Annotated in this window: 54 protein-coding genes and 2 pseudogenes (1 of these 56 only partly in view); 25 read left to right on the top strand and 31 right to left on the bottom strand. The window is 71.5% G+C overall.

Features of this window, described 5'->3' with window-relative positions; all coding sequences use genetic code 11:
- The 5 genes from AB0K14_RS21540 to AB0K14_RS21520 form a co-directional block, all read right to left on the bottom strand.
- Window positions 1-867: the 5' portion of an SDR family oxidoreductase gene (locus AB0K14_RS21540; RefSeq protein WP_360462188.1), read on the bottom strand. It extends 3 nt beyond the left edge of the window; only the first 867 of its 870 coding nucleotides appear in the window; it begins with the start codon at window positions 865-867; its stop codon lies off the left edge, out of view.
- Window positions 864-1,469, bottom strand: coding sequence for a carboxymuconolactone decarboxylase family protein (locus AB0K14_RS21535; RefSeq protein ID WP_360462190.1), 606 nt, complete (start codon window positions 1,467-1,469; stop codon window positions 864-866). The genes AB0K14_RS21540 and AB0K14_RS21535 overlap by 4 nt, the downstream gene beginning before the upstream one ends.
- A 7-nt stretch (window positions 1,470-1,476) precedes the next feature.
- Window positions 1,477-2,796 carry an AarF/UbiB family protein gene (locus AB0K14_RS21530; RefSeq protein WP_360462193.1) on the bottom strand — a complete coding sequence of 440 codons (1,320 nt, stop codon included), beginning with the start codon at window positions 2,794-2,796 and terminating at the stop codon, window positions 1,477-1,479.
- Between the two features lie 407 nt (window positions 2,797-3,203).
- Entirely contained in the window at window positions 3,204-4,268 is a 1,065-nt protein-coding gene (locus AB0K14_RS21525) for a cobalamin-independent methionine synthase II family protein (RefSeq protein ID WP_360462196.1), read from the bottom strand.
- A 33-nt stretch (window positions 4,269-4,301) separates the two neighbouring features.
- Entirely contained in the window at window positions 4,302-5,285 is a 984-nt protein-coding gene (locus AB0K14_RS21520) for a hypothetical protein (RefSeq protein WP_360462199.1), read from the bottom strand.
- 460 nt (window positions 5,286-5,745) lie between these two features.
- Here AB0K14_RS21520 and AB0K14_RS21515 point away from each other — a divergent pair, with 460 nt between their 5' ends.
- From AB0K14_RS21515 to AB0K14_RS21475, 9 genes and pseudogenes are all read left to right on the top strand, one after another.
- Entirely contained in the window at window positions 5,746-11,544 is a 5,799-nt protein-coding gene (locus tag AB0K14_RS21515) for a type I polyketide synthase (protein ID WP_360462202.1), read from the top strand.
- Window position 11,545: 1 nt separating this feature from the next.
- Window positions 11,546-12,004 carry an acyl-CoA thioesterase gene (locus AB0K14_RS21510; protein WP_360462205.1) on the top strand — a complete coding sequence of 153 codons (459 nt, stop codon included), beginning with the start codon at window positions 11,546-11,548 and terminating at the stop codon, window positions 12,002-12,004.
- Window positions 12,001-12,507 (top strand): flavin reductase family protein, encoded by a 507-nt coding sequence (locus tag AB0K14_RS21505; RefSeq protein ID WP_360462208.1) that lies wholly within the window; start codon window positions 12,001-12,003, stop codon window positions 12,505-12,507. The genes AB0K14_RS21510 and AB0K14_RS21505 overlap by 4 nt, the downstream gene beginning before the upstream one ends.
- 34 nt (window positions 12,508-12,541) lie before the next feature.
- Entirely contained in the window at window positions 12,542-13,564 is a 1,023-nt protein-coding gene (locus tag AB0K14_RS21500) for an SDR family NAD(P)-dependent oxidoreductase (protein WP_360462211.1), read from the top strand.
- Window positions 13,565-13,629: 65 nt separating this feature from the next.
- Window positions 13,630-15,168 carry an acyl-CoA carboxylase subunit beta gene (locus AB0K14_RS21495; RefSeq protein ID WP_360462279.1) on the top strand — a complete coding sequence of 513 codons (1,539 nt, stop codon included), beginning with the start codon at window positions 13,630-13,632 and terminating at the stop codon, window positions 15,166-15,168.
- 328 nt (window positions 15,169-15,496) lie between these two features.
- Window positions 15,497-16,501, top strand: a complete 1,005-nt coding sequence (locus AB0K14_RS21490; protein ID WP_360462214.1) for a carotenoid oxygenase family protein — start codon at window positions 15,497-15,499, stop codon at window positions 16,499-16,501.
- Between the two features lie 810 nt (window positions 16,502-17,311).
- On the top strand, window positions 17,312-19,180 hold the full coding sequence (locus AB0K14_RS21485; RefSeq protein WP_360462217.1) for an FAD/NAD(P)-binding protein: 1,869 nt from the start codon (window positions 17,312-17,314) through the stop codon (window positions 19,178-19,180).
- 334 nt (window positions 19,181-19,514) lie between these two features.
- Window positions 19,515-19,733, top strand: a pseudogene (locus AB0K14_RS21480) (PEP-utilizing enzyme); the annotation flags it as partial.
- 6 nt (window positions 19,734-19,739) lie between these two features.
- On the top strand, window positions 19,740-20,738 hold the full coding sequence (locus tag AB0K14_RS21475; RefSeq protein WP_360462282.1) for a putative PEP-binding protein: 999 nt from the start codon (window positions 19,740-19,742) through the stop codon (window positions 20,736-20,738).
- A gap of 123 nt (window positions 20,739-20,861) precedes the next feature.
- Here AB0K14_RS21475 and AB0K14_RS21470 read toward each other — a convergent pair whose 3' ends face one another.
- Window positions 20,862-21,533 (bottom strand): enoyl-CoA hydratase-related protein, encoded by a 672-nt coding sequence (locus AB0K14_RS21470; RefSeq protein WP_360462220.1) that lies wholly within the window; start codon window positions 21,531-21,533, stop codon window positions 20,862-20,864.
- Window positions 21,534-21,621: 88 nt separating this feature from the next.
- On the opposite strand from AB0K14_RS21470, the gene lexA reads away from it, so the two are divergent.
- Window positions 21,622-22,284 (top strand): transcriptional repressor LexA, encoded by a 663-nt coding sequence (gene lexA / locus AB0K14_RS21465; protein ID WP_360462223.1) that lies wholly within the window; start codon window positions 21,622-21,624, stop codon window positions 22,282-22,284.
- A 161-nt stretch (window positions 22,285-22,445) separates the two neighbouring features.
- Entirely contained in the window at window positions 22,446-22,871 is a 426-nt protein-coding gene (locus AB0K14_RS21460) for a DUF6292 family protein (RefSeq protein WP_360462226.1), read from the top strand.
- Between the two features lie 23 nt (window positions 22,872-22,894).
- On the opposite strand, the gene AB0K14_RS21455 is transcribed toward AB0K14_RS21460, so the two are convergent.
- From AB0K14_RS21455 to AB0K14_RS21445, 3 genes are all read right to left on the bottom strand, one after another.
- Window positions 22,895-23,125, bottom strand: coding sequence for a hypothetical protein (locus AB0K14_RS21455; protein ID WP_360462229.1), 231 nt, complete (start codon window positions 23,123-23,125; stop codon window positions 22,895-22,897).
- Between the two features lie 82 nt (window positions 23,126-23,207).
- Entirely contained in the window at window positions 23,208-23,627 is a 420-nt protein-coding gene (locus tag AB0K14_RS21450; protein ID WP_360462232.1) for an STAS domain-containing protein, read from the bottom strand.
- A gap of 123 nt (window positions 23,628-23,750) precedes the next feature.
- Window positions 23,751-24,131 carry a hypothetical protein gene (locus AB0K14_RS21445; RefSeq protein WP_360462234.1) on the bottom strand — a complete coding sequence of 127 codons (381 nt, stop codon included), beginning with the start codon at window positions 24,129-24,131 and terminating at the stop codon, window positions 23,751-23,753.
- A gap of 59 nt (window positions 24,132-24,190) precedes the next feature.
- Between AB0K14_RS21445 and AB0K14_RS21440 the strand changes: the two genes are divergently transcribed.
- A complete protein-coding gene (locus tag AB0K14_RS21440; RefSeq protein WP_360462237.1) occupies window positions 24,191-24,358 on the top strand; it encodes a MerR family DNA-binding transcriptional regulator in 168 nt (55 codons plus the stop codon).
- A 22-nt stretch (window positions 24,359-24,380) separates the two neighbouring features.
- On the opposite strand, the gene AB0K14_RS21435 is transcribed toward AB0K14_RS21440, so the two are convergent.
- From AB0K14_RS21435 to AB0K14_RS21420, 4 genes are all read right to left on the bottom strand, one after another.
- Window positions 24,381-26,882, bottom strand: a complete 2,502-nt coding sequence (locus tag AB0K14_RS21435) for a CHAT domain-containing protein (protein ID WP_360462285.1) — start codon at window positions 26,880-26,882, stop codon at window positions 24,381-24,383.
- Window positions 26,883-27,078: 196 nt separating this feature from the next.
- A complete protein-coding gene (locus AB0K14_RS21430; protein ID WP_360462240.1) occupies window positions 27,079-27,258 on the bottom strand; it encodes a hypothetical protein in 180 nt (59 codons plus the stop codon).
- 256 nt (window positions 27,259-27,514) lie between these two features.
- A complete protein-coding gene (locus AB0K14_RS21425) occupies window positions 27,515-27,928 on the bottom strand; it encodes a hypothetical protein (RefSeq protein ID WP_360462243.1) in 414 nt (137 codons plus the stop codon).
- A 366-nt stretch (window positions 27,929-28,294) separates the two neighbouring features.
- Window positions 28,295-28,729: a DUF6223 family protein gene (locus tag AB0K14_RS21420; RefSeq protein WP_360462246.1), complete on the bottom strand. Its 435-nt coding sequence runs from the start codon at window positions 28,727-28,729 to the stop codon at window positions 28,295-28,297.
- 196 nt (window positions 28,730-28,925) lie between these two features.
- Here AB0K14_RS21420 and AB0K14_RS21415 point away from each other — a divergent pair, with 196 nt between their 5' ends.
- The gene (locus AB0K14_RS21415) at window positions 28,926-30,113 is read left to right on the top strand and encodes a histidine kinase (protein ID WP_360462249.1); all 1,188 of its coding nucleotides are present in this window, start codon (window positions 28,926-28,928) and stop codon (window positions 30,111-30,113) included.
- Entirely contained in the window at window positions 30,110-30,790 is a 681-nt protein-coding gene (locus AB0K14_RS21410) for a response regulator transcription factor (RefSeq protein WP_360462252.1), read from the top strand. Before AB0K14_RS21415 ends, AB0K14_RS21410 begins: the two co-directional genes overlap by 4 nt.
- A gap of 64 nt (window positions 30,791-30,854) precedes the next feature.
- Here AB0K14_RS21410 and AB0K14_RS21405 read toward each other — a convergent pair whose 3' ends face one another.
- From AB0K14_RS21405 to AB0K14_RS21375, 7 genes are all read right to left on the bottom strand, one after another.
- Window positions 30,855-32,135, bottom strand: coding sequence for an APC family permease (locus AB0K14_RS21405; protein ID WP_360462255.1), 1,281 nt, complete (start codon window positions 32,133-32,135; stop codon window positions 30,855-30,857).
- 94 nt (window positions 32,136-32,229) lie between these two features.
- Complete coding sequence (locus AB0K14_RS21400) at window positions 32,230-32,928, bottom strand: universal stress protein (protein ID WP_360462258.1); 699 nt, start codon at window positions 32,926-32,928, stop codon at window positions 32,230-32,232.
- A gap of 131 nt (window positions 32,929-33,059) precedes the next feature.
- Entirely contained in the window at window positions 33,060-34,844 is a 1,785-nt protein-coding gene (locus AB0K14_RS21395) for an ABC transporter ATP-binding protein (protein ID WP_360462261.1), read from the bottom strand.
- Window positions 34,841-36,709, bottom strand: coding sequence for an ABC transporter ATP-binding protein (locus AB0K14_RS21390; protein WP_360462264.1), 1,869 nt, complete (start codon window positions 36,707-36,709; stop codon window positions 34,841-34,843). The genes AB0K14_RS21395 and AB0K14_RS21390 overlap by 4 nt, the downstream gene beginning before the upstream one ends.
- A 9-nt stretch (window positions 36,710-36,718) precedes the next feature.
- Complete coding sequence (locus AB0K14_RS21385; RefSeq protein ID WP_360462267.1) at window positions 36,719-37,624, bottom strand: glycosyltransferase; 906 nt, start codon at window positions 37,622-37,624, stop codon at window positions 36,719-36,721.
- Window positions 37,625-37,825: 201 nt separating this feature from the next.
- Window positions 37,826-38,482: an NAD(P)-binding domain-containing protein gene (locus AB0K14_RS21380; RefSeq protein ID WP_360462270.1), complete on the bottom strand. Its 657-nt coding sequence runs from the start codon at window positions 38,480-38,482 to the stop codon at window positions 37,826-37,828.
- 43 nt (window positions 38,483-38,525) lie between these two features.
- Window positions 38,526-38,861: a helix-turn-helix domain-containing protein gene (locus AB0K14_RS21375; protein ID WP_360462273.1), complete on the bottom strand. Its 336-nt coding sequence runs from the start codon at window positions 38,859-38,861 to the stop codon at window positions 38,526-38,528.
- Window positions 38,862-39,069: 208 nt separating this feature from the next.
- On the opposite strand from AB0K14_RS21375, the gene AB0K14_RS21370 reads away from it, so the two are divergent.
- The 3 genes from AB0K14_RS21370 to AB0K14_RS21360 all read left to right on the top strand — a co-directional run bounded on the left by AB0K14_RS21370 (window position 39,070) and on the right by AB0K14_RS21360 (window position 42,080).
- Entirely contained in the window at window positions 39,070-40,596 is a 1,527-nt protein-coding gene (locus tag AB0K14_RS21370) for an MFS transporter (RefSeq protein ID WP_364338533.1), read from the top strand.
- A gap of 103 nt (window positions 40,597-40,699) precedes the next feature.
- Entirely contained in the window at window positions 40,700-41,713 is a 1,014-nt protein-coding gene (locus AB0K14_RS21365; protein ID WP_360463115.1) for a hypothetical protein, read from the top strand.
- Between the two features lie 7 nt (window positions 41,714-41,720).
- The gene (locus AB0K14_RS21360; RefSeq protein ID WP_360463118.1) at window positions 41,721-42,080 is read left to right on the top strand and encodes a GntR family transcriptional regulator; all 360 of its coding nucleotides are present in this window, start codon (window positions 41,721-41,723) and stop codon (window positions 42,078-42,080) included.
- Between the two features lie 41 nt (window positions 42,081-42,121).
- Here AB0K14_RS21360 and AB0K14_RS21355 read toward each other — a convergent pair whose 3' ends face one another.
- Window positions 42,122-42,595 carry a GNAT family N-acetyltransferase gene (locus AB0K14_RS21355; RefSeq protein ID WP_360463121.1) on the bottom strand — a complete coding sequence of 158 codons (474 nt, stop codon included), beginning with the start codon at window positions 42,593-42,595 and terminating at the stop codon, window positions 42,122-42,124.
- 278 nt (window positions 42,596-42,873) lie between these two features.
- Here AB0K14_RS21355 and AB0K14_RS21350 point away from each other — a divergent pair, with 278 nt between their 5' ends.
- Complete coding sequence (locus AB0K14_RS21350) at window positions 42,874-44,856, top strand: amino acid transporter (RefSeq protein ID WP_360463123.1); 1,983 nt, start codon at window positions 42,874-42,876, stop codon at window positions 44,854-44,856.
- A 25-nt stretch (window positions 44,857-44,881) separates the two neighbouring features.
- Here the strand turns inward: AB0K14_RS21350 and AB0K14_RS21345 are convergent, their stop codons facing one another.
- The 3 genes from AB0K14_RS21345 to AB0K14_RS21335 all read right to left on the bottom strand — a co-directional run bounded on the left by AB0K14_RS21345 (window position 44,882) and on the right by AB0K14_RS21335 (window position 47,762).
- On the bottom strand, window positions 44,882-45,643 hold the full coding sequence (locus tag AB0K14_RS21345) for an ABC transporter permease (RefSeq protein ID WP_360463126.1): 762 nt from the start codon (window positions 45,641-45,643) through the stop codon (window positions 44,882-44,884).
- 9 nt (window positions 45,644-45,652) lie between these two features.
- Window positions 45,653-46,423, bottom strand: coding sequence for an ABC transporter ATP-binding protein (locus AB0K14_RS21340; protein WP_360463127.1), 771 nt, complete (start codon window positions 46,421-46,423; stop codon window positions 45,653-45,655).
- Between the two features lie 109 nt (window positions 46,424-46,532).
- A complete protein-coding gene (locus AB0K14_RS21335; RefSeq protein ID WP_360463130.1) occupies window positions 46,533-47,762 on the bottom strand; it encodes a serine hydrolase domain-containing protein in 1,230 nt (409 codons plus the stop codon).
- Window positions 47,763-47,987: 225 nt separating this feature from the next.
- Here AB0K14_RS21335 and AB0K14_RS21330 point away from each other — a divergent pair, with 225 nt between their 5' ends.
- From AB0K14_RS21330 to AB0K14_RS21320, 3 genes are read left to right on the top strand one after another with little or no spacing between them, the layout of a single operon-like run.
- Window positions 47,988-48,314, top strand: a complete 327-nt coding sequence (locus AB0K14_RS21330) for a PadR family transcriptional regulator (RefSeq protein ID WP_360463133.1) — start codon at window positions 47,988-47,990, stop codon at window positions 48,312-48,314.
- Window positions 48,311-48,667 carry a DUF1048 domain-containing protein gene (locus AB0K14_RS21325; protein WP_360463136.1) on the top strand — a complete coding sequence of 119 codons (357 nt, stop codon included), beginning with the start codon at window positions 48,311-48,313 and terminating at the stop codon, window positions 48,665-48,667. Before AB0K14_RS21330 ends, AB0K14_RS21325 begins: the two co-directional genes overlap by 4 nt.
- Window position 48,668: 1 nt before the next feature.
- Window positions 48,669-48,995: a DUF1048 domain-containing protein gene (locus tag AB0K14_RS21320; RefSeq protein ID WP_360463139.1), complete on the top strand. Its 327-nt coding sequence runs from the start codon at window positions 48,669-48,671 to the stop codon at window positions 48,993-48,995.
- 61 nt (window positions 48,996-49,056) lie between these two features.
- Here AB0K14_RS21320 and AB0K14_RS21315 read toward each other — a convergent pair whose 3' ends face one another.
- The 5 genes and pseudogenes from AB0K14_RS21315 to AB0K14_RS21295 all read right to left on the bottom strand — a co-directional run.
- Window positions 49,057-49,722, bottom strand: coding sequence for a phosphotransferase (locus AB0K14_RS21315; protein WP_360463141.1), 666 nt, complete (start codon window positions 49,720-49,722; stop codon window positions 49,057-49,059).
- Window positions 49,723-49,877: 155 nt separating this feature from the next.
- A complete protein-coding gene (locus AB0K14_RS21310; RefSeq protein WP_360463144.1) occupies window positions 49,878-50,444 on the bottom strand; it encodes a hypothetical protein in 567 nt (188 codons plus the stop codon).
- A gap of 325 nt (window positions 50,445-50,769) precedes the next feature.
- On the bottom strand, window positions 50,770-51,639 hold the full coding sequence (locus AB0K14_RS21305) for an AraC family transcriptional regulator (RefSeq protein ID WP_360463147.1): 870 nt from the start codon (window positions 51,637-51,639) through the stop codon (window positions 50,770-50,772).
- A gap of 162 nt (window positions 51,640-51,801) precedes the next feature.
- A complete protein-coding gene (locus tag AB0K14_RS21300; RefSeq protein ID WP_360463150.1) occupies window positions 51,802-52,308 on the bottom strand; it encodes a hypothetical protein in 507 nt (168 codons plus the stop codon).
- Window positions 52,309-52,408: 100 nt separating this feature from the next.
- Window positions 52,409-52,618: pseudogene (locus AB0K14_RS21295) on the bottom strand (NAD(P)-binding domain-containing protein); the annotation flags it as partial.
- A 123-nt stretch (window positions 52,619-52,741) separates the two neighbouring features.
- Between AB0K14_RS21295 and AB0K14_RS21290 the strand changes: the two are divergent.
- Entirely contained in the window at window positions 52,742-53,116 is a 375-nt protein-coding gene (locus tag AB0K14_RS21290) for a MerR family transcriptional regulator (RefSeq protein WP_360463153.1), read from the top strand.
- Window positions 53,117-53,238: 122 nt separating this feature from the next.
- On the opposite strand, the gene AB0K14_RS21285 is transcribed toward AB0K14_RS21290, so the two are convergent.
- Window positions 53,239-53,805 (bottom strand): hypothetical protein, encoded by a 567-nt coding sequence (locus AB0K14_RS21285; protein ID WP_360463156.1) that lies wholly within the window; start codon window positions 53,803-53,805, stop codon window positions 53,239-53,241.
- Between the two features lie 296 nt (window positions 53,806-54,101).
- Here AB0K14_RS21285 and AB0K14_RS21280 point away from each other — a divergent pair, with 296 nt between their 5' ends.
- From AB0K14_RS21280 to AB0K14_RS21270, 3 genes are all read left to right on the top strand, one after another.
- Window positions 54,102-54,761 carry a helix-turn-helix domain-containing protein gene (locus AB0K14_RS21280; RefSeq protein WP_360463159.1) on the top strand — a complete coding sequence of 220 codons (660 nt, stop codon included), beginning with the start codon at window positions 54,102-54,104 and terminating at the stop codon, window positions 54,759-54,761.
- Between the two features lie 33 nt (window positions 54,762-54,794).
- Window positions 54,795-55,316, top strand: coding sequence for a DUF3291 domain-containing protein (locus tag AB0K14_RS21275; RefSeq protein WP_360463162.1), 522 nt, complete (start codon window positions 54,795-54,797; stop codon window positions 55,314-55,316).
- 383 nt (window positions 55,317-55,699) lie between these two features.
- Entirely contained in the window at window positions 55,700-56,143 is a 444-nt protein-coding gene (locus AB0K14_RS21270) for a hypothetical protein (RefSeq protein WP_360463165.1), read from the top strand.
- On the opposite strand, the gene AB0K14_RS21265 is transcribed toward AB0K14_RS21270, so the two are convergent.
- A partial coding sequence (locus tag AB0K14_RS21265) for a tetratricopeptide repeat protein (protein WP_364338526.1) occupies window positions 56,140-56,590 on the bottom strand: 451 nt, incomplete at its 5' end. The two genes, AB0K14_RS21270 and AB0K14_RS21265, sit on opposite strands and share 4 nt — an antisense overlap.

Raw genomic sequence — 56,590 nt, 5'->3', positions numbered from 1 at the left:
GGGTTGCGGGAAGAACTTGGTGACGAACACCTCCCAGGCCCGGTCGCCGAAGATCGCCCGTTGCGGCTTCAGCAGGTGGGTCGGCAGGCCGAGCCGGTAGCGGATGCGCGGGTTGGGGTCCGTGATCGCCTTCTCGATGGTCTCCGCGACCTTGCCGGAGCGCACCGCCGTGCGGCCGCGGCCCTTGGGCTTGTCGACCTCGCGGTAGGCGCCGTGCCAGACGACGAAGCGCTCCCAGAAGTCGGCGTACAGGTCGCTGTCGGTGTCCAGGCCGAGGTCGCCGACCGTGGTCGGCACGAACGAGCCGAGGATCGGCGACGGTTCGATGATGGACACCTTGATGCCCCAGGGCTTCACCTCGAGCCGCAGCGAGTCGCTGATGGCCTCCAGGGCGTGCTTGGTCGCCTGGTAGTAGCCGCGACCGGGCGTGGCGAACAGGCCGAAGATCGACGACATCATGATGATCCGGCCCGACCGCTGCTCGCGCATGCCGGGCAGCACCAGCTGCGTCATCCGGGACAGGCCGAAGAAGTTCGTCTCGAACTGCCGGCGCACCTGCTCGATCGGAGTCTCGCCGATGGTGCCGTTGAGGCTGTAGGCGGCGTTGTTCACCAGGACGCCGACCGCGCCGTGGTCCTCGGTGATCCGCTTCACCGCGGCCGCCATCGACTCCTCGTCGGTGACGTCGACCTGGAGCGTGGTGATGCCCTCGTCGGCCAGGTCCTTGAGCCCGTCCAGGTCGCGACCCGTGGCGTAGACCGGCCAGCCGGCGCGGTGCAGGCGCAGAGCTGTCGCCCGGCCGGTGCCGGACGACAGCCCACCCGAGGAGTTCACCCCGGTGATCAGCACCGCGCGAGAGGCGGTCACGCCTCACCCCCAGCCGGAACCTCCTGCTGCGACACCCGGCTCGCCGCCACCGAGAAGCCCAGCCCCAGGCCGTCCACCATGCGGGTGATGAAGTTGAACATCCCGGCGATGAAGAAGCCCTCCAGCAGCTCCTCGGAGGTCCAGCCGGCGTCCATGGCCACCCGCCAGTCGGCGTCGGTGATCTTGTACGCCTCCTTGCTCAGCTTGGTCAGCAGGCGCAGCAGCACCTTGGTGCGCTCGTCCACCGGCAGGTCCTCCACGGACTCCGCGCGCTCGACGGCCTCGGCGGTCTCCTTGGGGCCGCCGAACGCCTGGAAGAAGAAGTTGTGCGTGCCCACGCAGTACGGGCACTCGTTGACCTTCGACGTCCACGCGGAGATCAGCTCCCGCGTCTGCCGCGGCAGCACACCGCCGAGGAACATGCCCTTGTACCCGGCCACCACGGCTTCGAGCAGGTCGGGCCTGGTGGACATCAGGCGGAACATGTCCGGCACGAACGGCAGGTTGGTGGACTGCTTGATGTTGTCGTACAGCTCGGCGAGGCGGCCTTCGGCCTGACCCTCGTCGACCAGCGGAACCCTGACGTGGGTGGTTGCGTCCATGCTCGACTCACCTTTCAACAGCGGTTGGAGCGTCACGAGGGATGTTTCGGCGTCGCAGGACCGGGATGGCCTCGGCCTGGAAGTCGAGGTCGGAGTCGAAGCCCTTGATCATGCCCTCGATGACCAGCAGCGAGAGCAGGGGGAAGGCGAACTCCGGGGCGGGGAACAAGCCGAACCGGCGTTGCAGGTCGAACAGGCGGCCGGCGAAGCGGGCCAGGTCGAACTCGCCGGACTTCGCGCCGGAGGTCTCCGCCACGAGCTCGCCGAGCGCGGTGCGGAACCCCTCCAGGTCGCAGTCGTCGGCGATCTCGGCGGCGCTCTCGATGACGATCTGGGCGCACGACCAGCCGTCGCCCATCGCCATGTTGATGAAGAAGTCCGCGAACGACCGGCGCACCGGGTCGGGCAGTTGGATGACGAAGCCGGCGTCCAGCATCACCAGGTCGGCGTTGAGGTCGAAGTAGAGGTTGCCCGGGTGCAGGTCGCAGTGCACGAACCCGTCGATGAACAGCATCTCGTAGACCGCGCCCAGCACCGCCCGCTGGACCGAGCGCCGGGTGTCGGCGTCCAGCTCGCCGGGCTCGAAGCGCCTCAGGTCGCTGATGAAGTCCATCACGACGGTCTCCGCCGTGCACAGCTCCGGCAGCGGCGCGGGGATGGTCACGGCGCGGCCGGAGCGCACCAGGTTGGCCCGCAGCGCGGTCAGCGACGCCGCCTCGGCCTCGAAGTCGAGCTGCCGCAGGATCGCGCCGCCGACCTGGCCGTGCATGAGCTTGAACGGCATCTTGCGCAGCTTGGGCAGCAGACCCATCATGCTCATCGCCGAGGCGGTCAGCGTGAAGTCCTGCCACATGACCTTCTCGATACCGGGACGCCGCACCTTGACCGCCACGTGGCGGCCGTCCAGCGTCACCGCCTCGTGGACGGTCGCGATGCTGCCCGAGGCGACCGGCTCCCACGAGAACTCCCGGAACGGCCAGGGCCGGTCGCGGTAGGCCTGCCGGACGGTGCGCTCGATCCGCCGCCTGCTCGGCGGCGACGCGCCGTCGGTGAGCCTGCCCAGCGGGGTGGTCACCTCCTCGGGCAACAGGTCCCGCCGGGTGCTCAGCAGTTGGCCGATCTTGATGTAGGAGGGCCCCAGGCGGGTCAGCATCCTGACCCACCGGTCGCCGTCGCGCAGGCCACGTCCGTCCTTGGAACGCCGGAAGCGCGCGCCGACCGCGGCACCCGCGATGGCCAGGCTGTAGCAGAACACGATGACGCCGACCCAGACGCAGCGCAGCACCAGGCCGGGCAGCTGCACCAGGCGGCCAGTGATGGTGGTCAACCTCGCCCCCTGTCGTTGGACTCGCCGGGACGGCACGACGCCGTCCGCCCTGATGGTGTCGACGCCGATGCCGCGCCGACTACTCCCTCCGTGCCTCGCCGGAGTGATTTGTCGGGGAAAGGGGCCGAGTTCGACCGAAACGTCATCGCGGGGGGCCGCCTTTCCGGAGGGAACGTCACCGGAAGCATTACACCGTTACGTGTAGGTGTCCCTCTTCTCGAATATTGCTTTTCGCGCGAACCGGCCGAAAAGTCCTGTGTGGACGGTGCCGGACCGGCCGGTTCGGGGTGGGGTGGAAAAGGCCCCGGACGCGACGACGCCGGGCCTCCGTGCGGGTCGAAGGCGCCTCCCGTGGGAGTGCGTCGACTTCGGCCCGCGCGGCTGCCCGGCGTCGTGGAAATGCGCGATCAGACCCCGAGTGCGGCGGAGGCGAGCTCCGTGCCCCGGACCCTGGCGGCGATCTTGGCGAACGCCGTGTCACGCGTGGTGGACGTGTCGTCGGCGAACGGGGCGAACCCGCAGTCGTCGCAGGTGCCCAGTTGCCCGACGGGGATGAACTCGGCCGCCTCCAGCACGCGGTCGCGCACCTCCTCGGGCGTCTCCACGCGCGGGTCGATCGGATCGGTCACGCCGATGAACACCCGCGCGTCGGCGGGCAGGTGCTCCTTGATGATCGCCAGCACCCGACGGGGGTCGGACTCGCTGGCCAGCTGCACGTAGAACCGACCGGCCTTGATCCGGAACAGGTCCGGCAGCAGGTCGGCGTAGTCGACGTCCGCGCTGTGCGTGGAGTCCCAGTCGCCGCCCGGGCAGGTGTGCAGGCCGATCCTGGTGCGCTCCTCGTCGGAGAACCGCTCCAGCACCGCGTTGTTGAGCGCCACGAAGTCGCGCAGCAGCCCGCCCGACGGGTCGAGCTTGAGCGACAGCCGCCCCTCCGTGAAGTCCAGCTGCACCACGGCCGCCCCCGCGTCCAGGCACGCGCGGATGTCGGTCTCGGTCTCGTTGACGAGGTCCGCGATGAACTCGTCGCGCGAGTAGCCGTCGATGCCGTCCGCCGGGTACAGCAGGCTCAGCGCCGACGGGGCGATCACCGGCTGCTTCACCGGCAGCGACGTGAGCCGCTGCGTGGTGCGCAGCAGGTCGACGGCGCGCGCGGTGTAGCGGAACGGCCCGCTCGTGAGCACGGGCAGCTCACGGGTGTGCCCGTCGGCGAACGGCACCACCGCGCCACCCGGCGCGAGGTCGGAGATGCCCGCCACCGGGTAGGTCAGGAAACTCGGTTTGTCCTGCTCGCCGTCGGTGACCACCGGCGAACCGGTGGCCTCCAACCGGCCGACCGTGTCGGTCAACGCCTTGTCCGTCAGGTCGCGCAGCGCGGCCGCGTCGATGCGCCCCTCCGCGTGGTCCTTGAACCCCTGCACCAGCTCCGCCGGACGCGGGATGCTGCCGATCGGCTCGGTCGGAATGCCCATTGCCCCCTCCAAGGGTTACCGCTGTCGAAGTGATCAGGACCAGGGCGCCGTCGGGTACCACGGGATGATCTCCCGCCGGGCCAGGAGCCTGATGTCCCAGTACATGAACGTGAAGACGCCCGCGACGATCAGCGCCACGGCCGTGAGGGTCGCCGCCCTCGCCGGCTTGGCGGCGAGCCACCGCTGCAAACGGCCGCCGGTGAAGTACGCCAACGCGAGGAACAGTAGGGCCATGATGATGATGTTGCCTACCGACTGAAGGGTGAACGCGGCAGCCCCGTACAGGGGATTGTGGCTCTCCGCAGCGTCACGGAACATCTGCCGGAATAGCCCGAACGGGCGACCGATCAGGAACCCGCCGATCAGCACGCCCATGAACACCATCGGGGCGTTCGGGAAGCGCTGGGAGATCTTGCGGAACGGGTCCCGCACCAGGCCGAGCGCGGCGAGCCCCATGTAGAACATCACCAGCCCGATGACGCCGAACACGATCAGCGACTGGATGCTGCGGCTGCTCAGCGTGCCCGGCGCGTTCGCCGCGGTGGAGAACTGGGGCATGCGCGTGCCGATGATCCCGACCAGCACGCCGTACAGCGCGGACACCGGGATCATGCCCACCGACAGCCACCCGATCGGCTTGAGCGCGTTGAGCAGCTTCGCCCAGCGCGACCCGGCGGAGCCGAGCATCGGCGCGACGGCGCCGAACGCGGCGATGTTGCACGCGGTGAACGTGCCCGCGACACCGGTGGCGAACGCGAAGGCGATGCCCGCCGCGATGCCCTGGATCGGGGTCTCCTTGGCGTTGTGGCCCAGCAGCGTGTTGGCCACGCTGTCGCCGATCACCGAGTCGACGAAGTGCGCCGACCACACCACGGTCAGCAGGAAGCCGGCGATCGAGCTCAGCGCGACGATGAGCCCGCGCCTGCGCGGGAACTCACCCGTGACGAAGAGCGACGTGCCGACCGCCGCCCTCCTGGACTTCTCTTCGCGACTCTCGTTGGTTCTGGCGCTCGTCATGTGATCCCCCTCGGGAGTCATGCGGGTCGGCGTTGTCAAGCCTCTTCCGGGCGCGTTCTCGTAGGGCCGGTAAAGCATCCCAGGATGCTCGGCATCTTCCTTCTTCGAATGTGCGGAGTTGCTAGGCCGAACGGGCCTCATGTCGCCGGAGGTGGTTTGAGGGCCGCCGGACGCCGGTTGGCGGCGTCCGTGTCCGCAGGTCTGCGGTCTGCCGGGGTCGCCGGGTCGTGACGTCGCGTTGGTTCGCCGGGTACTCGCGCGACGTGCCGGGAATTCGAATCACGGTGTTATGGAAAAAGTGCAGGTCAGGTGGGCAAACTCGGAGAAGCAAGGTCGTCGGGCGGTCGTGCAGTCTTACGTTGCGCACATTTTTCGAAGTGTCGCGTGTGTTGCCGCAATGGTGCACGGCGGCATTTCCAGACCATCCGGAATTCCCGATGTCCTCAAAGACGGTGAAAGCATGAGCAGTGAGCGGATCGCAATCGTCGGCATCGGCCTGCGCTACCCCGATGCCGGTTCCACCGGGGAACTGTGGGAAAACGTCCTGGCCGGTCGTCGGGCCTTCCGCAGGCTGCCCGACGAGCGGATGAACCACGAGGACTACTACTCCCCCGACCCCGAAGCCCCGGACCGCTTCTACACCACGAAGGCCGCGGTGCTGCGCGACTTCGAGTTCGACCGGGTTCGCTACCGCGTGGCGGGCAGCACGTTCCGCGCGACCGACATGACGCACTGGCTGGCGCTCGACGTGACCACCCAGGCGCTGGCCGACGCGGGTTTCCCCGAAGGCGAGGGCCTGCCGCGGCGGACGACCGGCGTGGTGCTGGGCAACAGCCTCACCGGTGAGTTCTCCCGCGCGAACGTCATGCGGCTGCGCTGGCCGTACGTGCGGCGCACGGTCGCCGCCGCGCTGACCGCGAAGGGCTGGCCCGAGGACGAGACCGCGGGCTTCCTGCGCGACCTCGAAGTGCAGTACAAGGCACCGTTCCCGGAGACCAACGAGGACACCCTGGCGGGCGGACTCGCCAACACCATCGCCGGCCGGATCTGCAACTACTACGACCTGCACGGGGGCGGCTTCACCGTCGACGGCGCGTGCTCCTCGTCGCTGCTGTCGGTCGCCACGGCCGCCAACTCGCTCGCCGAGCACGACCTGGACGTCGCCATCGCGGGTGGCGTCGACCTGTCGATCGACCCGTTCGAGGTCATCGGCTTCGCCAAGACCGGCGCGCTGGCCAAGCGCGTGATGAAGGTCTACGACAAGGACTCGAACGGCTTCTGGCCGGGCGAGGGCGCGGGTTCCCTCGTGCTGATGCGCGAGGACGACGCACTGGCCCAGGGCAAGCGCATCTACGCGACGATCACGGGCTGGGGCATCTCGTCGGACGGCAAGGGCGGCATCACCCGTCCCGAGGCCGAAGGCCACCGCCTGGCCCTGTACCGCGCTTACGGCCGTGCGGGCTACGGCCTGGAGTCGGTCTCCTACTTCGAGGGCCACGGCACCGGCACGGCGCTGGGTGACGAGACGGAGATCGAGGCGTTGTCCTCGGCCCGCCGCTCCGCCGACCCGAACGCCCGTCCCGCCGCGCTGAGCACCATCAAGGGCAACTTCGGGCACACCAAGGCCGCGGCCGGGGTCGCCGGACTGATCAAGGCGACCCTCGCCGTGCACCACCAGGTCATCCCGCCGGGCACGGGGCACTACGACCCGCACCCGAAGCTGACCGCCGACGACGCGGTGATGTACGTGCCGTCGGAGGCCGAGCTGTGGCCGGAGGACCGCCCGGTCCGCGCCGGTGTGTCGGCGATGGGCTTCGGTGGCATCAACACGCACATCGCGCTGGCGGCGCCGCTCGACGCCGCCCGGCGCGCGGAGCTCGACGCCCGCACCAAGGCCATCGTCGCGGGCCGCCAGGACGCCGAGGTGCTGCTGTTCGACGCGACGGATCGCGCGACGCTGAAGGCGCGGCTGGTCGAGGTGGCCGCGCTGCTGCCGAAGCTGGCGTTCGCCGAGCTGGGCGACCTGGCCTCGGCCCTGGCCGCACGGCTCACCGGCGCCTCGTTGCGCGGCGCGGTCGTGGCCCGCACGCCCGAGGAGGCCGAGCGCAAGGTCGCTAAGCTGATCACGGCCGTGGACGAGGGCAAGAACGCGTTCGACGCCAACGACGGCGTGTTCCTGGACGACCGGCCCTCCGAGCCGCGCCTGGCGTTCCTGTTCCCCGGCCAGGGTTCCGGCCGCGGCGCGGTCGGCGCCATCCGCCGCCGCTTCCCGGTCGCGGAGGACGTCTTCCGCAGCGCCGCGCTGCCCACCGACGGCGACCAGGTGGCCACCGAGGTCGCGCAGCCGCGCATCGTCGCGGGTTCGCTCGCCGCGCTGAAGGTGCTGCGCGAACTGGGCGTCGAGGCGCACACGGCCGTCGGGCACAGCCTCGGCGAGCTGACCGCGGTGCACTGGGGCGGCGCGCTGAGCGCCAACCGGGTGCTGTCGCTGGCCGCCGAGCGCGGTCGCGTCATGGCGAGCGCCAGCCAGGGCGGCGGCGCGATGGCCGGTCTGGCGACCGACCCCGAGCGGGCGAAGGAGCTGGCCGCCGGCGAGGACGTCGTGATCGCGGGCTACAACGGCCCCAAGCAGACCGTGCTGTCCGGCCCGGCCGAGGCCGTGGACCGGGTGTGCACGGCGGCACGGGCCGCGGGCGTGCACGCCACCCGCATCAACGTGTCCCACGCGTTCCACTCGCCGCTGGTGTCCCCGGCCGGCGCGGCCATGGCGGAGCGGCTGGTCGACTTCGACTTCGGCCGACTGATCCGCCCGGTGCACTCCACCGTCACCGGCGACGTGCTGGAGGCGGGCACCGACCTGCGTGACCTGCTGCGCGACCAGATCACCCTCCCGGTCCGGTTCCACGAGGCCGCCGCCAAGGCCGCCGCCGTCACCGACCTGGTCGTCGAGGTCGGCCCCGGCCGCGTCCTCACCGGCCTGATGCAGGAGATCGCGCCCGACAAGGCCGTGCTCTCGGTGGACACCGACAGCGCGTCGCTCAGCTCGCTGCTGACCGTCGTCGCCGCCGCCCACGTGCTGGGCGCGTCGATCCGCACGGACGCCCTGTTCAGCGAGCGGGTCGCCCGCGACCTGCCGCTGGACGGCACGATGACGTTCCTGTCGAGCCCCTGCGAGACGGCTCCCGCCCTCGACACCGGTCTGCGCTCGATCGAGCAGAACCCGTCGAGCGGCGCGGCCGTTCCCGCCGCGGCCACGTCGTCGGCGGACGCGACGGGTTCCGACGGCGAGTCCACGCTGGCACTGCTGCGCCGCCTGGCCGCGCAGCGCGTGGAACTGCCGCTGGAGGCCATCACCGCGGAGACGCACCCGCTGGACGACCTGCACCTGAGCTCCATCACGGTCGGCCAGCTGGTCAACGAGGTCACCCGCACCCTGGGTCGCCCGGCCCTGGAGGGCACGACCAACTTCGCCACCGTGCGGATGGGCGAGCTGGCGGAGCTGATCGACAACCTGGCCGACACGGCGCACGCCGACGAACGCGACAACGGCGAGGTGCCGGGTGTCGCGCCGTGGGTGCGGCCGTTCCTGGTCGAGCACGTCGAGCGCGAGCTGGTGACGGCGAAGCCGGGCCCGGTGGGGGAGTGGACGGTCTACGCACCGGCCGGTCACCCGCTGGCCGAGCCGCTGAAGGCGGGCCTGCCCGGCGACGGCGTGCTCCTGCTGCTGCCGCCGGAGGGCGGTGACGCGCACGTGGGCCTGTTCCTGGAGGCCGCGCGCGACGTGCTGGCGTCCGGCCGCAGGCTCGCGGTCGTGCAGCACAAGCTGGGCGCGTCGGGCCTGGCCCGCACGCTGCACCTGGAGGCGCCGCACATCCCGGTGACCCTGGTCGACCTCGACCCCGGGCTGACCGGCTCGGACACCGACGCCGTGCGGCGGGTCGCCGCGGAGGTCGCGGCCACGACCGACTTCTCCCAGGCGCGGTACGACGCCGACGGCGTGCGCACCGTGCCGGTGCTGCGGGCGGTGTCGGGTCAGGTCGAGCCGGGCTCCCCGGAGGCGTCCCCGCTCGGTTCCGACGACGTGCTGCTGGTCACCGGCGGCGGCAAGGGCATCACGGCCGAGTGCGCCATCGCGATGGCCACCGACTCGGGCGCGTCCCTGGCGCTGCTCGGCCGGGCCGACCCGGCCGCCGACGCGGAGCTCGCGGCCAACCTGGCCCGGATGACGGCGGCGGGCATCGAGCACCGCTACGTGCGAGCCGACGTGACCTCCCCCGAGCAGATCGCGGCCGCCGTGGAGCGGTTCCGCGCCGAGCTGGGCGAGGTGACCGCCGTGCTGCACGGCGCGGGCCGCAACGAGCCCAAGGGCCTGACCGGACTGTCCGAAGAGGACTTCCACAGCACGTTGGCGCCGAAGATCAAGGGCCTCAACGCGGTGCTCGACGCGGTCGACCCGGAGCGGATCAAGCTCCTGGTCACGTTCGGCAGCATCATCGGCCGGGCGGGTCTGCGCGGCGAGGCGCACTACTCCACCGCCAACGACTGGATGTCCGAGCTGACCGTCGACTTCGGCGTGAAGCACCCGCAGGCCAGGGTCCTCGCCCTGGAGTGGTCGGTCTGGTCCGGTGCGGGCATGGGCGAGCGGCTCGGCGTGGTCGAGGCGCTGATGCGCGACGGCATCACGCCGATCTCCACCGACGCGGGCATCTCGGTGCTCCGCGAGGTGCTGGCCGACCCGACCGTGGGCCCCGTGCTCGTGGTCTCCGGTCGCGCAGCCGGTCTGCCGACGTTGGAGATGGCGCGCACCGAACTGCCGCTGGCCCGGTTCGTGGACCGCGTGCTGGTCCACTACCCGTCGGTCGAGCTGGTGACCGAGGCCGACCTGGCCGACGGCACCGACCCGTACCTGGGCGACCACCTGCTCGAAGGCGACCTGCTGTTCCCGGCCGTCATCGGCATGGAGGCCATGACCCAGGTGGCCGCCGCCCTCACCGGGCAGGACGCGCCGCCGCTGCTGGAGGACGTGGAGTTCCTGCGGCCGGTGGTGGTGCGGCCGGGTGGCTCGTTGACGGTGCGGATCGCGGCACTCGCCCGTGACGCCGAGACCGTGGACGTGGCGATCCGGGCCGAGGACACCGGGTACTCCGCCGACCACTTCCGGGCCCGACTGCGGTTCCCGCGGCCGGAGATCCCCGGCGAGGCGGTCGACGGCGCCCCCGTGCTGCCGCTGGTGCCGGTCGACCCGGTCACCGAGCTGTACGGCAGCGTGCTGTTCCAGGGCAAGCGGTTCCAGCGGTTGCAGGGCTACCGGCGGGCGAGCGCCCGGCACGCGGTGGCCGAGGTCGCCACGACGTCCGTGGCCTCCTGGTTCGCCCCGTTCCTGCCGCAGGACCGGATGCTGGCCGACCCGGGCACGCGGGACGTGATGATGCACGCCATCCAGTGCTGCGTCCCCGACGCCACGCTGCTGCCGCAGAGCGTGGAACGGCTCTACCTGTCCGCCCAGGTCGACCAGCTCGCGCAGTACGTCGTGCTGGACGCCCGTGAGCGTTCGCAGGACGGCGACAGCTACACCTACGACATCGACGTCCGGGACCCGGACGGGCGGCTGGTCGAGCGGTGGGAGGGTCTGGTCCTGCGGGCCGTGCGCAAGCGCGACGGCGCGGGTCCGTGGACGCCGACCATGCTCGGCTCGTACCTGGAGCGCTCGCTGGAGCGCGTCCTGGGTGGCAGCCGCGCGGTGGTGGTCGAGCCCGACCCGACCGACGCCACCCCGGAGCGCCGCGCGCAGACCGCGCTCGCACTCGGCCGGGCGCTGAACCGCCCCGTCGAGGTGCACTACCGGCCGGACGGCAAGCCGGAGGTCGACGGCGTCGAGGTGTCCGCCTCGCACAGCTCGGGTGTCACCTTCGCGGTGGCGGCCCAGGGCGGCGCCATCGGTGTCGACGTCGAGGCCGCCGAGGCCCGGTCCGAAGAGGACTGGGTCGGCCTGCTCGGCGAGGACCTGATCGCCGTGCGGGACCTGCTCACCACCGAGGCCGGCGAGACCGCGGCCATCTCGGGGACGCGGGTGTGGAGTGCGCTGGAGTGCTTGCGCAAGACCGGTTCCACCACGCAGGCGCTGACGGTCGACCGGGTCCACCCGGACGGCTGGGCCGTGCTGTCGACCGGCGACGCCAAGGTCGCCACCTGGGTGACCACCATCGTCGACCGGCCCGAGCCCGTGGTGTTCGCGGTGCTCGTCGGCAAGGAGGACTGACGTGTCGAACTACTACGAGATCCGCCACATCGTCGGCTTCGAGGAGACGAACCTCGTCGGCAACGTGTACTACGTGAACTACCTGCGCTGGCAGGGGCGGTGCCGCGAGATGTTCCTCAAGGAGAACGCGCCGAGCGTCCTGGCGGACCTGCAGGACGACCTCAAGCTGTTCACCCTCAAGGTGGAGTGCGAGTTCTTCTCCGAGATCACGCTGTTCGACGAGCTGTCGGTGCGGATGCGGCTGGAGGAGCTGACCCAGACGCAGATCCAGTTCAGCTTCGACTACGTCAAGGTCACCGACGGCCAGGAGGTCCTGGTCGCCAAGGGCAGGCAGCGGATCGCGTGCATGCGCGGCCCGAACACGAACACGGTCCCCTCCAGGGTGCCGGAAGACCTGCGCAAGGCGCTCGCGCCCTACGCCGAGGCCCCGGTGCTGGCCCGCGCCGGGCTGGGGGGATGACGGACATGTACGAGGCGGCACCCACGATGGAGGAGACCTCGCTGCGGGACGCCATGTCCCTGTTCGCGACCGGGGTCACGGTGTTGACGGTCGGTGGACAGCACGCGCACGGCATGACGGCGAACTCGTTCACCTCGGTGTCGCTCGACCCGCCGCTGGTGCTGTGCTGCATCTCCCACTCCGCGGTGATGCACGAGGCGATCAGCAACACCAAGCGGTTCGGCGTGTCGATCATGGGCGCCGACCAGCGGGACACCGCGAAGTACTTCGCCGACAAGCGCCGGCCGCTCGGGCAGGAGCAGTTCGACGCGGTGGACTGGATGGAGGGGCCGCACACCGGCGCGCCGCTGCTGAACGGTTCACTGGCGTGGCTCGAGTGCGAGCTGGTGCAGTTCTACGACGGCGGGGACCACACGATCTTCGTGGGCCAGGTCCTCAGCTGCAGCCGGGGCGCGGGCTCGGAGGCGCTGTTGTTCTACAGCAGCGCTTTCCACCGGGTCTGACGTCCGAGTCCGCTCGCATCGGGAAGGAGTGCACATGCTGGTGACCGTCACCGGGGGCACCGGTCTCGTCGGCTCGCACACGGTGGCGGAGCTCGTGCGCGCCGGCCACCGGGTCCGACTGCTGGTCCGGGACGCGGACGCGGTGGAAACCGCCACGCGACCGTTGGAGGTGCCACCCGACGCGTTGGACGTCGTGGTCGGTGACGTGACCGACGAGCGGTCGGTCGCCGCGGCGGTGCGCGGCGCGGACGCCGTGGTCCACGCGGCGTCGGTGTACTCGTTCGACCGGCGCAGGCGGGCCGAGATGGTGCGCACCAACGCCCACGGCACGGAGGTGGTGCTCGGCGCCGCCCGCCGTGCCGGGGCGGGGCGCATCGTCCACGTGTCGAGCATCGCGGCGCTGTTCAGCCCCGGTGCGCGGGTGATCCGCGAGCAGTCGCCCGTCGGCACGACCCGTGAGCCGTACGCGGCGACCAAGGCCGCGTCGGAAGCCATCGCACGGCGGCACCAGGACGAGGGGGCGCCGGTGGTCGTCAGCTACCCACCGGCCCTCCTCGGGCCGCACGACCCGAAGCTCGGGGACCAGACCGAGCGGCTGCGCAATACCTTGCGCGGGATCATGCCGATGTGGCCCGCCGGTGGGCTGCAGATCGGCGATGTCCGGGACACGGCGGCGCTGCACCTGGCGCTGCTGTCCCCGGACGTGACCGGGCCTCATTCCGTTGGCAGGCACTTCGGGCCGGGGCGTTACCTGAGCATGCGGGAATACCTGGACGGGATCAGGGAGGCCACCGGGCGGACGTTGCCCGCGGTCTTCCTGCCCCCGGCGATGATGACGCCCGTCGGGCGGTTCGTCGACCTGGTGCAGCCGGTCTGGCCGTGGCACATCCCCGCCGAGTACGGGGCGATCGCCACGGTCGGCGCGGCGGTCCGGGTCGACCCGGCCGCGAGCACGCTCGACCTGAAGCCCCGTCCGTTCACCGACACGGTCGCCGACACCGTGCGGTGGCTGGCCGACACCGGAGCCTTGACCGAACGCCAGGCAGGACGCCGATGACCACTTCAGGGATCGAACACGTCAACGGCCACTCGGACTTCCGGCCCGAGTTGCCGATCCGCACCATGGAACTGCTCCGGGAGCGCAACGACGACCTGCGCGACCGGGCCGTGTCCAACGCCGAGTCGGTGCGCCGACAGCGCGCGCTGGGCAAGCGCACCGCGCGTGAACGCCTGGACATGTTGCTCGACAAGGGCTCGTTCACCGAGGTGGAGCTGTACCGGCGACACCAGGCGCACGGGCTGAAGGTGTCCGAGCACCGCCCCCACACCGACGGCGTGGTGGCGGGCTCGGGCACGATCGACGGCCGGCGCGTGTTCGTCTACGCGCAGGACTTCACCATCTTCGGCGGTTCGCTCGGCCAGGCGCACGCGGCGAAGATCCACAAGGTGATGGACATGGCCGTCGACACCGGCTCGCCCATCATCGCCCTGAACGACAGCGGCGGCGCGCGCATCCAGGAAGGCGTGATGGCGCTGGACGGCTACGGCGGCATCTTCCGCCGCCAGGTCGCGGCGTCCGGTGTCATCCCGCAGATCGCCGTGGTGCTCGGACCGTCCGCGGGCGGTGCCGCGTACTCGCCGGCGTTGGCCGACTTCACGTTCATGGTCCGGGGTACCGCGCAGATGTACCTGACCGGTCCCGACGTGGTGCAGGCCGTGTCGGGGGAGAAGGTCAGCCACGACGAGCTGGGCGGCGCGTCGGTGCACGGCGAGCTGTCCGGCGTGGCGTCGTTCGTGCACGACGACGAGGAGTCGTGCCTGGAGGACGTCCGGTACCTGGTGTCGATGCTGCCGTCGAACAACCTGGAGCCGCCGCCCGCCCACGAGCCGGTCGGCGCGGTGGACGACGTGCGGCCGGAGTTCGCCTCGATCGTGCCCGTCGAGCCGAACAAGCCCTACGACATGCGCACGCTGATCGAGGAACTGGTGGACGACGGGGAGTTCCTCGAAGTCCACGAGGGCTGGGCGCGCAACGTGGTCGTGGCGCTCGGCCGGATCGACGGCGCGGTCGTGGGCATGGTCGGCAACCAGCCGCTGGTGTCCGCCGGTGTGCTGGACATCGAGGCGTCCCAGAAGGCCGCGCGGTTCGTGCGGTTCTGCGACGCGTTCGGCATCCCCCTCGTGTCGCTGGTCGACGTGCCGGGCTTCCTGCCCGGTACGGCGCAGGAGCACTCGGGCGTCATCCGGCACGGCGCGAAGCTGCTCTACGCCTACTGCGAGGCGTCCGTGCCGCGCATCCAGGTGATCGTGCGCAAGGCCTACGGCGGGGCGTACATCGTGATGGACTCGCGGTCGATCGGGACGGACCTGGCGCTGGCCTGGCCGACCAACGAGATCGCCGTGATGGGCGCGGAGGGAGCGGTGAACGTCATCTTCCGCAAGGAGCTGGCGGCCTCGGCCGACCCGGACGCGCTGCGGGCGGAGTTGATCGCGGAGTACTCCGAGCAACTGGTGCACCCCTACTACGCGGCCGAGCGCGGCCTGGTGGACGACGTGATCGACCCGTCGCACACCCGGTCCGCGGTGGCGCGGGGACTGGAGATGCTGCGCAACAAGCGCCGCCCGACCCCGGCGCGCAAGCACGGCAACGTGCCGCTGTAACCGCTGCGACGAGGTACCTGACGACGGCACCCCACCAACCGGTGGGGTGCCGTCGTGCTGTCCGGGTCCGGTCGGGCACGGGGATGCCCCACACCGCCGCGTGCTCCGAGGTCGCCGAGGCCGGGGTCGTCACGCCTGGCACCTCCCTGCGCTGAAACCCGGAAAACGCAGGTCAGGGCGTTGCGCGAACGGGTGACAGGCAGGTCGGACGCGGGGTCCTGCGGGCCGCCGCTCGGTGTGGGCAATACGCCAGGTGGGTATACCTCCCCACGAGGGGCCGTTCGACTTGACGACGTTCCATAACGCCGCTATAAATAGAAGCAAGACAGTGTTATGGAATCTCTGGGACGGGGTGGTGGCCGTGGTCACGTCGGTGCGGGAAGCCGCTGAAGCGCTGGTGGTGCGAGGTGCGCTGCCCGCCGAGCTGGACGGTGCCATCGTCTGGTCCGGCAAGTACGGTGTCTCCGGAGTCCACCTGGGCCCCGACGGCGCGCGGTGGTACCGCGGCCCGCGGCCCACCGGTCTCGCGCCGGCCGACCGGCCCTCCGGCGCCACGATTGCCCGCCCGGTCTACGACGGCGCGGAGTGGCACACGGCCATGTCGCACCCGGAGCTCGGCTACGCCGAGCACGTCACCCTCGGCCCGGACGGCGACGTGCTGCGCGCCGAGCCGTTCCCGCTGGACGGTGCGCCGCGGATGCGCGCGATCGGCGTCACGGAACGCTTCGTCGTCGTCTTCGACTCGGCGCCCTACTACAGCCGCGCGGCCGACCTCGTCGGCGTGCGCGACCCGTACTCCGGCCCCGCCACCGGCCCCGCCCGCATCGGTCTGCTCGCCCACGGCCGGCCGTGCTGGTTCGAGGTCGGCGAGGGTCAGGTGCTGTCCTTGGTCAACGCCTACGAGGACCTCGGCCGGGTGGTCGTGGACGCGGTGTGGGCGCCCGGCGTGCTGCGCCGCCACACGCTCGACCTCGCCACCGGCGTCGTGCGCCGGATCGACCTGCCCCCGATGGACGTCGGCGGCGTCGACCAGCGCAGGACGGGCCGCAGGCACCGCTTCGTCTTCGGCACGTCGGGCACCGCGATCGTCCGCCACGACGTGGCCCTGGGCTGCACGTGGCGTCGCGAACTGGGCGTCACGCCCGGCCAGCCGGTGTTCGTGCCGCGCGGCACGGAGGAGGGCGACGGCTGGGTCGTCGTCGTCGCGGGTGACGAGGTGCTGGTGCTGGACGCGGCCGACCTGGCCGGTCCGCCGGTCGCGGTGGTGCGGCTGCCGTTCGCGGTGCGCGCGTCGCAGTGCGCCACCTGGCTCACCGGCCGCACCGCGGCCTGACCCCGCGCCCGCGGTTCGGCGGGCGCGCCGTCACCGGGTGACCTGACGGCGAATCCCCGGCGGGCGACGGCGGCGGCAACCGTGCGACGAACCGCCGCTGAGGTCCGGTCCCGCGTGCTGCGAGTGGCCGGAGACCCGTTCTGACGCGGGGGATGCGGGCCCACCGGGTTCGACCCGGTCGCGCCAACCACCCTGTACCGCCCTGTTCGCCTCCAGGAACGATCTCGTCGGCGCCTACGTCGAGCGCGCCGACCTCGACTTCCGCGGCCGGTTCACCGCCGCGGGCACCGATCGGGTCCTGGCGGTCATCGACATCGCGTTCACCCATACCCCTCGCCGTAGTTGCGCGGCCGAGCGGTCCTCGTGTCATCGCTGAGTTCCCCGACGCCGAGCAGGCCTTGGCCGCCTCCGCGTCGCGGTCAAAGGATCCTCACGACCCGCCGGGGCAACCTGTCCGCATTATTGCGGTTACGGGACCGCGCCCCGGCGTCTTGCAACCTCACGCGGAATTGTCAAGCGCTCGTGGGCGAATACCTTCGGGAATGCACGCACTATCCGCCACGATCAACTCCCCGTCCGCCGCCGGTCCCGCCGCGGCGCGGTGACCTCGCAGGATCCGGCGACCGGCCCCGCCGGTGGCGCACATGAAATCCGAAGCACGATTAGGTCACGCGCACCGCGCGGACCGTTCACCTCACATGATCGCCGGTATTCTGCTGGTCGATCAACCCAATGCGCGGTGCGGCGCGGCACGGCTTCGGCCGGGTCGCGCCGACTTCGGCGGGTAGCGCCAGAGGGGACAGAGGTGGCATGGTGAAAAACTTCGACCGGTTCCGCAGGGTTGTCGTCGTGGGAGCGGGTTTGGCCGGTACCGCGACTGCCATCCGTTTTCTCCGGTTCGCCCGCGAGCCGTTACAGGTGGTGTTGCTCGAACGTCGTCCGGAATACCGGAATTCCGGGGTGGCGTACCAGCGCGACAGCAATCACTGGTACCACGTGTTCAACATCCAGGCGGGCCGCATGTCGGCATTCCGCGAAGATGTCGACGACTTCGTGAGCTGGGCCAACCACGAGGCGGACCGGTCGGACTGGCCGGCGGACTGGCGCGACTTCACGTTCACCGAATCCGGTCCCGCGCCGCGCCGGATCTACCCCGACTACCTGGCCAGCCGCCTGGCCGAGGCCGTGCGGGAAGCGGCGGAGGGCGTGACGCTGGTCGAGGCCGACGGGGAAGCGGTCGACGTGGAGGTCTTCGACGACTATGCGCGCGTCGTGGTCGAGAACCTCGTCATGTCGCCCGGTGGGGAGAAAACCGGAAGAGGCGTCATCGACGCCGACCACGTGGTCCTCGCCACCGGTTTGGAAACGAAGTACCCGGCTTTCGCGGCCGAGGTGCTCGAACACCCGGCGTTCGTGCGGAGCCCGTATTCGAAGAGCGGCATCGAGCGGCTCCTCGAAATTCCGAAGAACGGCGTCGTGGCCATCATCGGCACGTTGCTCAGCGCGTACGACTCGGCGACGCTCCTGCTGCGCCGCGGCCACGAAGGCTCGATCCACATGATTTCGGGTTCCGGGCTGACGCCCCGCACCTATCCGCCGGACCACCGGCACCACGTACTCGAACTACCGGCGCCACAACTCCTCGGTGACACCTACGAAGGCCGGGAGGAATTCGTCCGCCGGTTCCGCGCGGAATGGGATCGCGCGTGCGCCGTCGTCACCCGTGAGCATCCCGAAGTAGCGCCGGACGTGGTGACGGAACGGGTCGCGAAGTCCTGGGAGCCGTACCTCCCGGCGATCCTCGAACGCATTCCCACCGACGAACTCCGCGCGCTGCTCGACAGCTACGGCAGCCTCCTGGCGGTGCTGCGGGTGAGCGCCATGGCCTACACCACCGACGTGGTCGAGGCGGCGATGGTCGAGGGCGGGCAGGTCGTGCTCACCACCGGGCGGGTGCGGCACATCGGCGCGACCGGGTCGGGCAGGCTCGTCCTGTCCGTGGCGGGTCCGGATGCGACGCACACCATCGAGGCGGACCTCGTCGTCTCGAACTTCGGCCGGGAGTCGAACTACGAGCGCGCCGACTCGACGCTCTGGGCGAACCTGCTGCGCAGCGGGGTTGCCGTCGCGCACCGGCGCACCGGGCGCGGTGTCGAGGTGGACACCTGCGGCAGGCTCCTGGGACCCGACGGCTCGCCGTCCGGCGCCGTCTCGGTCGTCGGCAGCCCGCGCGAGGGCGACGAGATCGTGCGCAACGGCCGGACCGGCGCGTTCACCTTCAACCTCGCCGCGATCAAGAACCACTCCGTCGAGGTCGCGGCCACCACGCTGCACCGGCTCGAATCGTGCTACGACGAGCGGAACCCCGAGCTCGTCGAGAGGGTGGCCGACACGGCGGACCCCGAATTGAGCGAAACCTTCTCGCATTCGGTCATGCTCGACGTACGCCGGATGGCCACCCGAAGTCGTGCCGATCGCCAAACGTCGGCTGTCCTCCTCGAAAGGAATATCCAGCGAATTCGGGACATCGCCGCGCGCAACGGCACTCCCGTCACCGATCGCGAGGTGCGGTTCGCCGTGAGCGCGGCGGCCACCACCAAGTTGACCGACCTCTCCGTCACGCCCCGGGAGCTCCGTTTCGTGCTCGGACTTGAGGGATCGGTCGAGCCAGTCGGGTGAGCCCAGGTCGGCGCTCAGCCCTTCACCACCATTTCTACCCACTTCCGGAGGTGTGCGACTACTCCGCCGTTGCCCAGCACGAGACCGCGCTGACCTGTTCGAACACCGGGTGGTGACCGGCGTCCGGATCGGATTTCGCTCGAATGGACCAGGACCTCGCACTCGAGAAGATGCGTTGCGGGTCGCATCACGGCGAAGCTCGTGTCATGGCCCGACGTGTTCGACGCAAACCCGGGGCCGACGTCGCGCAAACCGACGTCGGCCCCCAAGGTCGGCAGCTTGGCCGACTCGCTGGCCCTGTCCGCACGCCGACCGCATTCGGTAGGAGGATGCCGTGAGCCCGCGCGAAATTCCAGGGGTCTTGCTCGTGGGATCGCCGACGACGAGCGTTCGCGGCATCGTCAATCACACCGGTCGGCCCCTGCCCGGTTCCGTCCTCGTGGTCGACACGCTCGGCCCCGAGCTCTACGACACCATCGTCCGGTCCGCCGCCGTGGTGTGTTCCGGCGGCGGCCGAACCGGTCACATGGAATCCCTGTGCCGCTCACGGGGAATCCCGGTGCTCCGGGTGCCCCACGACGAACTGGTCGGGCTGGTCGGTCACGTGACCGTCCGGACCGATCGCGAATCGGTCACGCTCGGTGACACCGAACCCGTCGGGCAAGCCGCGGAGTTCCCGACCATCACCCCGGACGACCTCCGCTCGGTGTGCGTGGTCATCGCCGACGCGACCGACATCCAGACCACCAACGCGATCACGCCCCGAGTCGACCAGGTGACCTCGTTCTTCATCCGCGAGGAGTTCGTCTGCCTGTCGTCGGGGTTGAGCCCGCTCGACGCGCTCCGCGCGGGCATCGCCGAGGCAGAGCGCTACGGCGCGGCCATCGGCGCGGAGCTGTGCGCGATCGTCAAGGAGCTCCTCCCGGGCCAACGCCTGGTGATGAGGCTGCTCGACCTGCGGTCCGACGACGCCGCCCAGATCACCAGCGTGGTCGACGTCGACCACGAGACCAACCCGGAACTCGGCCTGCACGGCGCGCGGTGGCTGCTGCACGAACCCAACTACCCGCACGCCTTCCGGGCGTTGCGCGCCTACGTGCGGGAACGGCTCGGCCCGGACGTGGACCGGCTGAGCTTCGCGGTGCCGTTCATCAACGACCAGGACGAGTTCCTGCGCCTGCGGGTCCGGCTCGACCTGCCCGACGACGTGCCCCTGTCGGTCTTCGTCGAGACACCCGCCGCGGTCCACTCCGCGGCCGAGTTCTGCGCGGCCGGCGCGAGCGAGATCTTCATGCGCACCAAGGACTTGACGCAGTTCTACCTCGCCGCGGACCGGGGTAACCACCGGGTCGCCTCGTCCTACCAGACGCGGCACCCGGCCGTCATGTCCGGGCTGCGCCAATCCGTCGAGGCGGGCCGGAGGGCGGGCGTTCCCGTCCACGTGTTCGCCCTGGGGGCGGATGTGGCCTTCTACTTCAAGGACCTGCCCGCGGACCGGTTCATGATGTGCACCGCCGAACTGGAGCAACTGGCCCGGGAGGCGCGCGAACCACGGTGACGGGTCGCCCCGGTCGCCCTCCGCAGCACGACCGCGCCGCGGCCACGGCGGACGGTCCGGTGCTGCGCCCGGGGTGGCCTCCGATGTAGACCCCCAGGTCGGAGGCCACCCCCTGGTGCGGGATCAGCCGAGCGGGTTGTCCTTGTCCCGCAACGCCCCCAGCGCCGACGAGTACATGCGGGACTTGATGGTGCCCAGCGTGGGGCCCGCCTTGCCCGCCTGCGCGACGGCGATCCCGACGGCGGCCGGCCGCACGGCGTGCTCCTCGACCGCGTGGTCGACGATGCCGGCGGCCAGGGCGTCCTCGCCGCCGTAGCGGCGGGCGGTCGTCATGGCCTCGTGCGCGACCCGCGGCGCGAGGCGGGCCTGGATCAACGCGGACATGCCCGGCGTGAACGGGATGTTGATGTCGGCCTCGGGCAGGCACCAGAAACCGCGGTCGGCGCGCATCACGCGGAAGTCGTGCGCCAGGGACAACATGGCGCCGGCGGCGAAGGTGTGACCCTGCAGGGCGGCCACGGTGATCAGCGGCAGCGACAGCACCCGCGCGAAGAGGTCGTGCACGGACACCACGTACTCGTGGTACCGGTCGCCGTTGGCCATCAGCCAGTCCAGGTCGAGGCCGTTGGAGAAGAACTTGCCGGTGGCCGTGGTGACCAGGGCACGGGCGCCCTCCGCCCGCTCCACCTCGTCCAGCGCGGCACCGACCGAGGCGATCCAGTCGGGGTGGAACCGGTTCTCGGTGTCCCCGAGGTCGAGGGTGAAGACTTCGTCCTGGCGGTCGAGCGTCGGCATGGCGGGTTCCTCCGGGTCGAGACGGTGCTACCAGTCGGTAACTTAGTCGCCGGCGCGGCGGACGTCACCCCGCTCTATCATCCCGCAGGTGACCGCCTACGACGATCTTGACGCGTTCGAGCACCTGGACACCTCCACCCTGCCGCCCCGCCAGCAGCGGATCCTGGCGGCGATCCGCGACTGGGTGGTCCGGCACGGGTACTCGCCGAGCACGCGGGAGATCGGCGACGCGGTCGGCCTGCGGTCGTCGTCCTCGGTGTCCAAGCACCTGGCGGCCTTGGAGGAGAAGGGTTTCCTGCGGCGCGGCACCACCATGTCGCGACCGATCGACGTGCGCCTGTTCCTGCACGAGCCGTCCGCGCGTGGGTCCGCCGACGACTCGGTGCCCGTGCCCGTGGTCGGTCACATCGCCGCGGGCACGCCCATCGCGGCCGAGGAGCACGTGGACGACGTCCTCACCCTGCCCCGCGGGCTCACCGGGCGCGGCACCGTCTTCGGCCTGCGGGTGCGCGGCGACTCGATGGTCGACGCCGCGATCTGCGACGGCGACATCGTCGTGGTGCGGCAGCAGCAGGAGGCGCACTCGGGTCAGATCGTCGCCGCGATGATCGACGGCGAGGCCACCGTCAAGGTGTACCGGCGCAGGAACGGGCACGTCTTCCTGGAACCGCGCAACCCGGACTACGACGTCATCGACGGGGACCGGGCCGTCGTGCTCGGCGCGGTCGTGTCGGTGCTCCGCAGCGTCTGACACCTCGCGCTGCGGCAATCGGCGGACACGCGGCGTCACCTTCTCTCATCCGATCGGTCTAATGCCCTCGGTCGTCGAGTGGATGCAGACTATGCCAATCGAGACGGAGCCCTCGGCCTGGATCGAGGGCGTTCGCGCTGGTCGCGCGGGTGGAGGTCGGCATGGTCGGGATCGAGGCGGACGGCCCGGAGGACCGGGGCCTGCGGCAGTACCTGCGCCTGATCGCCCGGAGGCTGGGTGTCGACCTGGAGTCGTGCTGGTACGAGTGCGCACCGGACGCCACCGCCTACATCGCCCTGGACCAGCGACTGCCGCGGCACCCGGACGACGACCTGGCGCTCGTCTGGGACGAGCACACCGGGTGGTGCGCGGGGATCGAGGTCGGCCGGGGAGCGGACCTGGTCGCGCTGACCTACCTGGGCCCTCCGGTGCTGCCGCCGCCGGAGGCGGTCACGGTGTTCGTCTCGGACCTGGTCGCCGGCCGCCGGCCCGACCACCCCAAGCCGCCCGCGATGCCGGCGGACGACGGCCTGGCCCGCCTGCTGGTGCAGTACGCCGCCGACGACGTGCCGGCCACGGTGCCCTAGACGACTCCCCGGGCGACGCGCGGTCAGTCGGCGGGTCCGCGCAGGGTCAACACCACCCGCAGCACGTGCTCGACGGCGGACGGGAACGCCGCGCCCCGCAGTTCACCCCGGGCGGCGAGGTTGCGGGCGGCGAAGTGGAGCATCCGGTCGGGGCCCACCCGCCGGACCACGAGGGCCGCGATCTCCTCCAGGTCGAGGCCGGGGTTGTCCAAGCGGGTCAGGGCGAACTCGACCACGAGCTCCTCGTCCGTCACGGCCTCTCCCTCCGACCCCTTCGAGCGTAGTGGAGCCGGAGCGGCGGCGGAGGGCGTCAGCCGGCCGGTCCGAGGTCCGGGCTCAGGAGGACCACCAGGAGAACTCGGCGTCCCCCGGGCCCTCGTCGTGCCCGGACCCGCCGCGCACGACGGTCAACGCCTCCTCCCGGGTGCGGCGCAACCGGAGCAGGTCCCCCGTGTCGGTCAGGCGGATCGGCCGCGCCACCGTGCGCCGGCCCGCGACCACCGAGAACCCGGCGCCCACCACGTCGGCGCGCTGCCGTGCCTCCACCAGCACCGCGATGCCCATCGACCCGAAGAACCCCACGTCGCCCAGGTCGACCACCAGGGCGGAGGCCCGCCCGTTGAGGCAGGTGAACAGCGCTTCACGCACCTGGCGGAAGGTGTCGACGTCGAGGTCACCGTGCACGGCGGCGACCACCACGCCGTCGTTCCCGACGTCCTCGACCGTCACCGACGGCTGATCGACATCCCCGTGCACGTCGCTCCCTCGCACCGACTTCGACCCCGGACACCGTCCTCCACCCTTACCCGTTCGGCGGCCGCCCGACACCGCCAACGTGACGGTGTCGGCTGTGACGAAGACCCGGTCGCCCATCGCCGGCTACCTGCCGCCGTCGACCGCACCGGCCGGTCGCGGCCGCAGGTCCCGCCACGCCTGGGCGCCGCACCAGGTCATGATCGGCAGGTGGAACGCGCAGCCGAGTCGCCCGGCCGCCGCGGACAGGCCGTCGGCGCCGGTCGTCCACGGCAGCACCACGGCCACCAGGCCCGACAGCGCGGCGAGCACCCCGACCCGCCGCACCCCGGCCGACATGGGTGCACCACCCCACACCGGCACCCAGAGCACGGCGGCCGGGTCGGCGGGATTCAGGGTCAACGCCGATGGCACGACGACGGCCGCACCGGCGAGCATGGCCGTCAACGCGGTCGTCATCAGCACACCCGTGAGCCGGGCCGTCGCCGTCTGGTGAGTGGTGTTCACGGCACGCGACCGTAGGAACCTGACGCAGGGGGAAGGTCAACCCCCGAGGGGAGTGCCGCGTGTGGCGCATCGGGCAGTTGGCGCGGATGGCCGGGGTCTCCGACCGGACCCTGCGCCACTACGACCGGATCGGGCTGCTGCGGCCGGCCGCGGTGGACGCCGACGGTGGCACCGCCACCGTGCTGGAGATCCCGGTGCGGCCCACCGGGCCCGGTCCGGGTCGGTGAACCCGAGGGCCGCGCGGGTGGCCTACCCGCTGCCGAGGCAGACGAACGGGCGCCGCAGCGGGTCGACGGCGATGGCGTCCGCGAGCGCCACGGACGGTCGGGCGCCGGCGGCCAGGCTGCGGTGGTAGTCGTCCATCGCGGCGGCGCACGCCTGGTCGCCCACCCGGCTCAGCGGGGCGACGACCATCTGCGAGCCGCTGGCGAGCAGGGCGCTGGCGAAGCCCAACGGCTCGTCACCGGGTCGGATCCGGTTCAGGGCGAGTTCGCACGCGGCCAGCACCACCTGCCGGGGAGGGTGGGCCAGGCCTGCCATCTCGTGCGCGTAGAGCGGCCCGTCCCGCAGTTCCAGCCGGGAGAACAGGGCGTTCTCCGGCTCGTGGACGCCGTGCGCGGCCAGGTGCGCGATCTCCGCGCCGTCCAGCGCCTCCAGCACCGTGGCGACGGTGGCCTGCCCGCCCGACATCAGCGCGGCGGTCGTGTAGTGCGCGCCCAGCTTGTCGATCTCACCGACCGCGGCGGGCAGCCCGGGACCGCGGACCAGCACGGTCCGCCCCGTCGACGCGGTCTCGGCCCGATCGGCGACCAGCCACGCGGTGGCCGACGGCGCGACGACGGTCGGCCGGCCGTGCAGCGTCGGCAGCACGCCCCACGGGACCGCGTACAGCGCCCCGGTCGGCACGACGACCAGCTCGCGCTCGCCGACCAGCTCCGCCAGCGGCTGGATCAGCTGCGCGTCGAGCCGGTCCGCCTGCTTGCGGGCCGAGGCCGACATCACCCGCACCAACGGCTCCGGCAGGTGGTCCGGCGCGAGGGCGTTGAGGTCGGCGTTGAGCATCCGGGCGCTCTCCGCCGCCTGCCCGGCCGACCCGAGCCGGGCCAGCCGAACTTCGGAGTCCACCACGACCACCGCGACCAGGCAGTCCTTGGACGACGCGAAGCTGACCAGGGCCCGGTCGCCCAGCCGTGCCATCACGTCGGTCAGCCGGGCGACCGGGCGCGGGCTGCCCCACCGACCGGTGTGCCAGCCCAGCCGGTTGGCCTCGCGCAGGCGTTCGGCGCGGCGGTTGCGCAGCACGGCGGTCGAGTGGCCGTCGTGCTCGGCCTGGTGGATCGACTGGGTGAGGCTGCGCACCTCGGCGATCCGCTCGGCCAGCTCGGGGTTGTCGACGTGGGTCACCGGCTCGTAGCGGTAGGTCTGCGCCCGCGTGCGCTCCAGCCAGGAGAACAACCGGCGGGCGTGGCCGCCGTCGAGCACCAGGCGGACCGCGAGCTCGGTCAGCTCCCGGCCGTGCAGCGCGGTCCCGGACAGCAGCTCCAGCCCGGCCATCCGGTCGCGCACGTGCTCCAGGTCGGTCAGACCGGCCCTGATCTCTGCGAGCGCGACCGCGCGCCGGCCGTGGGCGACGGCGAGCTCGGCCCGGCACAGGCGGCGCAGCATCCGGTAGTCGATCGGCGTGAGCTTCCCGGGTCGCGGCACCCGGTCCAGGATGGCCGCGGCGGCGTCGAGGTCACCGCGCCGGATCTCCAGCCGCACCGCCAGCATCCGCGCCAGCGCCGCCTGCTCGGCGAGCCGGGGCACGGGCAGCCCGTCGGCGAACCGCAAGGCCCGCCGCGGCAGCGACCGCGAGACGCGGCCGGACCGCAGCGCGAGCCGGGTGTCCACGCGCAGGCCGATGAGCGTCGCGTTCGCCACGCACGTCGTGCAGCCCCAGCGGCGCATCCGCTGCCGGGCGGACGTCGCCATGGTGCGCGCCAGGTCGAGGTCGTCGGTCATGTAGGCGGCCACGGCGCGGTACAGCTCCACGTTGCCCATGTACCGCGCGGTGCCGTGCTCGGCGCGCAGCACGTCGAGCACGCTGTCGAGCTGGTTGCCCGCCTCGTCCGCCAGCCCGGCGGCCATCAGCGCCTGCGCCCGGTCCACGCCGAGCTCGACCGGCACGTCGAGGTCGTGGTCGCGGTAGGAGCGCTCGCAGTTCTCGTAACGCCGGAGGGCCGCGGGGACGGTGCCGATCCGCAGTTCCAGCACGCCCAGCGCGAACTCGGCGTCGGCCGCCCTGGCCGGCAGGCCGTGCTCGGTCGCCAGCGCGACGGCCAGGCCCAGGGCTTGGCGCGCCTGGCCGATCGACCCCAGCCGGGTGTGCGCCGTACCCCTGCTCCACAGCGTCTTCACCATCGACTCGACCAGTGACGGCGTCACCTCGCCGGCCGCGATCCGGCGCTCCCAGTGGTCGAGCGCGGAGTCGAGGACGGAGATGGCGTCCTCGATCAGCCCCGCGTTCAGCAACAGCAGGCCGCGGTTGTGCTCGACGCCTCCGCGCAGTTCTTCCTTCACGAGCGGATCGGCCACGTCCTCGATCAGCCGCCGCACCTCGGCCAGCCCGTCCAGTCCCGCGGCGGGGCCGGAGGTCTCGGCCGCCAGCGCCGCCAGCGAGGACGACAACCGGATCCGCGTGACGAGCCACTCCGCCCGGATGTCCGGATCGACGGGATCGACCGAGTCCGTCCGGCTCTGCGCGCGCCGCATCAGTCGCATCGCATCGCCGTGCCGCCCGGCGCACGACGCGTCCACCCCGCGGCGGTGCAGCTCTCGTGCTTCACGGATGACAACGGCTTCGTTGCGGGCAGCGGTCACGGGCACCCACCTATGACATCACAGAACGCAACTGCGCAGCGCCCGCCGAACAGGAGCCTGTCCGGCGGGCGCGATCACGGTTGACAGGTCAGGACGTGGGCGTCGGCTGCTTCGTGATGCAGCCACCGCCGATGCACTCCGTGGACAGCTCGCCGTCCTCGTGCTCGTGGTCGTGCTGGTGGTGGCCGTGCTCGACTTGCTCGACCTCCGACCCGACCGACGTCGCGGTGCTGTCCTGCGCGCCGTCCTGCGGGACTTCGTCTTCCAAGAACTCGGTTTCCGTGGGCGTAGACAAAATGATCTCCCTCCCCTGGGATCTGTCTCGGCCGTACTGACGACTCAACCGACTGCGCTGAGTCAGTTCGGCGGACCCCTCGTACCGCTCGAACAGGGCAATAGTGGCACAACGGCCTAACGATGCGGAGTGAATTCCACACATCCGGTAGGCGGTGCGCTCCCACTGTGCGTGAACGCGGCCGACGATCACCCGTTCGAGTGGCGAGGCATCCTCACCTCCGGGAGGATCAGGCCTCGTCCGGCCGGTAGCAGTCCTTGAAGCCGTCCGGCTTGGGCTGGCCGCCCGCGAACGCGCTCACCACGTCCTGCTGCTTGAGGTTCTCCGGGTAGCCGGGCCAGTCCACCTCGCGGCCGCCGACGTGCAGCTCGTCCAGCCAGTAGCCGGACTGGCCGGAGACCTTCTCGAACTCCAGGTCGCAGCCCTTGACCCGCACCGTCACCTCGATGACCTTCTGCGACGACTTGACCGTCCGCTTGCCGACCTTCTTCGACTTCTTCTCCGACTCGCTGCGCGGCTCGCCGACGTTGCCGAAGCCGGCGGCCCGCAACTCCTCGACGAACTTGTCCTCGTTGTCGGCGCACGCGACCAGGGACGCGGTCAACCCCAGGGCCAGCAGCACGGACGCGACCTTCGTGTTCATGGCGCACAGCAAACATGGGCCCCCGCGACCCCGTGCGCGGGCCCGTCAACCGTTACCCCGCCGTGATGTCGGACGACGATCCCGGTCCGATCACGGCGTTGCCGCACCCCGTGTGGACGGTGATGCCGAGAGGTCGGTATTCGCGTCCCGGAATACCGCGCGCGTGGAATACCGCTGCTTACCGCGGAAGGCCGCGAAGCGATCTTGAAATACGGTCCGGAAAGGACATCGGTGGTTGTAGTCCGAAAGAGCGGTGGTGGAGATGTTGCCCCGGGTTGAGATCAGGTCTCGATGCGCACTGGCTTCCCCGCACCGCACCGCGGCCCGGATCCGCGCCCTGCCGACGGTCCGGTGCGACCTCGCCGCTCAGCGCGTCGGTGCGGTGCTGCGGCGGGAGCGGGCCAGGGCCAGGCCGCCGAGGACGGCGGCGACCAGCCCGATCACCAGGGCGACGTACCCGCCGACGATCCCGTAGCCGGTGCCGGGACCACCTTCGGCGGCGGCCACCACCAGCACGCCGATGACCGCGCCGACCAGCCCCGCTGCCAGCGACGCGGTGGCGCTCCCGCGGCCCGCGCCGGTCCGACGGGTGGCGCGGACCAACGCCGACACCCCGACGGCCACGCCCACCAGCCCCAGCACCGCGCCGACCAGCGACCAGGTGCGCCCGGCCGTCATGGCGTAGGGGTCGGCGCTGGGCTGGGCCAGGACTTGGGCGGCCGCCGGTGCGGCCAGCGTGACGACCCCGAGCAGGGCGGCGGCGGCTGCGGACAGGTGACGGACGGACGTGCGGACGGACATGAGTGCTCCCTGTGGCTTCTGCGACTCCGATGCCGCCGATCATGTCCGCCGGACCCGCCTCCGGTCGTTGTGCGCACGCAGGCAATCCAGCCTGCCGCGCCTGCCGCAGGAACCGCGGAAGTACTGCGTGCGCGGTATGCGGTCGATCATCCGCCGGTAGGAGTCGCCCTCGCGGCGACGCGGTTAGTGTGCACGCATGAGCAGGGGACCGATCGCTTTCCAGGACTGGGCGATCGCAGTCGGCGTGGCGGTGACCATGGTGGTCGCCGGGCTGTCCTGGGAACACCCCTCGACGGGGCCGGCCCCGCTGGGGCACGGGTTGCTGGCCGCCGGCGGGCTGGCGCTGGTCGCCCGCCGCCGGGCGCCGGTGACCGTGCTGGCCGTGACCGGGTTGTGCGCGCTCGGCTACCAGGCCGTCGGGTTCGACGTGCCCGTCGTCGCGTACCTGTTCGCGGTGTACGCGACCGTCCGGGCGGGACACCGACTGGTCGCGGTGGTCGGTTCGGTGCTCATGCTGGCTGCCCTGCCGCTCGCGATCCTGCTCGCGCCGCAGGACTGGGCCGTCGGCGAGGCGTTCACGCAGTCCCGCAACGTCCTCGAACTGGCCTGGCTGGTCGCCGCCGGCGCGGCGGGCGAGGCGCTGCGGCAGGCCGAGCGCCGAGCCGACGAGGCCGAACGCACCCGCGAGGAGACCGCACGGCGGCGTGCCGACGAGGAGCGGCTGCACATCGCGCGGGAGCTGCACGACTCGCTCACCCACCAGATCTCCGTGATCAAGGTGCAGGCCGAGGTCGCCGTCCACCTGGCGCACAAGCGGGGCGAGCAGGTGCCCGACGCCCTGCTGGCGATCCGGGACGCCGGCCGTGAGGCGGCCCGTGAACTGCGGGCGACGCTGGAAGCGTTGCGGGACGACGACAAGACGCCGCCGCACGGCCTCGCCCACGTCCCGGAACTCGTGCAGCGGGCCCGGACCACCGGGCTGGACGCGACGCTGACGATCGAGGGCCACCACGACGCCGTGCCCACCGCCGTGGACCGGACCGCCTACCGGATCGTGCAGGAGTCGCTGACCAACATCGCCCGGCACGCCGCCGCGGCCACCGCCTCGGTCCGCATCGACTACCTCCCCGACGCGGTGGTCATCCGGGTCGAGGACGACGGCAGGGCCACGCCCGACACCGCGCCGGTGCCCGGCGTCGGCCTGCTCGGGATGCGCGAGCGGGTCACCGCCCTGGGCGGGCGGCTGCGCGCGGCGCCGCGCAGCGACGGCGGCTTCGCCGTGCGAGCCGAGCTCCCAGTCCAAGCCGAACTCCCAGCGCGAGCCGAACTGCCCGTGCGAGACACACCCGTCCAAGCCGAACTGCCCGTGGCCGGGACGTCGTGATCCGCGTCCTGCTGGTCGACGACCAGCCGCTCATCCGCAGCGGGTTCCGCGCGCTGCTCGCCGCCGAGGACGACATCGAGGTGGTCGCCGAGGCCGCCGACGGTGGCCGGGGCGTGGCGCTGGCCAGGCGGCACCTGCCCGACATCGCCCTCATCGACATCCAGATGCCGGTCGTGGACGGCATCGAGGCGACCCGGCGCATCGCCGCGGACCCCACCCTGGCCTCGGTGCACGTGGTGATCCTGACCAACTACGGCCTGGACGAGTACGTCTTCAACGCGCTGCGCGCCGGCGCGGCCGGGTTCCTGGTCAAGGACATCGAACCCGAGGACTTCCTGCACGCCGTGCGCGTCGCGGCCCGCGGCGACGCCCTGCTCGCACCGTCCATCACCCGCAAGCTGATCGACCGGTACGTCGCCCAGCCGCTCGACAACGCCACCCACACCGGGCTCGCGGAACTGACCAACCGCGAGCGCGAGGCCGTCGTCCTCGTCGCGCGGGGTCTGTCCAACGACGAGATCGCCCACCACATGGTGATCAGCCCGCTGACCGCCAAGACCCACGTCAACCGGGCGATGACCAAGCTCCACGCCCGCGACCGCGCCCAACTGGTCGTGCTGGCCTACGAGTCCGGCCTGGTCACCCCGCGCAACCCCGGGCCACCGCGGTCCGGGTGATCCCGGGCGTCGACCAGCCGACCCGGTGGTGCCGCCGTGCGACGTCGGGCCCTACCGGCCGGCCCTACCGGCGGGCGACGGCCGTGCGGCGGGCGAACCAGGTGGCGGCGCCGAGCGCGAGCACCGCACCACCGGCGAGCACGGCGCTGCCGGGCAGGGTGAAGGCCAGCACGAGGCAGCCGATCAGGCCGGTGGCGGGCACGACGCGGGGCGAGCGACCCTCGTCGCGGCGCAGCGTCCACGCGGAGGCGTTGGCGATGGCGTAGTAGACGAGCACCGCGAACGACGAGAAGCCGATGGCGCCGCGCAGGTCGACCACGCTCACGAGGACCGCGACCGCGACACCGACCGCGACCTCGGCGTGGTGGGGCACCCGGAACCGGGGGTGCACGACGGCGAGGGTCCGGGGGAGGTGGCCGTCGCGGGCCATGGCCAGCGTGGTGCGGGAGACGCCGAGCACGAGCGCGAGCAGCGAACCCAGGGCGGCCACGGCCGCGCCTACCCGCACCACGGGCTCCAGCCAGGACCACGAGCCCGCGGCGACGGCGCCCGCCAGCGGGTCGGCGACGGACGCCAGCCGCTCGGGGCCGAGCGCGGTCAGCGCCGCGACCGCGACCAGCACGTAGACCACGAGCGTGATGCCCAGCGCGATCGGGATGGCCCGGGGGATGGTGCGCCGGGGATCGCGCACCTCCTCGCCGAGCGTGGCGATGCGGGCGTAGCCGGCGAAGGCGAAGAACAACAGGCCGGCGGACTGGAGGACGCCGAGCGGGCCGCCACCGGGGAACGGCCGGAGGTGGTCGGCGGTGGCGGTGCCGCCGGTGAACGAGGCGATCACCGCGAGGGTGAGCACGGTCAGGGTGATCGTCACGATGATCCCGGTCAGCCGGACGGACTTGCGCACACCGCGGTAGTTCAGCGCGGTCAACGCCACCACCACGCCCACCGCCAGTGCGGTCCGGGTCGGCCGCCCGGCGTCGGGCAGGGCGTAGGCGGCGACCGTCAGGGCCATCGCCGCGCAGGACGCGGTCTTGCCGACCACGAAGCCCCAGCCGGCCAGGTAGCCCCAGAACGGGCCGAGCCGTTCCCTCCCGTAGACGTAGGTGCCGCCGGATTCGGGGTAGAGGGCGGCCAACCGGGCCGAGGACGTCGCGTTGCAGTACGCCACCACGGCCGCGATCACCAAGCCGACCAGCAGCCCGGCGCCCGCCGCGCGTGCGGCGGGACCGATCGCGGCGAACACCCCCGCCCCGATCATGGCGCCGAGACCGAGCACGACGGCGCTGCCGGTGCCCAGTCGCCGCGCGAGCCGGGGTGCGTCGCCGTGGTCGGTGGGGGAGGGCACTGGTGGTCCTTTCGCCGGGCGGCCTCGATGACCCGGTGATGTTCCCAGGCCGAGCAGGACGCCCGCGGACCCGCACGACCTCAAGCGGTGTGCGTCAGGACCCGCTGCGGGCCGGGCGGTGGGTGTGCCGGTCGGACGGCTCCGCCGGGACGCGGTGCGCCACGAGGACGGGGCAGCGGGCGTGGTGCAGGGCCGCGCGGGCGGTCGGACCCCGGTCGCCGAGCACGAGCAGGTCGGTGTCGGCGAACCGGGCGACGGCCTCGTTCGGGTGCATCCGGGCCAGCACCGAGGTGTGCGGGATCCCCCGCAGCGCCCGGTCGGCGTGCGCGACGAGCGCGTCGGGGCTGTCGGCACGCACCGGCAGCGGCGGCGAGGCGTGCAGCACCCGCAACGCGGAGCCGCGGCGCGCGGCGAGGTCGATCGCACGGGCCAGCGCCAGGTCGTCGTGCTCGTCACCGGTGATCAGGGCGGTGACGCGGTGGTGGGCCCCGCGCATGGCCTCGGGCGTGCCGCGGACCACCACGACGTCGGACGCGGCGTGCTGCACCAGCGGCAGCACGAACCGGCCGAGGCCGAACGACGTGCCGTCGTCGCCGCGGTGCGCCACCACGACCACCTCGGCGCGCGTGCTGGCCAGCAGCAGGTCGCGCACGTGGTCCGCGGTGGGCGGGTGCACCTCCAGCGGCGCCCCGACCAGGCGGGCGTGTGCCCTGGCCCAGCGCAGCGCCGCCAAGCCCCGACCGGAGCTGTCACGCACCGCGACGACCGGTGCGGGTATCGCCTGGTTGCTCATCTGTCCACCGCCGTTCCGGGTCGACCGCGGGGCGAAGCGCCTCACCCGGAAGGGTCCACCAGCAACCCGCCGACCGCACGGCGAGGTGACGACCCGGTCGCCACCTCCGTGCCGCGCACCCCGGGCAACGCTCAGCGGTACGCCTTCGCCTGGAGCGCGAACAACTCCGCGTACAGGCCGGCCGCCGCCGTGAGCGAGGCGTGGTCGCCGGTCTCCACCACCCGCCCGTCCCGGACCACGATGATCAGGTCGGCCATGCGCACCGTGGAGAACCGGTGGGACACGAAGACGGTGATCCCCCCGGTCCTGCGGGCGACCCGCCGCGCGTGGTCGGCGTACCGCTGGAACAGGACGTGCTCCGCCTCGGGGTCCAACGCCGACGTCGGCTCGTCCAGGACGAGGAGCAGGGGAGCCTCCCGCATCATGGCCCGGCCGAGCGCCAGCTTCTGCCACTGGCCCCCGGACGGCTCCGCGCCGTCGGCGTAGCTCTTGCCGAGGTGGGTGCGCAGGCCGTCGGGCAGGTCGCGCACCACGCCGGTGGCGCCGGCGCGGTCCAGCGCCGCGAGGACGGCCGGTTCCGACGACACCCGGGGCAGGTCGCCGAGGCCGACCACCTGCTGGGCCGGGAACTCGTACCGGACGAAGTCCTGGAACCCGGCCGCGATCCGGCCGCGCCACTCGTCCACCGGCATGTGGTGCAGGTCCGCTCCGTCGACCAGGATCCGGCCCTCGGACGGCCGGTAGAACCCGCAGAGCAGCTTGACCAGGGTCGACTTGCCGGCGCCGTTCTCGCCGACGATCGCGACGGTGGCGCCGGCCGGGAGGTGGAGGTCGACCCGGTGCAGCACCGCGACGTCGGTGCCCGGATAGGTGAAGGCCACCCCGGCGAGCTCGATCCCGTCGCGCAGCCGCAGCGGGGGCGACTCGGGACGCGGAGCCGGGTCGGCCGCGGTCACCGACGCGGTGACCTCGGTGAGGCGCCGGTACGCGCCGGCCATCCGCTGGAGGTCCTGCAGGAGCGTGACGGCCGTGGCGACCTGCTGGTTGACCTGCGCGGCGAGCACGATCACCAGCACCACGTCGCCGACCCCGCGCCGTCCCGCGATCGCGTCACGCACCACGAGCAGCACACCCGCGATGTACGCGAGCGCGAAGAAGACCTGTCCCGCCGCGCGCATCCACGTCGCGGTCAGCTGTGCGCGCCACAGCCCCCGCGTGGCCTGCGCCCACAGCCGCTCGTGCCGGGCACGCAGTTCGCCCTGGACCCGGGACACCCTCACCTCGCCCGCCACGCGGGCGGAGGTGGCCAGGTGGAACAGGTTGAGCGCGGTCCTGGTCGGCTCGGCGGTCGCCGTCCTGGCCCGGTCGAGCACCCGTTCGGCCGCGCGACCCGCGAGCAGGGGCGGCACCGCGGCGACGGGCAGCAACAGCAGCAACGGGTTCTGCACGGCCAGCAGCACCCCGGTGAGCACCACGGCGAGGACGAGGCCGACACCGTTGAGGAGCGCTTCGAGACCGGTGCGGAACTGCCTGCCCTCCTGCCGCAGCACGGTCCACGTGTCGGCGTGCTCGGCCCGCTCGTGGTGCTCGATGCCGGCCGAACCGTTCGACACCTCGATCACGCGCTCGTCGAAGTCCAGCTCGGCCAGCTCCGAGAGCTCGTAGTACGCCAGGTGGGCGAAGTGCCCGAAGGCCAGCACCACCAACGCCAGCACGGCGACGGTCACGCCGGCGAGCACCGCCCGCCCCGCGGCGCCCGCGACGACCTCGCGGGTCATCCACCCGAGCGCGGTCGCCAGCAGCGGGGCGGCGACGGCGCCCGCCGTCATCAGGACCACCGCCAGCGCCGTCTTGCGCCGGTTCAACCGCCACGCCGTGGTGATCATGGTCCACGCGCCTGTCAGGAGCACCTTCACGGGACCGGCTCCCCGACCGCGTCGCCGAACCGGTCGGCCTGCAACCGGAACAGCTCCGCGTAACGCCCGTCGCGCGCCAGCAGGTCCGCGTGGCCGCCCTGCTCGGTGACCCGGCCGTGCTCCAGGACGACGATGAGGTCGGCGTGCCGCACGGTCGAGAACCGGTGCGAGATCAGCAGGGTGGTCGCGCCCTCGGCGAGACCCGCGAACTCCTCGAAGAAACCGGTCTCCGCGCGCACGTCCAGGCTCGCCGTCGGTTCGTCCAGCACCACCACCCGTGCACCGTGGCGCAGCGCGAACAACGCGCGCGCCAGCGCGACGCGCTGCCACTGGCCACCCGACAGCTCCGCGCCGTCGGTGAGGTGCCGCGCCAGCGGCGTGTCCAGACCGCGGGGCAGGCGGGCCACGGCTCGGCCCAGGCCGACCGACTCGACCACCTCGCCGATCGTCGCCCGGTCGTCCAGGAAGTCGACGGCGCCGAGCCCGACGTTGTCCGCCACGGACGACTCGTACCGCACGAAGTCCTGGAAGATCACACCGAGCCGGGCGCGCCACTCGTCCACCGGGAACTCCCGGATGTCGACGCCGTCCAGCGTGATCCGACCCGAGGTCGGCTCGTAGAGCCTGGCGAGCAGCTTGACCAGGGTGGTCTTGCCGGCGCCGTTCACGCCCACGATGGCCGTGCAGCGGCCGACGGGGATCGTCAGGTCCAGCCCGTCGAAGATCATCCCGGGCCGGCCGGGGTAGCGGAAGCCGACCTGCTCGAACCGGATGGCGCCGACCGGCTCGGGCACCGCCGACCGCCGCACCGGACCGGGGTGCTCCTCGTGCGCGTCGACGTGCTCGGCGAACCGCCGCACCGAGTCGTAGGCCCTCATGCCGATCGCGGTCGGCAGGTCCGCCTCCGAGTAGTGCTCGGCCAGCCGCAGCAGGCCCAGCGTCGCCGTCGCGACGAGGACGAACCCGGTGAGCGTCATCTCGTGCGCCGTCGCGCCGACGACCGCGAAGACCACGCCCGTCACCACCAGGCCCACGACCGAGAACCGGACGAACGGCCACAGGTAGATGCCGCGGCGCTCGGCCCACAGGGGTTCGAGGAAGCGGAGGTGGGTGTCGCGCAAACGTTGTCGCAGCCAGCCCGCCAGGCCGAAGACCCGGATCTCCTTGCCCGCGGCGGCGCCACCGGCCAGCTCGCGCAGGTAGTCGATCTCGCGCTGGTCGGCGGCGAGCAGCTGCCGGGTCCGGGCGTACCGGCGCAGCCCGCCGCGCTGGCCGTGGCGGAACAGCAGCACGGTGACGACCAGCGCCGCCGACGCCGGCCACGAGAACACCACCCCCACCGCGACCGCGTGGCCGACGAGCTCGGTGTACCGCGCGATCAGCGCGAGCAGGCCGGCAGCCGCCCGGCCGGGGCTCTGCACGCCGAACTCCACCTCCCGCGCGGCGGACCGCAGCGCGTCGAGCGCCCGCTGGTCCTCCAACGGGCCGAGGCCGGGGCTGCGCAGCGACGCGGCCATCAGCTCGTCGAACACCCGACCGTCGATCCGGCGCGTCAGCAACTCGCCCATCGCCCGTTCCACCGGGGAGATCAGCTGCCGGGCGACGAACGCGCCCGCCGCCACCCCGAACACCGCGACCAGCGAGTCCCACGCACCCGAGTCCAGCCCCGCGTCGACGGCCGCCGGCACCCGTCCCAGCACCATCGCCGTCGCCACGGTGAACACCACCGGGAGGCAGCCGAGCAGCACGTCGACCACGACCAGCGCGGCGACCAGCCCGCCGCCGGCACGGGGGAGGAGCCGGACGATGTCCCGTCGTGCGGCGAACTGCTCTCGCGCGGCGCTGGCCCAGGAGCGGATCCTCATGCCGGCCCTCTACCCGGCTGTCAGGTGATCGGCGCAGCGGGGCAGCCCGCGCTCCTCGACGACGTCATTGAACGCCGAGAAGCGGATCGCGGGCACCTCGGTCAGCAGCCGGGTGATCGGCGTCCGGTACTTCTCCGCGATGTAGCGGTAGTTCTCCAGCGCCGACTTGGTGTTGTCGCCGTGGTCCTTGTCGTGCGGGTAGTGGATGGAGCTCGCCTCGCGGATCACGCCGAACCGGGCGCCGTCGCGGTGCAGCCGGTAGGCGAGGTCGAGGTCCTCGCCACCCCACTGCCGGAACGCCTCGTCGTACATGCCGATCGAACGCACCTGCTCCGTGCGCGCCGACGCGTGGCAGGTCCAGTACATCAACCACGGGGCAGGGAGGTGGCCGAAGTCGTCGGAGTACCGACCGTAGAACGGTTCGCGCACGTCCGGCCACGCCTGCGCGCGCTCCAACGACGCGATGGTCGAGTCGACCTCGTCGACGTCCACGAACTTGCGGATGAGCTGGGCGTCCTCGTTGTCGAGGTTGAAGCAGTACACGTACCCGTTGAGCGCCAACGGTTCCTCGGCGGCCTCGTGCGCGGTCACGTGCGCGCGCAGGCTCGCGGAGTGCAGCAGCACGCCGGAGTCGACGAAGACGCAGACCTCGCCGCGGGCGTGCCGCAGACCCACGTTCCGCGCCCGGGCGACCTGGTAGCCCTCGTCGGGCTGGAAGAAGTACCGCAGGTCCAACCGGTCCTCGAACCCCCGCACCATGGCCGCCGTGTCGTCGCTGGAGCCGTCGTCGACGACCAACACCTCGAACCGGTCGCGCGGGAGGTCCTGCTTGACGAGCGAGTCGAGCGTGAGCTCCAGCAACCGCTTCCTGTTGTAGGTCGGGACGATGACCGTGCAACGCAATGGGCTACCCACGAGAGGCTCTCCTTCAGAGGTCCCGCCAAGGCCGTCAGTGGTTTGTCCGTGGTCGGACGCCGTCAGCGCGCCGCCCGCCTTCCGGAACCCGTGTGACGAGGTCGGAGAACCCGGTGGGGCCTCGACGAAGATCCACGCTTCCGGGTGATCCCCCGCCGACCACCGCGCAAGTCTGCCGAGGTTCGTGAGGGTTGGTCAACACTACGGGCGAAGTCCTCGCCCGAGGCCGGTCCCGCCCGCGTCCACGAGGTTGAAGACCGTGTGCGGGTCACGCCCGCCGAACAGCAGCGAGATCACGATCGCGGCCATCGCTTCGAGGTGGTGGGCGTGCCGGAGGTCGCCGACCGGCAGCGGTTCACCGCCGAGGTCGGCGATGAGCCGCCGCGTCATGTCCAGCGCGGTGGCGTGGTCACCGCAGTAGGGGACCACCAGGGGACGGCCGTCGAACACCGGCGGCTCCATCCGCCACACCCGCGCCTCGCAGAGGTTGAACGCCTTGACGACGTGCCCGCCGGTCGCCGACGCGATGTCCTGCGCCATCGACCGACCCGGCGCGGTGACCAGGGTGAAGTGCTCGACCTCGACCGGGTTGTTGCAGTCGACGACCGGCTTGCCGCGCAGCGCGTCGCCGATCCCGGCCAGAGTGGCCGCCATGCCCTGGTGGAGGACCGCGATCAGGGCGATGTCGCCGAACTCGGCCACCTCGCGGAAACTCCCGGCGCGGCCACCCCACTTCCGGGCCAACGCCTCGGCCTTGTCCGCGCTCCGACCCGCGACCATCACCTCGTGGCCGGCCGCCGCCCACCGCGTGCCGAGCGCGTCGGCCATCACCCCGGCACCGAGAACACCGATTCTCATGGCGGCGACGTTAGGCGGACGTGGGGCACCACCCGGTTCCCCGTCACCTGTCGGCCAGGTCGTCCGCGTGCTCCTCCGCCCACCTGGCGAGCACCGACACCGGCCCGAGCAGGCTCTCACCGAGCGGCGTCAGCCGGTACTCGACACCGGCGGGCGCGGTGGCCAGGACCCGTCGCTCCACGAGGTTGTTGCGCTCCAGCTTGCGCAGCGTCTGGGTGAGCATCTTCTTGCTGATCCCACCGATCCGGTCGCGCAGGTCGCTGTAGCGCTGCGGACCGCGCCCCAACCCGAACACCACGACGACCGACCACGTGTCCGCCACCAGGTCCAGCGTCGTGCGTGCGGGACAGTCGGCGAGGAACACGTCGTAGTCACTCACCCGCCACCACCACCCCGCGCGGTCGGCGACTCCTGATCCACCACCGGCACCCACCGTCTCATGACTCGACACCCACCGCTATCACCTATCACCCCTGAGTGAACTGTGGGAAATTCCTCGACTTTTCCGCCCCGGGATGTCGATCTGGGCCCTCGCCGTTCGACGCAAGGGTGACAGGAGAGAACCGAGATGATCCCGGGAGACGACGATGAGGGCTGGACGACGCGAGTGGTCGGGGCTGGCGGTGCTGGCGTTGCCGACGCTGCTGCTGTCGCTGGACATGAGCGTGCTGCACCTGGCGGTCCCCCACCTGGCCGCCGACCTGCGGCCGAGCAGCTCGCAACTGCTGTGGATCATCGACGTCTACGGCTTCATGATCGCGGGTTTCCTGGTCACGATGGGCACCCTGGGTGACCGGATCGGGCGGCGGAAGCTGCTGATGGTCGGCGGTGCCGCGTTCGGCGCGGCGTCCGTCGTGGCGGCGTTCACCACCAGCCCGGAGATGCTGATCGGGGCACGGGCCGTGCTCGGGGTCGCCGGGGCCACGCTGATGCCGTCCACGTTGGCGCTGATCAGCAACATGTTCCAGGACCCCGGCCAGCGCGGGACCGCGATCGCGGTGTGGATGAGCTGCTTCATGGGCGGCATGGTGATCGGGCCGGTGGTCGGTGGCGTGCTGCTGGAGCACTTCTGGTGGGGCTCGGTGTTCCTGATGGCCGTGCCGGTCATGGTGCTGCTGCTGGCCACCGCGCCGAAGCTGCTGCCGGAGTACCGCGACACCGCCGCCGGGCGGCTCGACCTGGCGAGCGTGGCACTGTCGCTGGGCGCGATCCTGCCGATCGTCTACGCCCTCAAGGAGACCGCCAAGGACGGCGTGTCCGTGGTCAAGGTCGTCGTGCTCGCCGTGGGCGTGGCCGTGGGTGTGGCGTTCGTCCGCCGTCAACGCGGCCTGGCCGACCCGGTGCTGGACCTGAAGCTGTTCCGGGTGCGGGCGTTCAGCGCCGCGGTGAGCATCATGCTGGTCGGCGCGCTCACCATGGGCGGTGTCTTCCTGCTGGTCAGCCAGTACCTGCAGATGGTCGCCGGGTTGACCGCCGTGGAAGCCGGCGTCCTGCTGGTGCCCCAGGCCGGTGCGGTCGTGGTCGGATCGCTCATCGCGCCGCGGCTGGCACGACGGTTCCGACCGGAGTTCGTGCTCGGTTTCGGGATGCTCGTCGCCGCGGGCGGGATCGTGCTGTTCACCCAGGCCACCGGCGCCGGCGGGGTCGCGTTCGTCGTGGTCGGCATGTCGATCGCCGGCTTCGGCATGGGTCCGCAGGGCGTGCTGTGCACCGAGATGGTGGTGAGCTCGGTGCCGCCGCAGAAGGCCGGTGCCGCCTCGGCCACGTCGGAGACCAGCGCCGAGTTCGGCATCGCCATGGGGATCGCCGTGTTCGGCAGCATCGCCACCGCCGTCTACCGCGACCAGGTCACCGTTCCCGCCGACGTGCCCGCCGACACCGCCGCTGTGGCGACGGACAGCATGGCCGGCGCCCTCCAAGCCGCGAGCACCCTCCCCCCGGCAGTGTCCGACAACCTCCTCACCACCGCCCGCGACGCCTTCTCCTCGGGCCTGCACACTGTCGCCGTCATCGGCGCCACCATCGTCGTGGCCTTCGCGATCATCGGCATGATCACCCTCCGCCGAACCACCCCCACCACCCCCACACCGCTCCCCGTCCCGGAAACCCACTGACCGGGGGTCCACCTCACAAGCTCGTTCCGGAGGGCGGTCAGCGCCCTTGACAAGTCCGCGGACGCCAGGCTCAATGGGCACTTGTTACGCTACTTTAGTAACAATGAGGTGGGGGATGGCGGACTTCCGGGACGAGGTGGGACGCGGTCGGCTGCGGTGGCTGCTGTTGGCGGTGGCTCCCTTGACGGTCGCGGCAGGGGTGCCGTGGTTGTTGGTGCTGGTCTGCGGCGACCGACTGCCGGAGCGCGCGTACGTCTACGGCTGGTCGCGAGTGGGGCCGCAGTACGCCCACCTCGCGCCCACGTGGTCGTCGTGGAGCGCCGGTTGGTCGTACTGCCTGCTGTACGCGGTGTTGCTCGGGGTCGTGTTCCGGCGGGTTCGGCGGTGGCCCCGACTGCAACGGATGGTGGTCGCCGGTGGCTGGACCGCCGGCACGGTGGCCGCCACCCAGGCGGTCTGCGGTGTGCTGGCCGTGGTGGACGTGCCCGGCTACCCGCCGCACCCGATGGCGAGGTGGTACGACGTGGTGCCGGCGGCGGTCGGGCTGGTCGGTGGCGTCGCGGGCCTGCTGCTGGCGGGGTCCGCACCGGCGTCGCCGGAGACCGCCGACGCTCCGCCGGCCGGACTGCCCGCCAGGCGGCTCGGCCGGACCGAACGGGCGCTGTTCAGCGAAGTGGTGTGGTCCACCAAGGCTCGGGTGGTCGGCGTCCTGTTCCTGTTGTGCGTGCCGGTGGCGATGGTGGTCGTGCAGTCGTTCACGGCCGTGGTGCTGCTGGTGGTGGGACTGTTCGCGGTGCTGCAGTCCACGGCGAGGATCCAGATCGACGGCACCGGGGTGTCGCTGACCCTGCCCCTGCTCGGGCGCGCGCGACGCCGTGTGCCCTACCGGCACGTGCGGTACGCCGAGACGGCCGAGCGCGCCCCGACCGCCGGGTGGGGCCTCGCGGAGAACAAGCGGTACTGGGGGTATGCCGCCGGGCGCGGGCCGGTCATGGTCCTCAGGCTGACCGACGACCGGCCTTTCGTCGCCGCCCTCCGGGACCCCGAGGCGGCCGTCGCACTGGTCAACGGACACCTGGCCCGCGCACGGACCAGCGGCACGACAACGGGGGACTGATCCGCCGATGCTGATCTCCGTCGACCCGTCGTCCCCGGTGGGGCTCGCCGACCAGGTCGCCCGGTCGGTGCGCGCGGGCATCGCCGACGGCTCGGTCCGGCCGGGCGACCGCCTGCCCCCCGCACGCGAAGCCGCCGCGGCGCTCTCCGTCGGCCTGCACACGATCCTGCGCGGCTACCAGCAACTGCGTGACGAAGGGTTGGTCGAGCTGCGCCGAGGCCGCGGAGCCGTCGTCACGGACGCCGGCAACTCGCTGCGAGCCCGCACGGACCAGCTCGCCCGCGACTTCACCTCCGCCTGCCGCCACCTCGGCCTGACCGCCGACCAGACCCTGGCCCTGGTCCGCGACGCCCTGCAACACCCCTGAGCCGTGAAGGTCACCAGTGGGCGGCCCGTGTGCGGCGACCGCTAGTCGAGACGCAGGACGGTTTCCTCGATCTCGGCGTCCCGGGCGGGAGCGTAGGCCACCTCGGTGCCGATGACCGTGAAGCCCGCCTTCCGCAGGACTCTGAGCGATCCGACGTTGTCACTGGCGGCACGGGCGTGCAGGGGCCGGACCCGGACCGTGTCCAGGAGCAGCGCCAGGGCACGGCCGGCGACCCCCTGACCCCAGACCGAACGGTCGATCCAGTAGGTGATCTCGGTGTCACCCTCCATGACGAAGCTGGAGATGCTGCCGACGAGCCGCCCATCGCGGGTCACCGCACGCAGCGTGGTGTCGGGCGAGGCCCTGATCTTCGCCATGTGGGCGTCGAACGCCTCGCGGTCGTCGGGATCCTTCGCGGTGAACGCGGCCATCCGCACCGACTCCGGGTCACGCATCTGCTCGAACAGCGCGTCGAGATCGGAATCCTCGACCGCCCGCAACGCCACCTCTGCCACCGGTGCCCCCTTCATCCCGCTCTGTCTGAGCCTGCGCGGAACGTATCAGCGGCCTCCGACAATCTCGGAGCCGTCACCGGCCGGGGGGACCGCCATGGCCGTCGGCCACGCCCGGAAACGCCGCGGGCACCCTCCACTGTGGGCGTTTTAGCGAAATCCTTACGCCGGGTGGCCCCGTTTTCGGCGCCGGAGGACCGGTTCGCGAGGTTCACTCCACCGTGTGAGGGGGCGGACCTCTCGCCCGAACCGGACACCTGATCGTCAACGGGAGAACTGGCATGACCGACACGCCGCAGTCCGCGGTTCCGGCACGGGTGGACAGCCCGGTTCGACCGGCTGCCCCGTCGTCGCGGTGGGGGCGGTGGTTGTTGGAGCACCGGGTGCACCCGGTGGGGCCCGCCGGCGTCGAGCAGCACGCCAAGCCGACGGCGTGGTGGAAGGTCATGTGCCTGACCGGGGTGGACTACTTCTCCACCCTGTCCTACCTGCCCGGTATCGTGGCGTTGGCGGCCGGTGCGATCTCGCCGTTGGCGACGTTGCTGATCGTGGCGCTGACGCTGTTCGGGATGCTGCCGATGTACCGCCGGGTGGCCGGGGAGAGCCCGCACGGCCAGGGCTCGGTGGCGATGTTGGAGGACCTGCTGCCGTTCTGGCGGGGCAAGTTGTTCGTGTTGGTACTCCTGGGGTTCGTGGCCACGTCGTGGATCATCACGATCACGCTGTCGGCCGCCGACGCTTCGGTGCACGCGCTGGAGAACCCGCGCGCGCCCGACTTCCTGCACGGCCAGGAGGTCCTGGTCACGATCGTGCTGCTGCTCGTGCTGGGTGGCGTGTTCCTGCTCGGGTTCAGCGAGGCGGTCGGCGTGGCCATCCCGCTGGTCGCGGTGTTCCTGCTGCTCAACGCCGTGGTCGTGGTGGCCGGGGTGCTGGAGGTGTTGTCCGGGCCCGTCGTGCTGGACCGGTGGCTGGACGCGTTGACCTCCGGTGGGGGAGGACTGGCCGGTGTCGTCGGCCCGGCGGTCCTGGCGTTCCCGCTGCTGGTGCTGGGCCTGTCCGGGTTCGAGACGGGCGTGAGCATGATGCCCTTGGTGGCGGCCGACGGTCGCACGGAGGCCGAGCGGCTCCAGAGCCGTATCCGCAACACGCGCAAGTTGCTCACGGCGGCCGCGCTGATCATGTCGGTCTACCTGGTCGCGACCAGCTTCGTGACCACGGTCCTGGTGCCGGTGGAGCAGTTCCAGCCCGGTGGCGAGGCCAACGGCCGCGCTCTCGCCTACCTCGCCCACGAGCTGCTCGGCGAGTGGGTCGGCACCGCCTACGACATCAGCAGCATCCTGATCCTGTGGTTCGCGGGCGCGTCCGCGATGGCCGGTCTGATCAACATCGTGCCGCGCTACCTGCCGTCCTACGGCATGGCCCCGGAGTGGGCCCGCGCCGTGCGGCCGGTCGTGCTGGTCTACACCGCCGTCTGCATCCTGATCACGATCGTCTTCCGCGCCGACGTCAACGCCCAAGCGGGCGCCTACGCCACCGGCATCCTGGCCATGATGGTGTCGGCCTCGGTCGCGGTGGCGATCTCCGCCGTGCGCGGGCGGCGGCGCGGCGCGGCGGTCGCCTTCACCCTGCTGACGCTGATCATGGTGTACGCGCTGGTGGAGAACGTGATCGAGAAGCCCGACGGCATCACGATCTCGGCCTTCTTCATCGTCGGCATCATCGCCGTCTCCCTGGTCTCCCGCGTCACCCGCACCACCGAGCTGCGCGCCGACCACATCGAGTTCGACGACGAGGCCCGCCGGTTCATCACCGACTCCATCGCCCACGACGGCGCGCTCACCCTCATCGCCAACCGCCGCCAGGCGGGTGACGCGGCGGAGTACGCCGAGAAGGAGGCCGAGCAGCGGGGCGCGAACCCCGTGCCCGGCCGGGCCGACGTGTTGTTCCTGGAGATCGACGTGGTGGACCCGTCGGCCTTCAGCGACGTGCTCAAGGTCCGCGGCGTCGAGGTCGACGGCCACCGGATCCTGCGAGCCGAAAGCCCCGCGGCGCCCAACGCGATCGCCGCGATCCTGCTGACGTTGCGCGACACCACGGGCGTCCTGCCGCACTGCCACTTCGCGTGGAGCGAGGGCAACCCGCTGGGGCACCTGTTCCGCTACCTCCTCCTGGGCCGCGGCGACACCGCCCCGGTGGTCCGCGAGATCATCCGCACCAACGAACCCGACCCGGGTCGGCGTCCCGGCATCCACGTCGGCGGCTGACCACCCACCCGCCGCCGGGACGCGGCTAGGAGATCCTGCGGCGGTAGGTGATCGTGGCGAGGACGTAGGCGGCGACGAGGAGGCCGACGCACCAGGCGAGGGCGGTCCAGATGTCCCCGCCGATCGGCTGTTGGGTGAACAGGGCGCGGATGGTGTTGACGATGGAGGTCACCGGCTGGTGCTCGGCGAAGGCGCGCACCGGACCGGGCATGGTGTGGGTGGGCACGAACGCGGAGCTGAGGAACGGCAGGAAGATCAGCGGGTAGGAGAACGCGCCCGCGCCGTCGACGGACTTCGCGGTGAGGCCGGGGATGACGGCGAGCCACGTCAACGCCAGGGTGAACAGGAACAGGATGCCCGCGACCGCGAGCCACCCGGCCACTCCCGCGCTGGTGCGGAAACCCATCAGCAGCGCGACGAGCAGGACGACCACGAGCGAGATCAGGTTGGCGACCAGCGAGGTCACCACGTGCGCCCACAGCACCGACGACCGCGCGATCGGCATGGACTGGAACCGCTCGAAGATGCCGCCCTTGAGGTCGAGGAAGAGCCGGAACGCGGTGTAGGAGATGCCCGAGGCGACGGTGATGAGCAGGATGCCGGGCAGCATGTACCGCACGTACGAGTCCGAGCCGGTGTCGATCGCACCGCCGAAGACGTAGACGAACATCAGCATCATGGCGATCGGCATGATCGCGGTGGTGATGATGGTGTCCGGGCTGCGGGCGATGTGGCGCAGCGATCGTCCCAACAGGACGCCCGTGTCACCGAGGAAGTGCTTGGCCATGGTGGTCCCCTACTTCTTGTCGCCGACGAGCGCGAGGAAGACGTCCTCCAGTGTCGGCTGCTTCTCGACGTACTCGACCTCGGCGGGCGGGAGCAGCTGCTTGAGCTCGGCGAGGGTGCCGTTCACGATGATCCGGCCCTCGTGCAGGATCGCGATCCGGTCGGCGAGTTGTTCGGCTTCGTCCAGGTACTGCGTCGTCAGCAGCACCGTCGTGCCCTGGGCGGCGAGTTCCCTGACGGCCTGCCACACCTCGATGCGCCCCTGCGGGTCGAGGCCGGTCGTCGGTTCGTCCAGGAAGATGACCGGCGGGTCCCCGACCAGGCTCATCGCGATGTCGAGGCGGCGGCGCATGCCACCCGAGTACGTCGACACCCTGCGCGTGCCCGCTTCGTTCAGCGAGAAGCGGGCGAGCAGGTCGTCCGCGATCCTGCCGGGGTTCTCGCGGTGCCGCAGCCGGGCGACCAGCACGAGGTTCTCCCGCCCGGTGAGGATCTCGTCCACGGCGGCGAACTGCCCGGTGAGGCTGATGGACTCCCGCACGTCCGCGGCCTGCGTGGCGACGTCGAAGCCGTTGACGGCGATCGTCCCGGCGTCGGCCTTGAGCAGCGTGGACAGGATCTTCACGGCCGTGGTCTTGCCCGCGCCGTTCGAGCCGAGCAGGGCGAAGATGCTGCCTCGCGCCACCTCGAAGTCCACGCCGCGCAACACCTTCAGCGCCTTGTACGACTTCTCCAAGCCCTGCACGCGGATCGCGGGTCCTGCGGTGGTTCGGGTCGTCATGATCGGGTCTCTCCGGATTCTGTCGTCAGCCCGCTTGGTGTCGGCGGCGAGTCGTCCCGTTCCCGGGTGACCCAGCCGCTTCCGAGGTGGCTCTGGTGGCCCGGTCCCGTCAACCGACGGGCTGCTCGCCGCAGAACACCACGTCGAGCAGTCGCCGCAGTGCCGTCGGGAACTCGTTCGCCGGGTTGGTCGCGGCGTCCCCCGTGGTCACCGAGGCGGTCAGGGTCTTGCCGCCGTCGGGCGTGCTGTACATCAGCGCCGCGTAGCCGTTGACGCTGCCGTTGTGGTTGAGGAGCGTGCCGGCGCAGCCCAAGCCCTTGTCCTGTACGTACATCCCGAGGCCGTAGCGGCCGAAGAAGCCCTCGCTCCGGGGGTGCGGCGTGCGCATCTCGGCCAGCAGCGGTGCGGGCAGGAGCCTGCCGCCCTGAAGCGCGGAGAAGAACGCGTGCAGGTCCTCGGTGGTCGAGATCATGTCACCGGCGCTGGAGATCCAGGTCGGGTTCTGCCGGGTGACGTCGACCGTCTTCCACTGCCCGCCGTCCTCGTACCGGTGGTAGCCGTGGGCGTGCGGCCCGGGGATCTCCGCCGAGGCGCCCGGCACCGTCGTGCCGCGCAGCCCGAGCGGCCGCAGGATCCGCCGCTGCACCTCCTCGGCGTAGGAGCGGCCGGTCACCTGCTCGACGAGCAACCTGGCCAGCACGTAGTTGGTGTTGGAGTAGTTCCAGCCCGTCCCCGGCTCGAACCGCGCCGGCCTGGCGAGCGCCAGGCGCACGAGCTCCTCCGGCTGGTAGGTGTGGAACCGCAGGTCCACCCACTCCTTGCCCTGCCAGGGGATCCCCGGCACGACCGTCCCGTCGGGGAAGTACTCACCGGTGAAGTTGAACACCCCGCTGGTGTGCTGCAACAACATCCGCGCCGTGATCCGCCGGTCCAACCCGAACTCCGGCAGGTGGTCGGCCACCGGGTCGTCCAACCCGATCCTGCCCTCGGCCACCAGCTGCAGGAGCAGGGTCGCGGTGAAGGTCTTGGTAGCGCTGCCGATCCGGAACCGGCCGTTCGTCGGCGGCTTCGCCGTCTTGCCCAGCTCGCGCACCCCGGCACTGCCGACCCAAGCGCCCCGCTGATCGTGCACGCGCACCTGCACCCCGGCGAAACCGGCGTCGACGAACGCCTGGACGGCCTGCCGCAGCTCCGGGCGATCCCGCGCGGCGGCGGCCTCCGGCACGGCGCCACCGGCCGCGGTCACCCCGGCCAGGAGCGTGGCCGCCAGCGCCACGGCCCCCACTCGCCGGACCACGCGCGGCACGCGGAACCTGCTGGGCTTGCTGTCCCTGGTCATTCCCGAAACCCCCGGTGCTGTCGCGGAACGGCCCTCGCGGTCCCGCGATCGGTGAACTGATGACGGGGTCCACGTTCACCGACCGCCCTGACACCGGGCAGTCACGGCCCTGACACGAGGTCGCCACACCGGCGCCCGCGGAGCGGCTCGCATCGTCCACTACTCGGTGGTACGTTGTAGTGGTACTCGGTGTCACGGAGTACCGCGGACTGAAGAGGGCCCACGTTGGACGACCTGACGGAGATGCTCAAGGGCACGCTTGAGGGCTGCGTGCTCGAGATCATCGGCAGCGAGGAGACCTACGGGTACGCCATCACGCGCCGGCTGAACGAGCTCGGCTTCACCGAGGTCGTCGAGGGGACGGTCTACACCATCCTGCTGCGACTGGAGCGCAACGGGCTCGTCCAGGTGACGAAACGACCGTCCGGGCTGGGCCCACCGCGGAAGTTCTACGCGCTCAACGAGGCCGGCCGCGAGCGGCTCGCGACGTTCTGGGCGAAGTGGGAGTACGTCACATCGAGGATCGACAAGCTCAGGGAGGGTGGGAGATGAACTTCTGGGAGACCGTCACCGGCAGCGACCTCACCAGGGAGTGGAAGGCGTTCGAAGCCAGGGCCGAGGCGTTGCCGGCCGACTACCGGGCGGCGTGGGCCCAGGTCAAGGGTCACCTGCTGCCGTACTCGGACTTCACCGGTCGGAACCTGATGCCGATCGTCGACGGTGTGCTGGGGCTGCTCGAAGAAGCGGCGGCCGACGGGCAGGGCATCCACGAGGTGCTGGGTGACGACATCAAGGGCTTCTGCGCGGCGCTGGCCGGCGGAGAAGGGGCTCGGAGCCATCGGGACCGGTGGCGCGAGCAGTTGAACAGGAACGTCGCGAGGAAACTGGCCTGGCTGGGAGGCTGAAGTGGGCATTCAGGACATCATCGAGGGCAAGAAGCAGTGGCGGGCGCACGTGGCACGGGTCAAGGCGCTGCCGCCGGACTACCGGGTCGTCTACGAGGAGATGCAGAGGTACTTCTTCAAGGTGGGACCGGTCGACCTGCACGACGGGCCCCTGCTGCCCGGGATCGTCGACTTCTTCGAGCAGGGCGCCGCGGCCGGCAAGGGAGTGCTGGAACTCGTCGGCGACGACGTCGCCGCCTTCTGCGACGACCTGGTCAAGGACTCGCGCACGTACGCGGACGTGTACCAGGAGTCCATCGGCGGGAAAGCCGGTACGGCCGGGAAGTGACGCTCGGAGATCACCGGCACGGGCCGAGCAGCGGATCGCCGGGCGGCTCGTCGACGGTGGTTCACTCCTCCCAGTCCGAGGTCGTGGCGAAGCGTCGTCGCCATTGCCGAACGCCGTCGCTGTCGGGTGCCCACCGTCGGGTGAAGTCCTCCAGCTCGCGGCACCTGGCCAGCATGACCGCCTTCCTCACCGGCCAGGGCGGGGCCGGGACGCCGTAGCCGGCGTAGAAGCGTTCCAGCCCCTCGACGTGGCGGGGGTGGTGCATCCGGATGATCCACTCGCACCACGCGAGGTCTTCGACGGCGTCGCCGAGGTGGGCGAACTCCCAGTCCAGGACGGCGGTGACCTGGAAGGTGGCCGGGTCGAGCAGCACGTTGTTCGGGCCGTAGTCGCCGTGGACGAGCACCTTCCCCCGCTCGGCCCTGGTGCCGGCGTTCAGGTCGAGGGTGTGGATCCGGCGGAGCGTGGCTCCGCACGCGCTCAACACGGCATCGGCGTGGCCCGCGTCGATGAGGTCCTGACCGTGTGCGCCGGCGACGAACCCCAGCCTCAGGCCGTGGTCCTCGGCGCCGTGGATCGGTGGCACCGGAACTCGTCCCTGGAGTCGGCCGAGGATCAGCCGTTCCCGCGCGTGCCGGCGCCGGGCGTCCGGGCCCGCATAGGTCTTGTGGACCACGGTCCCGTCACCGACGGTGTGATTGGTGTAGCCGTGCGGCAGCGGTTGCACCGGTGCATCCTGGCCGGTCCGGGGCGGGGCACGCCACCTCTTTGGCCGGGAGCACCATGCCCTGCGCGGCCCATGCGAGAAGCCCGGCCCCGAGATCGGGACCGGGCTTCCGGCCTGCACGTGCGGCTGGTGGGTTCCGGCGGATCCCCCCGGCGTCAGGCCAGTTGCGTGATGACGATGCCGGCGGGCCCGCTGGAACTGGTGACGCCTTCCGGCGTGAAGCACCGCTCCGGCGTGGTGTTGAGCACGACCGCGGTCATGACGACCGCGGCGCCGGTGAACCTGCCGGCGATCACGCTGCCCTGGTACACGACCACGGTCTCGTTGGCCGGCCGCAGCACCACAACCCCCGCCGCGGCCACGGTGCTCGTCTCGCCGGTGTTCCAGGTGATGGTCACCATGATGGAGACGCTCCCGGCCAGGCAGGAGATCAGTCCGGTCACGACGATCGCGTACCCGCCGGAGGTGATCTCCGGCGACCCGCTGGACACGCACGGGCCGTAGTCCGCGCGGGAGGTGATCGTGACGGGCCTGATCTGCGCGGTCACACCGGGCTGGAAGGTGTTGGCGCCGGTTCCCACGCACGACAGCAACTCGGTGCCCGCCGCCTGGGCCGCGGGCGCGGTGGCCACCAGCCCGGCCGCGGCCGTGACCGCGACGAGGACGCCCGCGACGGATCGCCGCAGGCCCGACAACGAATTCCTGATCCCATTCGTACTCATCCGAGGCGCCTCCGTGAACCCGGAACGGCAAGTGGATCGCCACTGTAACCCCGTGCCCGCGCGCCGATTAGGTGAAATGTCGTGACACTCTCCGTGGATGTTGCGGGCGTTGGAGCCGCAGTTTTCGTTGCCAGGGTGACCAGGGCCAAGCGACCGCACCATCACTCGACAGTCGAATTCCCGAGGCTCCGTCGCTCATTGAACGAGCATCCGTCCACAAACGTGGGGAACTACGGATGAGCCGACCACCGGCGGTGCTCTCACCCACCGCGAATTGCGTCGTACCGGAGCACGCGTGCCGCGTCGACCATCGCGGGAAGGTCCGTCACGCCGGTTCCACGGGTAGCCACAGCTCGCACGTCGCGGTGCTGAAGTCGTCCGCGCGGTCGAGGACCGTGACGATCGACGGGCCCGGTCGCAGGCGCCACGGGTTGGAGGGGAACCACTCGGTCGCGGTCGCGGCCCAGGTGGTCTGCAACGCCTGCGGGTACGGACCGGCGGTGCGGAAGATTGCCCACCTGCCCGCCGGCACCTCGATGCCGTCGAGGTCGTCGGGGACCGCCGTGTCGGGGGTGACGGCGACGCCGTGCAGGTAGGTCAGCTCACTGCCCTCGGCGGCGTCGGGGTCGACGTCGTCGCTGACCTGGAGCAGGCCGGCCGGCTCGGTGTCGCCGAGGGCTTTGAGCCGGAGGTGCTCCTCCTGAGGCAGTGCGGTGATGTGCTGCTGGATGTGCGGGTTGACGCCGTGGTGGATGAGCGGCACGCGGGTGGCGTGCCCGACGAGCCGGAACGCGGGCCGGTCGGTGATGCGGGTGTCCACGGGGTTACTCCCTTCGACGGTCAGGCGGAACCTGAGCTGCGGTTGTGTGCGAAGAGGGCCTCCGTCACGGCGGACGTCACCCGGGTTGGCGCCGTGGACGGCCCGGAACGCGCGTCCGAACGCCTCGGTCGAGCCGTACCCGTGCCGGACGGCGATGCCCAGCAGGTCGTCCTCGCCCCTGACGACGTCCGCCGCGGCGACGGTCATGCGCCGCCGCCGCACGTACTCCGACAGCGGCATGCCCGCCAACGACGAGAACATCCGGCGCAGGTGGTACCCGGTCGTGCCGACCTCCCTGGCCAACGCGTCGACGTCGTACTCCTCGCCCAAGTGCCCCTCGACGAGGTCGACGAGCCGGTTGAGTGCCGAGATCATGAGGCCTCCTTCCACCACCAACCCTGCCCGCCCCCACCCCGACCGCGCCCGACCGCAGCGAACCGATCCGATCACCTCCCGGACCGACACGCAGCGGACGCGCCCTCATTCCCCCGATCGAGCCCTAGCCGACGTCCGCTTCTGCGACATGCGGAACGGTCCTCAGGGCGTGCGGAACAGCTCGATCATCGCGGCGTACCCGTCCCCGCCGCGGCCGTCGGCGACGGCTCGTCCGGCCAACCCCGCGATGAACCTCGGCAACTCGGCGTTCACCCCGCCCGCCTCGCTCTCCCGGACCAGGTACCCCATCGCAGCCAGGTGTGAGTCGATCGTCGCGTCCGCCCCCGGGTACGCCCCTTCGTCGACCTGTTCCGCATACCCGGCCAACCAGCCGGCCGCCGTCGTGATGTTGCGCCGCGCGAACGGGACGAAGGCCGAAGCCCGCACGCCCGCCGCCCCCAACAGGGCCGCGCCGTGCAGGAAGCCGTTGAGCACGCTCCACATCAGGCTGACCCCGGCTCCGGCGTACAACGTCGACAGCCCGTGGTCGGCCCCGAGGTACACCGGCTCGCCCAGGACGCGCAGAACCTCCTCGTGCGCCTCGAACGCCGAACGCGGCCCGCTGTACAGGACCAACGCCTCGGCGCCGATGTCCTGCGGCATCCCCATGAGCGCCCGCGAGGTAGTCGTCCACCCCTTCCAGCCCGGCGATCTCCCGCATCTCCACCGATGTGGCCGAGGTCAGGTTCACCAGCAGCTTGCCCTCAAGCCCACCGCCCACCGACCGCAGCAACCCCCTCACCACGTCGTGATCGGCGACGCAGACCACCACCACCGACCCGGCCGCCACGGCCGCCTCGACCGAATCGACGACCGCGGCCCCCTCGGCGACCAACCGCCCGGCTTTCCCGGCAGTCCGGTTCCACACCGTCGTAGGACACCCGGCCCGCACGAACGCCCCCGCCAACGCCTGCCCCATCGAACCCAGCCCGACCACCGCCACCGACTTCTCCACACCCATCGTCGTCTCCCTCGACCCACGCGGAACCGATACCGGGATCCTGAACGTTCACACCGGTATGAAGGTCAAGGGCGAGCCGGAATGCTGATCGGGGAACTGAGCCGCCGCACCGGCGTCCGCACCCACCAACTCCGCTACTACGAAGCACAAGGCCTGCTCGAACCCGACCGGAGCACGGGCGGCTACCGCGAGTACACCGAGGACGCGGTCCTGACGGTCAACCAGATCACGAAACTGCTCGGCGCGGGCCTCTCGACCGAGGAAATCGCCTATATGCTCCCGTGCACCACAGGCCCGGTCCCCACCCTGGCGCCCTGTCCGGAACTCCTCGACGGCCTCCGCGCCCGCCTTCAGGCGCTGGACGACCGGCTCACCGCACTCACCCGGTCCCGCGAAGCCCTCGCCGACTACATCGCCGCCACCGAACGCTCGACAGCCCCCACACCGAGCCGGTGATGTCAACGACGACATCGCCGAAGCCGTCGCGCCGACCCCACGTCGAGCGTGTTTCGACGACCGCAGCGCGGGCAGCCGGGCACAGCGCGACCGCGACGGCGTGGCATGCCGCTGATCGGGCGTCAAGGCGCAGCGGGGCGGTCGGGCGGTGGTGGTGGGGGTTCGAGCGACTTCCACGTGAGTTCGGGCAGTGGGCCGCTGGTGATGTCGAGGTCTGCGCGGGCACGGGCGTAGAACTCGTTGCGCAGTCGCATGGCACTTCGGTAGGCGTCGGTGAATGAGGACGAGTCGGGGTCGTCCTCGCGCAGGATGTGCTCCAGTCGCCACACCTGCTCACTCCACGTTCGTGCGGCGTCGATCGTCGTCGGCTCGCCGAGGAGCAGGACGGTCTCCCACCGCGCGGCTCGTTCGGTCTCCGCCTCCGCGAGGTCCGTGAACGCGGAGTCGAGGTCGATGGGCTGACCCGTGGACAGCAGCCCCTTGGTCTCCGCGATCCTGCGGCACAGCCGGACCATGTGCTTGACCGCGTTGGCGTACTCCGAATACGCGAGGAGGCGTTTGTCGTCCCAGCGGGCGGACTGCGCTCGTCGCCAACGGGTCCGCTCGGTGGTGGAGGTGACGACGAACGTGGCGGCTGAGCCGAGCAGGACACCGACGATGGTCAACACCTGCGCAACAATCGGGTTCACGGAACACAGCCTGCCGGCTCTCCGGACGACCAGGCGCTCGTTCGACGGCGAGCGGACGCCGACCCGAGTCGTCGGCACCAGGCCCGTCCCCGCCCGGTGTGGTGCGGCGGGCAACGCACTCCCACGCCGACGGGCGGATGTGTCGCGTGACCGACAGGAGGACGGGCGTGGTGTGGGACAGCGGCGGGTCGAAGTGGATCCGAACACGGTTGGTTGACGAGATCGTCGACCATCCGGTGCCCGGCCTTGGTGGTCGTGTTTCCAGCGGAAGCCTGCGTTGTTCCTAGCATGGTGGGATGGAGGACATCGAGGCGATCGTCGTGCTGCAGGACCCCGTCCGGCGGCAGCTGTACGAGTACGTGGTCGCCCAGGACCACGAGGTGAGCCGGAACGAGGCGGCCGAGGGTGTCGGGGTCGGTCGCACGCTCGCCGCGTTCCACCTCGACAAGCTCGTCGACGCCGGGCTGCTCGTCACCGAGAGCCGTCGACTCACCGGGCGTTCGGGCCCGGGTGCCGGGCGGCCGGCCAAGCTCTACCGCCGGTCCGGCGTCGAACACCACGTCTCGGTCCCGGCCCGGGACTACCGCACCGCCGCCGACCTGCTGGCCGCGGTGGCGGACGGCGCCCGGCTGGATGTCGAGCTGCGGGCCGCCGCCGTGCGGGAAGGACGGGCCGCGCGGGCCGCCGCCGGACCGATCGAGGACCTCGACGCGGTGCGGGCCGTGCTGTCCGTGCGCGGCTACGAGCCGCGCACGGACGCGGACGGCGCCGTCCTCCGCCTGGTCAACTGCCCGTTCCACGCCCTCTCGGAGCGGCATCCCGCGCTGATCTGCGGCATGAACCTGGCGCTGGTGGAAGGTCTGGTCGAGGACATCGAAGGGCTGCGGGCCCGCATGGATCCGCAACCCGGGACGTGCTGCGTCACCGTCGAGACTTCTAAAAATAATGTCGATTGACATAGAAGGGTGGGGGGTGGTGAGGTGAGTGGTATGGCCGGACACCACCTCGCCCAGCTCAACGTGGGCACCCTGAGGCACCCGCTGGACGATCCGCGCACGCACGGCTTCACGTCGATGCTGGACACCTTGAACGACGTCGCCGACCGGTCGCCCGGGTTCGTGTGGCGACTGGTCGGCGACGAGAGCAACGACGCCACCGCGATCCGGACCACCCTCGGCGCGGACGTCATCGTGAACATGTCGGTCTGGGAGAGTCGCGACAGCCTGTGGGACTACGTCTACCGCAGCGGTCACCTGGACGTGCTCCGGCGCCGCGCCGAGTGGTTCGAGCTGCCGAAGACGGCGTTCCAGGTGATGTGGTGGATCCCGGCCGGCCACGTGCCCACCGTCGAGGAGGCGGTCGAGCGGCTGCAACACTTGCGCGCCCACGGCCCGTCACCCCGCGCCTTCGGGTTCAGGGACACGTACACGCCCGAGGACGCGGGACTCGGCGTCGCAACCACCGACGGACACGACCAAGGCCCGGACCTCAGGCTGAGCGCCACCGGGTGACCAGCACCGTCCGATGCACGACCGCGAGGTCAGGGCCGGACGACCGACTTCTCCCGGCCGGCAATGGCCGACCGTCACCCCGCCGAGGCACCCTTCTGCCGCTGTCGGGGTGCTGAGCAACACTCACTTCTGCCGACTCGCCACCCGTCCGACGGAGGCGCCGACATGCCGCGGTGTGATTGGCGGCGGTGGTGGAGGTTCAGGGGACCGGGTGCGCCGGGTTCTCCCGGCACCCGGTGGTGACCGGAGGCTGGAGCCCGCCGGTCATCTACGACATCGAGGGAAGTCCCGCCCGCCGCGCTGTTCACCGAGCGCATCGCCCGGGAGTTGGTGCGGCTACCGGACCACCGCACAAGTGCGCCTTCGTCTGGTTGGATCACCGGGTGGCTGACGGGTACCCGAGGGTGTTGGCGGACCGCGAGGTCCTGGTCGTGCGCGACGGCCAGGAGGGCCGGGCTCCGTTGCGGGCCTGGCTGGACGGATACGAGGGGCCGTGGCCCCGATACCGGATCGAGTTGGAGCTGCGCAAGGACTTGTTCACCGCCACCGGCCCGGACCTGTTCGAGGCGTTGACCCGGCTGCGGCGGCAGGTGGAGCCGCTCGGGGTGGCGGTGGCGGTGCAGGGCGCGCGGCGTGACGTGTGGCCCAGTGGGATGGCCCGGGACATGGGCGGCGGGCAGAAGGCGTACGTGATGCGGCCGGGCCGCAACGCCGAGCTGTCCGACCTGGTGCCGACTCTGGACGACGCCCCGGTGGACCTGCTCGGCACCATCGCCGAGCAGGAGGCGAGCCGGGACGCTTGGTTCGCTTCGCCCAAGCAGTCCTAGGTCTGCCCTGGACCGGCTCCCGGGCCCGGCCGCGCTCCTGTTCCACTACGACCCGCACGGTTCGGAAGCAGCGGATCGCCACTTGATCTTGCTTCGTTGAGGTTCGACCGGATCATGCTGGTTGTGGGGTGGTCGGGACCCAACACCCGCTCGGCGTCGGTGAGGGTGGCCTCGAACAGTGTGATCGCCCGACCCGGTTCACCCGCCGACTGGTAGGCGGAGGCGAGGTTGTTGCGCGAGACGAGCGTGTCGGGGTGGGCGGGACCCAACACTCGTTGGCGGTCGGTGAGGGTGGCTTCGTACAGTGTGATTGCCCGATCCAGATCACCCGCCGACTGGTGGGCGCCGGCCAGGTTGTTGCGCGAGACGAGCGTGTCGGGGTGGGCGGGACCCAACACTCGTTGGCGGTCGGTGAGGGTGGCTTCGTACAGTGTGATTGCCCGATCC

Origin of the sequence: Actinosynnema sp. NPDC050801 (assembly GCF_040673975.1) — a bacterium.
Lineage (GTDB): Bacteria > Actinomycetota > Actinomycetes > Mycobacteriales > Pseudonocardiaceae > Actinosynnema.
Note: the sequence above shows the minus strand (reverse complement) of the source record. Positions and strands in the feature narration are given on the sequence as shown.

Excerpts from the sequence above, each read along its gene's own strand:
- AB0K14_RS21470 (WP_360462220.1), bottom strand. The coding sequence starts at position 21,533 with ATGCCGACGCTCGACCGCCAGGACGAAGTCTTCACCCTCGACCTCGGG.
- AB0K14_RS21390 (WP_360462264.1), bottom strand. The coding sequence starts at position 36,709 with ATGAGGATCCGCTCCTGGGCCAGCGCCGCGCGAGAGCAGTTCGCCGCA.
- AB0K14_RS21525 (WP_360462196.1), bottom strand. The coding sequence starts at position 4,268 with ATGGGCATTCCGACCGAGCCGATCGGCAGCATCCCGCGTCCGGCGGAG.
- AB0K14_RS21415 (WP_360462249.1), top strand. The coding sequence starts at position 28,926 with ATGAGCAGGGGACCGATCGCTTTCCAGGACTGGGCGATCGCAGTCGGC.
- AB0K14_RS21370 (WP_364338533.1), top strand. The coding sequence starts at position 39,070 with ATGAGGGCTGGACGACGCGAGTGGTCGGGGCTGGCGGTGCTGGCGTTG.
- AB0K14_RS21300 (WP_360463150.1), bottom strand. The coding sequence starts at position 52,308 with ATGGGGATGCCGCAGGACATCGGCGCCGAGGCGTTGGTCCTGTACAGC.
- AB0K14_RS21345 (WP_360463126.1), bottom strand. The coding sequence starts at position 45,643 with ATGGCCAAGCACTTCCTCGGTGACACGGGCGTCCTGTTGGGACGATCG.
- AB0K14_RS21290 (WP_360463153.1), top strand. The coding sequence starts at position 52,742 with ATGCTGATCGGGGAACTGAGCCGCCGCACCGGCGTCCGCACCCACCAA.
- AB0K14_RS21325 (WP_360463136.1), top strand. The coding sequence starts at position 48,311 with ATGAACTTCTGGGAGACCGTCACCGGCAGCGACCTCACCAGGGAGTGG.
- AB0K14_RS21435 (WP_360462285.1), bottom strand. The coding sequence starts at position 26,882 with ATGCGGCGCGCGCAGAGCCGGACGGACTCGGTCGATCCCGTCGATCCG.
- AB0K14_RS21280 (WP_360463159.1), top strand. The coding sequence starts at position 54,102 with ATGGAGGACATCGAGGCGATCGTCGTGCTGCAGGACCCCGTCCGGCGG.
- AB0K14_RS21505 (WP_360462208.1), top strand. The coding sequence starts at position 12,001 with ATGACGGACATGTACGAGGCGGCACCCACGATGGAGGAGACCTCGCTG.
- AB0K14_RS21340 (WP_360463127.1), bottom strand. The coding sequence starts at position 46,423 with ATGACGACCCGAACCACCGCAGGACCCGCGATCCGCGTGCAGGGCTTG.
- AB0K14_RS21495 (WP_360462279.1), top strand. The coding sequence starts at position 13,630 with ATGGAACTGCTCCGGGAGCGCAACGACGACCTGCGCGACCGGGCCGTG.
- AB0K14_RS21350 (WP_360463123.1), top strand. The coding sequence starts at position 42,874 with ATGACCGACACGCCGCAGTCCGCGGTTCCGGCACGGGTGGACAGCCCG.
- AB0K14_RS21485 (WP_360462217.1), top strand. The coding sequence starts at position 17,312 with ATGGTGAAAAACTTCGACCGGTTCCGCAGGGTTGTCGTCGTGGGAGCG.
- AB0K14_RS21460 (WP_360462226.1), top strand. The coding sequence starts at position 22,446 with ATGGTCGGGATCGAGGCGGACGGCCCGGAGGACCGGGGCCTGCGGCAG.
- AB0K14_RS21365 (WP_360463115.1), top strand. The coding sequence starts at position 40,700 with ATGAGGTGGGGGATGGCGGACTTCCGGGACGAGGTGGGACGCGGTCGG.
- AB0K14_RS21515 (WP_360462202.1), top strand. The coding sequence starts at position 5,746 with ATGAGCAGTGAGCGGATCGCAATCGTCGGCATCGGCCTGCGCTACCCC.
- AB0K14_RS21425 (WP_360462243.1), bottom strand. The coding sequence starts at position 27,928 with ATGAACACGAAGGTCGCGTCCGTGCTGCTGGCCCTGGGGTTGACCGCG.
- AB0K14_RS21380 (WP_360462270.1), bottom strand. The coding sequence starts at position 38,482 with ATGAGAATCGGTGTTCTCGGTGCCGGGGTGATGGCCGACGCGCTCGGC.
- AB0K14_RS21420 (WP_360462246.1), bottom strand. The coding sequence starts at position 28,729 with ATGTCCGTCCGCACGTCCGTCCGTCACCTGTCCGCAGCCGCCGCCGCC.
- AB0K14_RS21305 (WP_360463147.1), bottom strand. The coding sequence starts at position 51,639 with ATGATCTCGGCACTCAACCGGCTCGTCGACCTCGTCGAGGGGCACTTG.
- AB0K14_RS21275 (WP_360463162.1), top strand. The coding sequence starts at position 54,795 with ATGGCCGGACACCACCTCGCCCAGCTCAACGTGGGCACCCTGAGGCAC.
- AB0K14_RS21310 (WP_360463144.1), bottom strand. The coding sequence starts at position 50,444 with ATGAGTACGAATGGGATCAGGAATTCGTTGTCGGGCCTGCGGCGATCC.
- AB0K14_RS21500 (WP_360462211.1), top strand. The coding sequence starts at position 12,542 with ATGCTGGTGACCGTCACCGGGGGCACCGGTCTCGTCGGCTCGCACACG.
- AB0K14_RS21535 (WP_360462190.1), bottom strand. The coding sequence starts at position 1,469 with ATGGACGCAACCACCCACGTCAGGGTTCCGCTGGTCGACGAGGGTCAG.
- AB0K14_RS21360 (WP_360463118.1), top strand. The coding sequence starts at position 41,721 with ATGCTGATCTCCGTCGACCCGTCGTCCCCGGTGGGGCTCGCCGACCAG.
- AB0K14_RS21520 (WP_360462199.1), bottom strand. The coding sequence starts at position 5,285 with ATGACGAGCGCCAGAACCAACGAGAGTCGCGAAGAGAAGTCCAGGAGG.
- AB0K14_RS21335 (WP_360463130.1), bottom strand. The coding sequence starts at position 47,762 with ATGACCAGGGACAGCAAGCCCAGCAGGTTCCGCGTGCCGCGCGTGGTC.
- AB0K14_RS21400 (WP_360462258.1), bottom strand. The coding sequence starts at position 32,928 with ATGAGCAACCAGGCGATACCCGCACCGGTCGTCGCGGTGCGTGACAGC.